A 55375-nucleotide genomic window follows, 5' to 3' on the forward strand; every position below is an offset into this window, starting at 1 on the left:
GCCTCGCCGGAGGTGATGACGTCGTCCGTCACCGCGCCGCTCGAAAAGCAGTTCGGCCAGATGCCGGGCCTCGACCAGATGTCGTCGGTCAGTTCCGCCGGCGCCTCGGTCATCACGCTGCAATTCGACCTCAGCCTCAGCCTCGACATCGCCGAGCAGGAAGTGCAGGCCGCGATCAATGCCGGCGGCAACCTCTTGCCGCAGAACCTGCCCGCGCCGCCGGTCTACGCCAAGGTCAATCCGGCCGACGCGCCGATCATCACGCTGGCGATCAGCTCCAAAACGATGCCGCTGACGCAGGTCCAGGACCTTGCCGACACGCGTATCGCGCAGAAGATCTCGCAGCTGTCCGGCGTCGGCCTCGTCAGCATCGCGGGCGGCCAGCGCCCGGCCGTGCGCATCCAGGCGAACCTTCAGGCGCTCGCCGCTTACGGGCTCAACATCGACGACCTGCGCACGACGATTTCCAACGCGAATTCCAATGCGCCCAAGGGCAGCTTCGACGGCGCGGCGCAGTCCTACACCATCGACGCCAACGACCAGATCCAGGATCCGCAGGACTACAAGGACATCGTCATCGCCTACAAGAACGGATCGCCGGTGCATCTTTCCGACGTGGCGACGGTGGTGGAGAGCGCGGAGAACGTGAAGCTGCTCTCCTGGATGAACAAGACGCCGGCGATCCTGCTCAACGTGCAGCGCCAGCCGGGCGCCAACGTCATTGCGGTGGTGGATTCGATCACAGCGATGCTGCCGCAGATCAAGGCGGGGCTCCCCGCCGGTGTCGACGTGACGGTCCTGACGGACCGCACCACGACGATCCGCGCTTCGGTTTCCGACGTAGAGTTCGAACTTGCTCTCGCCGTCGTTCTCGTCGTGCTGGTGATCTATCTCTTCCTGCGCAACATCCCGGCGACCTTCATCCCCAGCCTGTCGGTGCCGCTCTCCATCGTCGGCACCTTCGCGGCGATGTACCTGCTCGGCTATTCGCTCAACAACCTGTCGCTGATGGCGATGACCATCGCGGCCGGCTTCGTGGTCGACGACGCCATCGTGATGATCGAGAACATCACGCGCTATCTCGAAGCGGGCGACACGCCGCTCGAGGCGGCGCTGAAGGGTTCGGGCGAGATCGGTTTCACCATCGTGTCGCTGACCGTGTCGCTGATCGCGGTGCTGATCCCGCTGCTCTTCATGGAAGAGGTGGTGGGGCGGCTGTTCCGCGAATTCGCGGTGACGCTCGCCATCACCATCCTGATCTCCGCCGTCGTCTCCCTCACCCTGGTGCCGATGCTGTGCGCCAAGCTGCTGCGCCGCCACAAGGAGCCCAGGCAGGGTTCGATCGCGGAAAAGGCGGAGGCCTATTTCAACCGCGTGATCGCCGAATACGATCGGGCGCTGCAATGGGTCCTCGACCGCCAGCCCCTGACGCTGCTGGTCGCCGTCGCGACAATGGCGCTGACGGTCGTGCTTTATATCGTAATCCCCAAGGGGTTCTTTCCGACCCAGGATACCAGCCTTGTGCAGGGCATCACGGAGGCCGGACCCACCGTCTCCTTCGCCGAAATGTCGCGCCGCCAGCAGGCGCTGGCCGCCGCGCTCCTCGACGATCCGAACGTCGCGAGCCTGTCGTCCTTCATCGGCGTCGACGGCAGCAACGCGACGCTCAACAGCGGTCGCTTCCTGATCAATCTGGTGCCGAAGGACGAGCGCGCCGACAGCATCACGGACGCGGTTTCCGGCGTCCTCGACCGTGCGCGGCAGGTGCCGGGGATTTCGCTCTATCTCCAGCCGGTGCAGGACCTGACGATCGACTCCACGATCAGCCGGGCGCAATACCAATTCGTCCTGGAGGACGCGAGCGCCGCGACGCTGACCGCCGCCGTGCCCAAGCTGCTGAAGGCGCTGTCGGCGCGGCCGGAGCTGCGGAACGTTTCGACCAGCTTCCTCGATCGCGGCCTCTCGGCGACCGTGATGGTGGACCGCGACACCGCGGCGCGCTTCGGCATCACGGCGGCGACCATCGACAATGCGCTCTACGACGCCTTCGGCCAGCGCATCATCTCGACCATCTTCACACAGTCCAACCAGTACCGCGTCATCCTGGAGGCCGATCCGGGGGTGCAGAACTCGCCGGGCTCGCTCGGCGACATCCACCTGCCGTCCGCCGGCGGCGGACAGGTGCCGCTGTCGGCCTTCGCGCGCATCGAGTCCAGGCCGATGCCGCTCGAGATCGATCACCTGGGCCAGTTTCCCGCCGCCTCGATCTCCTTCGACGTCGCGCCCGGCTATTCGCTCGGGGCCGCGGTGGATGCGGTCCAGGCGGCGGAGGTCGAGGCGAACCTACCGGCCAGCGTCACGACCCTGTTCCAGGGTTCGGCGCTGGCCTTCCAGTCGGCGCTGTCCAACGAGCTGCTGCTCATCCTGGCGGCGATCGTGACCGTCTATATCGTGCTCGGCGTGCTCTATGAGAGCTTCATCCATCCGGTGACGATCCTGTCGACGCTGCCTTCGGCCGGCGTCGGCGCGCTGCTGGCGCTGATCGTGTCGGGCAACGATCTAGGCATCGTGTCGATCATCGGCATCATCCTTCTGATCGGCATCGTCAAGAAGAACGCCATCATGATGATCGACTTCGCGCTGGAGGCGGAGCGCAACGAGGGCAAGACCCCGCGCGAGGCGATCCACCAGGCGGCGCTGCTGCGCTTCCGGCCGATTCTCATGACCACCGTTGCCGCGCTGTTCGGCGCGCTGCCCCTGATGATCGGCAGCGGCACCGGATCGGAGCTGCGCCACCCGCTCGGCATCTCCATTGTCGGCGGTCTTCTGGTGAGCCAGCTCCTGACCCTGTTCACCACGCCGGTGATCTACATCTATTTCGACCGGCTCGGCGGCCAGATCCGCGACTGGCGCGCGAGGCGCGCCGCATGAGCTTTTCCGAGACCTTCATCCGCCGGCCGATCGCCACGACGCTCTTGACCATCGGGCTGGCGCTGGCCGGCGGCGTCGCCTATTTCCTGCTGCCGGTCGAGGCGCTGCCGAATATCGACGTGCCGACGATCTCGGTGACCGCGTCCCTGCCGGGCGCCAGTCCGCAGACAGTGTCGACCAGCGTGACGACGCCGCTGGAGCGGCATCTGGGCGTGATCGCCGACGTCGACGAGATGACCTCGACCAGCTCGGTGGGCTCGGCCCGCATCACCCTGCAGTTCAATTCCAAGCGCAACATCGACGGCGCGGCGCGCGACGTGCAGGCGGCGATCAACGCGGCCCGCGCCGACCTACCCGCCTCGCTGCGCTCCAATCCCACCTACCGCAAGGTCAACCCGGCCGACCAGCCGATCCTGATCATGGCGCTGACCTCGGCCACGCTGTCGCCGGGGCAGATCTACGATTCCGCCTCCAACATCCTGCAGCAGAAGCTCTCCACGGTGGACGGCGTCGGCCAAGTGCAGATCGCCGGCGGCTCGCTGCCCGCGGTCCGCGTCGAGCTTAATCCGCGCGCCCTGTTCAAATACGGCATCGGGCTGGAGGACGTGCGCGCCGCGCTGTCGGCCGCCAACGCCAACGCGCCCAAGGGCGCGGTGGAGCAGGGCGCCCAGCGCTACCAGGTCTATGTCAACGACACCGCCACCAAGGCCGACCAGTACAAGACGCTGATCGTCGCCTACCGCAACGGCGCGGCGGTCCGGCTCTCCGACGTGGCGCAGGTGAACGACGGCGTCGAGGATGTCCGCAATATCGGCATGTCGAACAACAAGCCGGCCATCCTGGTGTTGCTGTTCCGCACGCCCGGCGCCAACATCATCCAGACCGTCGACAATGTGAAAACGATCCTGCCGCAGCTCCAGGCCGCGCTGCCGCCGTCGATCCATCTCGACATCGCGGTCGACCGCACGGGGACGATCCACGATTCGCTGCGCGACGTGCAGCGCTCGATGATCGTGTCGATCCTGCTGGTGATGTTCGTCGTCTATCTTTTCCTGCGCGACGGGCGGGCCGCGATCATTCCCTCGATTGCCGTGCCGCTATCCCTGATCGGGACCTTCGGGGCGATGTACCTGCTCGGCTATACGCTCAACAACCTGTCGCTGATGGCGCTGACGGTCGCCACCGGATTCGTGGTGGACGACGCCATCGTCGTGCTGGAGAACGTCTCGCGCCATATCGAAGGCGGCATGTCGCGGCTCGAGGCGACGATCGTCGGCACGCGCGAGGTCGCCTTCACCGTGCTGTCGATGAGCATATCCCTGGTCGCCGTGTTCATCCCGATCCTCCTGATGGGCGGCATCGTGGGCCGCTATTTCAACGAATTCGCCATGGTGCTGACCGTCGCGATCACCATCTCGCTGATCGTGTCTCTGACGACGACGCCGATGCTCTGCGCCATCCTCGACCTGAACCAGGTCGGCCGCGGCCGGGGTCCGTTGCTGCGTCTTTCGGAGCGCGCTTTCAACGCGGCGCACGATTTCTACGCCCGCACGCTTTCGGCCGCCTTGCGGATTCCGGGCTGGATCGCGCTGATCCTGCTGGCCACGATCCTGGCCAATATCGTCCTCTACTACTACGTGCCCAAAGGATTCTTCCCCAACGAGGACACCGGCCAGGCGTTCGGCTCGATCCGCGCCGGCCCGTCGATCTCGTTCCAACTCATGAAGCAGAAATTCGCCCAGTTCATGAAGATCGTGAGCGAGGACCCTGCGGTCCAGACCGTCACCGGCACGATCGGCGGCGGCGGCGGCGGACCGCGCGGCGGCGCCACGAACACCGGCAGCGTCTTCGTCCAGCTGAAGCCGCTGGCCGAGCGCGGCGGGCTGACGACGGATCAGGTGGTCGACCGCATCACGCCCAAATTTGCCGCGGTCACCGGAGCGCGGCTGTTCATAACCGGCGGGCGCGACGTGCGCGTCGGGGGGCGGCAGAGCAGCGGGTCCTATCAGTACACGGTCACCGCCGACACGCTCGAAGAGCTCGAGCAATGGCTGCCCAAGATCACCGATGCGTTCAACGACATGCCCGAGATCGACCAGGTCAATTCCGACCGCGGCGACCAGGGGCTCGAAGTCGCGCTCAAGATCGACCGCGCCACCGCGGCCCGGCTCGGCGTCAGCACCACGCAGATCGACAACACGCTCTACGACGCCTTCGGCCAGCGTCAGGTGTCGACGATCTATGAGGATCTGAACCAGTATCATGTGGTCATGGAGGTGGCGCCGGAGTTCTGGCAGAGCCCCGAGACGCTCAAGGACATCTACATCAGCACCTCCGGCGGCTCGATCAGCGGCACCCAGGCGTCCGGCGCGGTCGCCGGCACGACCGTCATAGCGCCCGCGGCCGGCGCGTCGTCGACGGCGACCGCGGGGCCGAGCGCCGCCGACGTCGCGGCCGACCTGGTGCGCAATCAGCAGGCCAATGCGCTGGTCAACAGCGCGCGGGGCGGGGCGTCGACCGGCGCCTCGGTCTCGACGCGGCAGGAGACGATGATCCCGCTATCGGCGGTGGCGAGCTTCGGGCCGTCATCGGCGCCGCTCGGCATCAACCACCAGGGACCTTTCGTGGTCACGACCTTCTCCTTCGAACTCGCCAAGGGCGTGTCGCTCGGCCAGGCGACGATCGCGATCCAGAAGAAGATGGCGGAGATCAAAGTGCCGGTCTCGATCCAGGGCATGTTCGCCGGCACTGCCAAGGCGTTCACCGACTCGATCAACAGTCAGCCGATCCTGATCCTCTCCGCGCTGATCACGATCTATATCGTGCTGGGAGTGCTCTATGAGAGCTATGTGCATCCCTTGACGATCCTCTCGACGCTGCCTTCGGCGGGCGTCGGCGCCGTGCTGGCGCTGTTTCTGTTCCATGTCGAGTTCAGCCTGATCGCGATGATCGGCGTCATCCTCCTGATCGGCATCGTGAAGAAGAACGCGATCATGATGATCGATTTCGCGATCCAGGCAGAACGGCACGAAGGCCTCAGTCCGCGCGACGCGATCTACAAGGCGTGCCTGCTGCGCTTCCGCCCCATCATGATGACGAGCTTTGCCGCGATCCTGGGCGCGCTGCCGCTCGCCTTCGGCTTCGGCACCGGCGCGGAGCTGCGCCAGCCGCTCGGCATTTCGATCGTCGGCGGATTGCTGCTGAGCCAGATCCTGACGCTCTACACGACGCCCGTGGTCTATCTCTACCTCGACCGCTTCCGGCGCTGGTGCAAGGTGTACTGGGAGCGGTTCTACGCCTGGCTGCTGGGCGAAACGCCGCCCGCCCCGGCGAAGTAGTCCCTACAGATTCGGCAGGTTTTCGGTGTCCGGCGCGCCGTTGCGGATTTCGGCGTTGCGGTGCTGACGGTAGAGGCTGCGGGTCGTGGCGTAGAGGTCGACCGACGTCCGCTCGATCTGGTCCAGATTGTCGACATTCCGCGCCCGAAGATCGACGATCTCGGCGCTGCCGCGGATGATCGAATAAAGGGTCGAGTTGTTCCACTTCAGGTAGGTGAAGGGATCCATCGCGATATCGCCGCCGATGCCGACGACGTCGCGCGGATTGCTGGGGCCGGCGAGCGGCAGCACCAGATAGGGGCCTTCGCCGGCACCCCACACGGCCAGCGTCTGGCCGAAATCCTCGTCATGGCCGGGGATACCGATCTTGGCGGCGACGTCGATCAGTCCGCCCAGGCCTATTGTGGAATTGACCACGGCGCGGCCGAGCGTCTCTCCGCCGCGGGTCGTCTCACCTTGCAACAGGTCGTTGGCGAAGATGACCGGCGAGTCCAGGTTGGACAGGATGTTGTGGATGCCGTCGCGGGCGATGCCGGGCACTACCGTGTTGTAAGCGACGGCAACCGGACGGGCGACCGCGTGATCGAGCTTCTGGTCCAGGTCGAAAATCTGGCGGTTGGTCTGTTCATAGGGGTCGTTCTGGCCGCTCGGATCGGTGGTCGCGCAACCCGACAGCGCGGCCGCCAGCGACAGAACCGCCAAGGAAGATACAATTCGCCTCATTGCCCCACACCCGCGCATTTGCAGAATCGATCCGGTTCCAAATATAACTCAGGATATAGGGATTGGTGCCCCCGGGGGGCAAGGGGCCGCGACAAAGCGCCAAATTCGGCATTTTTGTTCAAATGCCACCGAACCACTGGTAGCCCTGATCCTCCCAATACCCGCCCTTGCCACCGCCGATACGGTCGTAGCTCGCCACCAGATCGATCCGTTGCACATATTTGGCCATTTTATAGCCAAGCTGCCGCTCCGCGCGGACCCGGATCGGGGCGCCGTTCTCGACCGGCAGCGGCTTGCCGTTCAATTCATAGGCAAGGATCGTCTGTGGATGGGTCGCTTCGAGCAGGTCGAGACTCTCGTAGTAGAACGGAGGGAGAATGAGATTGCCCTGGGCGTCGACATCCTCAGACCCCATCGGATCGGCGCAATAGAACACGACATAGCGTGCCTCCGGCGTCGGCTTCGCCAAGGCCAGGATGGCGGCAAGCGGGGCCCCCGTCCATTCCCCGATACAGCTCCAGCCTTCGACGCAATCGTGGCGTGTGATCTGGGTCCGCGGCGGGAATTTGCGGATGTCGGCGAGCGACAGCTTGAGCGGGTTCTCGACCAGGCCGCCGACGGGGATGATCCAGTCCTTGAAGCCCTGGGAAGCATGGATGTTGTAGTCGTTGGTGTTCGGGTTGAGCGTGCCGTTGGGACGGAACACCGGCGCGATGTCGGCCTTGGTGAACTCCGGCGCCAGCGCGTGGCTGCCGGCGAACAGGCGCATGGCGACCCGTGTCAGATTCTCGACTTCGCCTAGGAGGTTTACCGCCCAGGGCGCATCGGCGATGCCGGTGCAACCAGCGAGCGCCAGCGTGGTCAGTCCGGCCGCGCCGTGCGCGAGGAAGCCGCGGCGCGAGGCGCGCTCAGACATCGGCCTTCTCCTTCTCAATGGCGAAGTAGCCGGTGATCATGGAGCGCAGTCCGTTGAGCGGAGCCGATGCGATCAGCGCCGCCATGTGGACGAAGAAGAAGCCGAGGAACGAGAACGCGACGATGAAATGGATGGTGCGCGCGCTCTGCCGTCCGCCGAACGCCCAAAGCAGGGAGGGAAAGGCGCTGTCCATCGTCGGCGACATGGTGAGGCCGGTGAGCACGATCAGCGGCCCCAGTACGCACAGAACGAAGAAATAGCTCAGGCGCTGAAGGCTGTTGTAGTGCTTGGCCGCCTCGCCTTTGGGAAATTGCAGCTTGGCGTGGGTGACGATGTCGTGCGGCAGGTCCGTGAAGTCCTTTTTTGTCGGCAGCAAGTCCTTGGCGAAATGGCCGCTCCAGAAGGCATAGGCGAAATAGGCGAGGGCGTTGAACAGCAGCAGCCAGGCGAAGGCGAAATGCCAGAGCCGGCCGAGCGTCAGGCTCGGCGAGGCGCTCGGGATCGTCGCCCAGGCCGGGAAGCCGCGCACCGTCCTGACGCCGTCGCTGTCCGACACGCCGAAGATGCCGTCGGTGTCGAAAGTCCACGGCCCGATCTTCGTCACGCCCCGGTAATTGTCGTCGGTGCCCTGGGCCGTCATCGACAGGATGGGGCGGTCGAAGTGGGATGTTATTCCCCAATAGAGCGCGGGATGGGCGTTGAAGATCTGCAGGCCCGTCATCAGCATGACCAGCATGCATGCGGCGTTGATCCAATGCAGCGCGCGCACGGCAATCGTGTGCCGGTAGAACAGATAGGTCGGTTTGCGCGGGCCGCGCGGGGCTAGGCGCAAAGCGGCGCGGATGCGGTCGATCGCCTCGCCCATCTTCCGCTGCGGCAGGGATTGGATTGCGTTCGTCATGCCTGACCACGATTTGGCAGCCCGCACCATAGCAGGCCCATGGATCGATTTCGCCGCAGTTGCCGCTTTCGTTACAGACCTCCAATATCGCCGCGCGGTCCGCAAAGAGGCCGGCAGTTCAGGGAGTTCGCCATGGCCAAGCTCAGCCGCGACGGCGTCGAAATCTTCTACGAAACGCACGGTGAAGGTCCGGCGATCCTGTTGACCCATGGCTATTCGGCCACCTGCGACATGTGGCGCGGCCAGATCGCAGTTCTGTCCAAGACGCGCAAGCTTGTGCTGTGGGATATGCGCGGCCACGGCCGCAGCGACTATCCGGCGGCCCAGTCCGAATACAGCGAAGAGAAGACGGTCGCCGACATGGCGGCGCTGCTCGATGCGGTCGGCGCGCGGCAGGCGGTCATCGGCGGGCTGTCGCTCGGCGGCTACATGTCGCTTGCCTTTCATGCCACGCATCCGGAGCGCGTGAAGGCGCTGCTGATCGTCGATACCGGCCCCGGCTACAGGAAAGACGATGCGCGCGACGGCTGGAATCGCAACGCGCTCAAGACGGCCGAGCGCTACGAGAAGGACGGTCTTGGGCTTCTGAGTGGTGGCAGCGCCGAACGCCGGACGGCGCGGCATCGCGACGCCACGGGCCTTGCACGCGCCGCGCGCGGCATGCTCACGCAGAAGGATGCGCGGGTGATCGAATCCTTGCCCGGGATCGCGGTGCCGTCCATCGTGATCGTCGGCGAAAACGACACGCCGTTTCTTGCCGCGTCGGACTATATGGCGGCGAAGATTCCGGGCGCGCGGAAGGCGGTGATCCCGAATGCCGGCCATGCCGCGAACATCGACAATCCGGAAGCGTTCAACACCGTCGTGGAAACATTTCTCGCCGAAATCAGCTAGGAGCACATCGCATGGCAGATCGCGTCAAAGGCAAGGTTGCCCTCGTCACCGGGGGAGCCAGCGGCATCGGTCGCGCGAGCGCATTGCTGCTCGCCAAGGAAGGCGCGAAGGTCGCCGTCACCGACATCCAGGACGACCAGGGCAAAGACGTCGCGCGCGATCCAGGAGGCGGGCGGCGAGGCGATCTATCTCCACCACGACGTCGCCAGCGAAGATGCCTGGGAAAGCGTCGTCGGCGCGGTCAAGGAGGCGTTCGGCCGGCTCGACATCCTGGTCAACAATGCGGGCATCGCCATTGCCGGCTCGGTGCTGACGATGACGCTGGCCGATTGGCGACGGCAGGCCGCGATCAATCTCGACGGCGTGTTCCTGGGCGTGAAGCATTCCCTGCCGCTGCTGCGCGCGAGCGGCGGCGGGTCCATCATCAACATCTCCTCGCTGGCGGGCCTCAAGGGATCGCCGACGCTGGCCGGCTATTGCGCCACCAAGGGCGGCGTGCGGCTGTTCACCAAGGCGGTGGCGATGGAATGCGGCGCGGCGCGCGACAATGTCCGGGTGAATTCGGTTCATCCCGGCATCATCGAAACCCCGATCTGGGCCGGCATCGTGCCTGGCGCGGACGCGCCCGGCGCCAATGCGCCGAACCTCGACCAGATTGCGGAGATGGCCGTACCGATCGGCAAGAAAGGCGTGCCGGATGATATCGCCCAGGGCGTGCTCTATCTCGCCAGCGACGAGTCGCGCTACGTGACGGGAAGCGAACTTATTATCGACGGCGGGATGTCGACGCGTTAGCGCCGCAAAACGTCCGGCCGTGGTCGCCCGACGGTCGACGGCGTTCGGATGGCGCGGTAGAAGTCGGCCGTCGCAGTGGGGCTCACGGCAACCTATCTCTATAATTTGGCCCCGTTCTGGAAGGGCTGGGCGACCCATCTGATCGGGCATTGAGGCTCCGACCCTCTTTTCCGACCGAGCGGTGTTCGAAAAACTGATACCGGTTACCATGCTCGAAATATGGTGCGGGGGCTGGCAATGTGCCGGCCGCTTGCACGCATCGAGGGACGGAAATGGCCAGAGACCGGCTGAAAGTGCTGACCGCCATCATCGACCAAGGCGTTATCCCGGTCTTCTATCATCCCGATGTCGAGGTCTGCTCCAAGGTCATCCAGGCCTGCGCCAATGGCGGCGCCAAATGCACCGAGTTCACGAACCGCGGCGACTTCGCGGCGCACGTGTTTCTGGAGGTGACGCGGCACTTCGCCAAGGCGGATGATAGCGTTATCATGGGCGTAGGCTCCGTGGTCGACGCCCCGACCGCCGGCCTCTTCATCGCCAATGGAGCGAATTTCGTCGTGGGACCGATGACCAATCCGGAGGTGGCGCGGCTGTGCAACCGGCGCGGCATTCCCTACAGCCCCGGCTGCGGCAGCGCGACGGAAATTTCCGAGGCGCAGGAGCTCGGCTGCGAGATCGTGAAGGTCTTTCCGGGCGAAAGCGTCGGCGGGCCCGCCTTCGTCAAGGCGGTGCTCGGCCCGATGCCCTGGACCAAGATCATGCCGACCGGCGGGGTCGATGCGACCGAGGCGTCGTTGCGCGAATGGTTCGGCGCCGGAATCGTCGCGGCGGGTATCGGCTCGAATCTCATCTCCAAGAAGCTGCTCGACGCCAAGGATTATGACGGCATCGAAAAGAAGGTTCGCGACACCGTGCGTCTGATCAAAGAAATCCGTGGAAGCAAGTAATGACCGACATCCTGAACATCCGTCCCGCGGCGGACTGCAAATGGGACTGCGTCTCCTTCGGCGAGGTGATGCTGCGCTTCGATCCGGGCTTCGGCCGCGTGCGCAACAGCCGGCAATTCGCCGTATGGGAGGGCGGCGGCGAGTACAATGTCGCCCGCGCCATGCGCAAGTGCTGGGGCAAACGTGCCGCGGTGGTGACCGCGCTGCCCATCAACGATCTGGGATGGCTGGTCGAGGATTTCATCCAGCAGGGCGGCGTGGACATGCGCCACGTCATCTGGCGCGAGCATGACGGCATCGGCCGCAACACCCGCGTCGGGCTCAACTTCACCGAGAAAGGTTTCGGCATCCGCGCCGCGCTGGGCTGCTCCGACCGCGCGAACTCGGCCGCTTCGCAGATCAGGCCCGGCGAAGTAAACTGGGAAAAGATCTTCGGCGAGGAGGGCGTGCGCTGGTTCCACACCGGCGGGATTTTCGCGGCGCTGGCGCCCAACACGTCCGAGGCGGTGATCGAGGCGGTCGAGGCCGCACGCAAGCATGGCACGATCGTCTCCTACGACCTCAACTACCGCGCCTCGCTATGGAAGAGCCAGGGCGGACAGGACGGCGCGCGTAAGATCAACCGCCACATCGCGAAATATGTCGACGTGATGCTCGGCAACGAAGAGGATTTCACCGCCTGCCTGGGCTTCGAGGTCGAAGGCATGGACGAGCACATCTCCGCCATCGACCCGGCGAATTTCAAGAAGATGATCCTGACGGCGGTTAAGGAATATCCAAACTTCAAGGTCGCGGCGACGACGCTGCGCAACGCCAAGACCGCCACCTTCAACGACTGGTCGGCGATCCTCTATGCCGGCGGTGAATTCCATCAGTCGATGATGCGCGAGAATTTGGAGATCTACGATCGCGTCGGCGGCGGCGACGGGTTCGCCTCCGGCCTCGCCTATGGCTTCCTCGAAGGCAAGGGGCCGCAGGCGGCGGTGGAATATGGCGCGGCGCATGGCGCGCTCGCCATGACCACGCCGGGCGATACCTCGATGGTCAACGCCAGGGAGGTCGAAGCGGTGATGAAGGGCAAGGGCGCCCGAGTTATCCGCTGATGACCGGGTTGACGCTCCATCCCGATCGCTTCTTTCCGTCCGATCCCGCGACGCGCGCCGTCGCGCGTGCACTGTTCTCCAAGGTCGAGACGCTGCCGATCCTCTCGCCGCACGGCCATACCGATCCCGGATGGTTCGCGACCGACGCGGCATTCGAGGACGCGACCAGCGTATTCCTGTGGCCCGATCACTATGTGACGCGGATGCTCTATTCCCAGGGCATCGCGCCGGAGGCGCTGGGGTTTCAGAACCCGAACGCCGACCGCCGCGCGGCATGGAAGCTCTTCGCGTCGAACTATCGGCTGTTCCGCGGCACGCCGTCCCGCCTGTGGCTTGATCACGTGTTTTCCACGGTCTTCGGAATCGAAATGCGGCTGGGCGCGGACACGGCCGATCTCTATTACGACGCGATCAACGCCGCGCTTGGGACACCGACGTTCCGGCCGCGCGCGCTGTTCAAGCGATTCAATATCGAGAAGATCGCCACCACCGAGGGCGCGCTGGACACCCTGGCCGATCACGACGCGATCGCACGCGACTGGCCGGGCCATGTCGTGACGACCTATCGCCCCGACGACGTGATCGACGCGGACAAGCCGAACTTCGACGCAAACGTGGAGATCTTCGGCGCGCTGACGAAGGAGAACACCGCAACCTGGGCCGGCTATCTCAAGGCGCACCAGGCGCGCCGGGCGTTCTTTTGCGCTCATGGGGCGACCGCGACGGATCACGGCCACCCGACGGCGGCGACCGCCGATCTGGCCGCTGCCGACGCCCAGGCGCTGCTCGACCGGCTGCTGCGTGGCCGGGGCGAGGCGGGCGACGCCGAACTGTTCCGCGCCGCGATGCTGACCGAGATGGCGAAGATGTCGTGCGAGGACGGCATGACGATGCAGATACACCCCGGCGTCTATCGAAATCACAACCCCGCGCTGTTCGCGAAATACGGTCCGAACATGGGTGCCGACATCCCGATGCGCACCGATTATGTACACGCGCTCAAGCCGCTGCTGGACCGTGTCGGCAATCGCGGCGATATCGCCATTATCCTGTTCACGCTGGACGAGACGAATTACGCGCGCGAACTGGCGCCGCTCGCCGGCCATTATCCGGCCCTGAAACTCGGGCCGGCGTGGTGGTTTTACGATTCGCCGGAAGGCATGCTGCGCTTCCGCCGACAGGTGACGGAGACCGCCGGCTTCTACAACACCGTGGGGTTCAACGACGACACCCGCGCCTTCTTCTCCATTCCGGCGCGACACGATCTGGCGCGGCGGATCGATGCGGCCTATCTCGCCGAACTGGTCACCAGCCAGCGGCTGGAGGAGGATGAAGCGCAGGACGTGATCGTCGATCTCGCCTACAATCTCCCCAAGGCCGCCTACAAGCTCTAACCTTTGCGAGTGCCATGTCCAAGATCCGATCCGCGCGCGTCATCGTCACCTGTCCGGGCCGCAATTTCGTCACGCTGAAGATCGAGACGGAAGACGGCGTCACCGGTCTGGGCGACGCGACGCTGAACGGTCGCGAACTGGCGGTCGCGAGCTATCTCACCGATCATGTCATCCCTTGCCTGATCGGCCGCGATGCGCATCGCATCGAGGACATCTGGCAATATCTCTATCGCGGCGCCTATTGGCGGCGCGGACCGGTGACGATGTCGGCGATCGCCGCCGTCGATACCGCGTTGTGGGACATCAAGGGCAAGGTCGCGGGCCTGCCGCTTTATCAGCTTCTGGGCGGTGCCTCCCGCGAGGGCGTGATGATCTATGGTCATGCCAACGGCAAGACGATCGAGGAAACGGTCGCCGAGGCGATCCGCTACCAGGAAGAAGGCTACAAGGCCATCCGCCTGCAATCCGGCATTCCCGGCCTCGCCTCCACCTATGGCGTATCGAAGGACAAGAAATATTACGAGCCGGCCGACGCCGACCTGCCGACCGAGAACGTCTGGTCGACGGTCAAATACATGCGCACCGTGCCCGACCTGTTCGCGGCGGCGCGCGACAAGCTCGGCTGGGATGTGCATCTGCTGCACGACGTGCACCATCGCCTGACGCCTATCGAAGCCGGGCGGCTGGGGCGCGATCTGGAACCCTACAAGCTGTTCTGGCTGGAGGACGCGGTGGCGGCGGAGAACCATGCGGGCTTCCGCCTGATCCGCCAGCACACCACGACGCCGCTCGCGGTCGGCGAGGTGTTCAATTCGATCTGGGACGCCAAGCAGCTCATTGAGGAGCAGCTCATCGACTATATCCGCATGACGGTGGTGCATTCGGGCGGCATCACGCATCTGCGGCGCATCGCGAGCCTCGCCGATCTCTATCACGTGCGTACGGGCAGCCACGGCGCCACCGACCTGTCACCGGTGTGCATGGCGGCGGCGCTGCATTTCGATCTTTCGGTGCCGAATTTCGGCATTCAGGAATACATGCTGCATACCAAGGAGACCGACGCGGTCTTTCCGCACGCCTACAGCTTCGCCAAGGGCGAGATGCATCCGGGCGAGGCGCCGGGCCTGGGTGTCGAGATCGACGAGACGCTGGCGGCAAAATATCCCTACAAGCGCGCCTACCTCCCCGTGAATCGGCTCGAGGACGGCAGCATGACGAACTGGTGAGCACGCTCCTCAAGCCGCCGGTCTTCCAACTCGCCGCCCGCGACGGCAATCGCCTGACGCTCAGCGACGGGCCGGCGGTGGCGCATGTCTTCGTTCTGGAAGACGATATCTTGCGTGTCCTGGTGGTGCCCGACGGCGTCTTGCGGCAGCCGAAGACCTGGGCCATCGCGCCGGGCCTTGAAGATGTGCCGACCGAGGGCCGCGACCGGTTCGATCTTTCGGGATTTGCGCTGCCGCCGTTCGATCTGGGCGAGGAGGACGGCCGACTCGTCATAACGACGGCGAAACTTGCACTGTCGATCCGCCTGAACGGCTTTGTCTGCTCCTGGTCCGACCCGAGCGGCGCACCGCTGCTGAAGGACAGGCCGACCCAAGCCTATAATTTCGGATGGTGGGACGACCGCGTGTACCACCACCTCGTCCGCGATCCGGCGGAAAAGTACTTCGGCCTCGGCGAACGGTCCGGCGACATGGATCGCGCCGGCCGCCGCTTCCGCATGTCGAATGTCGATGCGATGGGCTACGACGCACGGAACTCCGATCCGCTCTACAAGCATATTCCGTTCTACATCACGCAAAAGGAAAACGGCGCCGCCGCGGGGCTGTTCTACGACACGCTGTCGGACTGCACCTTCGATATGGGCTGCGCGCGCAGCAATTATCACGGCCTGTTCCGGAGCTTTGTCGCCGATCACGGCGATCTCGATTACTACTTGATCGCCGGCTCGATTCCGGACGTCGTCCGCCGCTATACCTGGCTGACGGGCAAGCCTGTGCTCCTGCCGCGCTGGGCGCTCGGCTATTCCGGCTCGACGATGAGCTATACGGACCGGTCCGACGCGCAAGCCGCGATGGCGGAGTTCCTGGCGAAGTGCGAGGAGCACGACATCCTCTGCGATTCCTTTCATCTGTCGTCGGGCTATACCTCGATCGGCGGTAAGCGATACGTCTTCCACTGGAATCGCGATAAGTTTCCCGATCCCGCCGCTTTCGTGCGCTCCTATGCGCAAAAAAATGTGCGCCTGATCCCCAACGTCAAGCCGGCCATGCTGCACGACCATCCGCTGTTTGCAGAGGCGCGTGACAAAGGCCTGCTGATCGCGGCCGCCGATGGCGCGCCCGAATGGGTACAGTTCTGGGACGCGCTGGGCGCCTATGTCGACTTCACCAATCCGGCGGCGTCGGCGTGGTGGAAGGAGAAAATGACGACCGCGCTGCTCGATGTCGGCATGGCCGGCACCTGGAACGACAACAACGAATTCGAGATCGTGAGTCCCAAGGCCGTGGCGCACGGCTTCGGCAGGCGCGCGGCCGCCATCGAGTCAAAGCCGCTGCAGACGCTGCAGATGATCCGCGCCTCGCGCGATGCCCAGCGTGCGCATGCGCCGGACAAGCGTCCGTTTCTCGTCAGCCGCAGCGGTGGCGTGGGCATGCAGCGCTATGTCCAGACCTGGTCGGGCGACAATTTCACGAGCTGGGAGACGCTGAAATACAATATCAAGATGGGGCTCGGGTTGGCGCTCAGCGGTGTGTCGAACACCGGCCATGACGTCGGCGGCTTCGACGGTCCCAGGCCCGACGCCGAGTTATTCGTGCGCTGGGTCGGCTTCGGCATTTTCATGCCGCGCTTCTCCATCCATTCCTGGAACACCGACCGCACGGCGAACGAGCCCTGGATGCATCCGGCAGTTACGTCCCAAATCCGCGACCTCATCAAGTTCCGCTATCACTTGCTGCCGTACCTTTACGATCTGACATGGCGATACGCGCAGTACTACGAGCCGATTGTCCGCCCGACCTTTCACGATTTCCCGGACGATCCGCACTGCCTCGAAGAAAACGACGACATGCTGCTCGGTCGCGCGCTTCTGGTCACCCCCATCGTCGAACCCGGCGCAACGGTCCGCGCGATATACCTGCCGTCCGGCGCGCGCTGGTTTGACTGGTGGACGGGCGAGGCGTTCGCGGGCGGCCGGACGGTCGTGCGCCCCGCACCATGCGGCCGCCCGCCGCTCTTCGCGCGAGAAGGCAGCGTCGTCGCCCTCAACACCGCCGAGCAGCACTTCGCCGCCCGCGCCGACCGGCGCGGCTTTCAAATATTCCCCGTCGCGGAGGGCGCCCTCGAGGCGGAAATCTTCGACGACGACGGCGAGAGCGAGGCCTGGCGGCAGGGTCGCTATCGGCTATGGCACGTGCGCGTGACGTGCACGCTGCAAGCCGTCGATGTAGCGATCACCGCGACGGAAAACGGATCGCCCGTCGAATGCAATGCGGAGGTCGTCGTGCCGGTGACCGAGACGCGACGCGTGACGGTGTCCGGCGGAAGCCTGCGTTAATTTCCAATCCAGCCCTGCGCCACCGCCGCGTCATGGCGGACTTTTTCCGGACCTCCCAGCGCCTGCCGGTCAAAGCCGATGCGCTTGAACCAATAGTGCAGGCCGAGCAGGTCGGTGAAACCCATGCCGCCATGCACTTCGGTTGCGGTGCGCGCGACGAAGGTGCCGACTTCGGCGGTATGCGCCTTGGCATGCACCGCCATGCGCCGCGCCTGGTCGGGGAACGCGTCGAAGGCGTAGGCCGCATACCAGATCAGCGCGCGGCACGGCTCGAGCTCGGCTACCATCTCCGCGCACATATGCTTGACCGCCTGGAACGAGCCGATGACGCGGCCGAACTGCTTGCGCTGCTTGGCATAGTCGACCGCCTTCTCGATCATCCGCCCGCCGGCGCCCAGCGTGTCGGCGGCGAGCATGATGCGGCCTGCATCGATCAGGCGTTCCAGCGTCGCCTGCGGATTTCCCGATGACAACGGCTCGGCGTCGACGGTATCGAAACTGAGTTCGCCGATCGCCCGCGTCACGTCGATGGTGGTGAACGCCGTTCTTTCCAGCCCCTTTGCATCGGCATCGACGATATGCAGGGCGCCGAAATTGTCCGCGACGATGAAGAACTCCGCGCCGGCGAAATCGAGCACGAAAAGCGACTTGCCGGAAAGCTTGCCGGCCCTCGCGGAGATGCCCGCCTTGTCGCGCGCCCCGGATGCGTGTTCGCTGATCGCGACGCCCGCGGTCGCTTCGCCGGACGCCAGCTTCGGCAGATATGCCCTCTTCTGCGCCTCGCTGCCTGCGCCCAGAAGGGCGAGCGGCGCCATAACCGACGACGCCACGAACGGTACCGGCGCGACGTGACGGCCCAGCATCTCCGCCGCCAGCGCGGCGTCGAGAAGCTGAAGTCCCAGCCCGCCGAATTCTTCCGGGATCAGCATGCCGGTGACGCCGAGCTCCGCTATCGCCGTCAACACATCGCGGGCCGTGCCATCGGTCGTCTTGCGCACGCGCTCGAGCGGGCAGACGCGTTCCAGCGTGCGGCCGATGCTCTCCTGCATCATCTTCTGATCGGGAGTGAGGCCGAATTCCATATCAGGCCTTCGCCGGCTTCGGTTCGCGCGGCATGCCCAGGCCGCGCTCGGCGATGATGTTCTTCTGGATCTGCGCCGTGCCGCCGCCGATGATCAGGCCAAGGTCGAACATGTAGTTCCATTGCCAATTGCCGTTGTTGCGTGAATGCTGCGAGCCACCATAGAGCACGCCGAGCTCTCCCAGCGCGTCGATCGCGAAAGCCGCAAGCTGGTGATTAAGCTCGCAGCCCATCAGCTTGACGATCAGTCCGGCGACGCCCGGGTCTTCGCCTTTGAGACGCGACGTCAGAAGGCGCAGCCCGTGGAATTCCATCGCATGCGCGCGGGCCTGGAGTTTCAGCAGCCGGTCGCGAAGCACCGGGTTGTCCATCAACCGCACGCCGTCGACGGTCTCTTCGCGCATCAGATCGACGATGGCTTTTAGCCGCGTGCCGGCCTGGTTGGGATCGCCCAGCATGCCGCGCTCGTGCTTCAGGGTCGCATTGGCGACCATCCAGCCCTGGCCGCGTCCTGCGACCACGCCGGATTTCGGCACGCGCACATCGGTGAAGAACACCTCGTTGAATTCGGCGCGGCCGGTCATCGTCACCAGTGGACGCACCTCGATTCCCGGCGTCTTCATCGAGAACAGTATGTAGGAGATGCCTTCGTGCTTCGGCTTGTCGGGTTCGGTGCGCACCAGGCAGAACATCATGTCGGCCTGCGCCGCGGTCGAGGTCCAGATTTTCTGGCCGTTGATGATGAAGTCGTCGCCCTCTTCCGTCGCGCGGGTCGTGAGCGCCGCGAGGTCGGATCCCGCGCCCGGCTCGCTATAGCCCTGGCACCAGACGATCTCGCCACGCAGCGTCGGCGCGATGTATTTGCGCTTCTGCTCCTCCGAGCCGACCTCCAGAAGCGTCGGCACCAGCATGGAGATTCCCTGGCCGCTCATGCCCATGGGCAGGCCGGCGGCGATGAACTCTTCCGCGACGATGCGCGATTTCAGGACGTCGGGCGCGGCGCCGAAGCCGCCATATTCTTTCGGGATGGTGCGCGCGGCATAACCGCGCGCGATGAGCAGATTCTGCCATTCGCGCATATCGCCGGCAGGCGGTGCGCGGTCGCCGAATTCCCGCGTAAAGGCGCGAACCTCATCGCGGAAGGCTTCGTATTCGGGGGAGTAGGAGAGGTCCATCTATCCCTCTCCGACCGTCATCGCCCGGACACGCCGGACGATGACGGAAGAAGGTTCAGGGTTACAGCCGCTCGACGATCGTGACGTTGGCGAGGCCGCCGCCTTCGCACATCGTCTGCAGGCCCCACTTCTTGTTGCGGTCCTTGAGCGCATAAAGAAGCGTCGTCATCAGCTTGGTGCCCGAGGCGCCGAGCGGGTGGCCGAGCGCGATGGCACCGCCGTTGACGTTCAGGCGCTCCGGGTCCGCACCGGTCTGCTGCAGCCATGCCACGGGGACGGAGGCGAAGGCCTCGTTGACCTCGAACAGGTCGATGTCGTCGATCGACATGCCGGCCTTCTCGAGCGCGCGCTTCGTCGCGGGCAGCGGAGCCTCCAGCATGATCACCGGATCGCCGCCGATCACCGTCATGTGGCGGATGCGCGCCAGCGGCTTGACGCCGAGCGCCTTCAGGCCTTTTTCATTGACGACCAGCACGCCCGACGCGCCGTCGCAGATCTGCGACGAGGTCGCGGCGGTGATCGCGCCGCCTTCACGCAGCAGCTTCACGCCCTTGATGCCATCGAGCGAAACGTCGAAGCGGATGCCCTCGTCGGCCGTGTGCTGCGACTCCGTGCCGTCCTCGGCCTTGATCGTCAGCGGCACGATCTCGTCCTTGAACTTGCCACCCTGCGTCGCCGCGATCGCTTTCTTGTGGCTCTCATAGCCGAAGTGGTCGAGCTGATCCTTGTTGAGGCCGTATTTGCTCGCCATCATCTCGGCGCCCATGAACTGGCTGAACTGGATGTTGGGATATTTCGCCTGCAGGCCCGGGCTCATATAGGTCCCCATGCCGTTCTGCATCGGAAGCGCCGCGGAGGCGCCCATGGGCACGCGCGTCATGCTCTCGATGCCCATCGCGATCACCGCGTCCATCGAGCCCGACATCACCGCCTGCGCCGCGAAATGCAGGGATTGCTGCGACGAGCCGCACTGGCGGTCGACCGAGGTGCCCGGCACGTGCTCGGGCAGACGCGAGGCCATCACCGCATTGCGCGCGACGTTGATTGCCTGCTGGCCGACCTGGCTGACGCAGCCGCAGATCACATCCTCGACGAGATCGGGATTGGCGCCCGAGCGGTCGAGCAGCGCGTTGATGACGTTGGCGCCCAGATCGACCGGATGCCAGTCCTTTAGCCTGCCGCCGCGCTTGCCGCCGGCCGTACGCGCCGCCGCTACAATGTAAGCTTCACCCATGACGTCACTCCCGAGGATTTTCCGAGCGTGTTTTAGCATTGCGACCAATGGCCCGCACCAGAGGAAAAATCGCGTCTTTTTGGTTGCCGCAGCGGAAACGGTCTTATGATGCGCTCAGCGATACGCAACCGTCACGCCGGCATGTTCTGAGACGGGAGGACATCGTGGAGTCGGAACATGGACGGACGTTTGGTTTCATCGCGCCGCACGCTTCTTAAGGGTCTTGGCGCGTCGGCAGTGTGGCTCGCGGCCGCCCCGGCCGTCGCGAAGGGCCTCGCGGCACCGTCCTGGACGGCCAATCCCTTCAGTCTCGGCGTCGCCGCCGGAGCGCCGTTGGCCGACGGTTTCGTGCTGTGGACCCGGCTGGCACCCGCGCCGAACGAGCCGGATGCGGGCATGGGCGGACCGTCGCGTCCTATCGGCTATGAGATCGCAAGCGACGACACGATGCACCACATCGTTCAGCGCGGCACCGCGCTGGCGGATGCCGATTTCGGCTACTCGGTGCACAAGCAGATTCGCGGCCTCAGGCCCGGCCGGCCCTATTGGTACCGCTTCACCTCGGGCGGCGCGTCGTCGACCGTCGGGCGCGCCATGACCTTGCCGCCCCCCGGCACGGCCGCGCTGAAATTCGCCTACTTCTCCTGTTCGAACTACGAGCACGGCTACTTCTCCGCCTATCGCCATGCGGCGGAGGAGAACCCGGATTTCGGCATCTTCCTGGGCGACTACATCTATGAATATGCCGAGAAGAAGCATCCGGTCGTGCGCACTCATTCCGGCGGCAAGGAATGCGAGACGCTCGACGAATACCGCGCGCGCTACACGCAATACCGCCTCGATCCCAATCTGCAGTTCCTGCATGCCAGCGTGCCGTCGCTCGCCACCTGGGACGATCACGAGGTGCAGAACGACTATGCCGACAAATGGGGCGAGGACTTCCAGGATCCGGAGGCGTTCTTGAAGCGGCGTGCCGCGGCCTATCGCACCTATTATGAATTCATGCCGCTGAAGCCGGGGTTCTCGCAGCCGCACGGCCCGAACATGCGGCTCTACGACCGCTACGATTTCGGCGATCTGCTCCGCGTCGACCTGATCGACGGTCGGCAATACCGCTCGCGCCAGGCCTGCTATGACGACCGGAAGAAGAAAGGCCTGAGCGCTGGCGGCCACATCGAAACGCCGGAGTCCTGTCCCGAGCTGATGGAGCCGTCGCGCTCGATGATCGGCATGGCGCAGGAGAAATGGCTGTTCGAGGGGCTCGCGACCTCCAGGTCGAAATGGAACGTCATCGCCAACGACGTGATCCTGGCGCGGCTGCACCAGGGCGGGGTGGAAGCCTATTACACCGACGGCTGGGACGGGTTTCCGCCGAGCCGCCAGCGCCTGCTCGATCATATCGCCAAGTCGAAGCCGTCCAATCCCGTGGCGATCACCGGCGACATCCATTCCTTCTGGGCCAACGACATTAAAGCCGACTTCGCCGACGAGACGTCGCCGGTCATCGCCAGCGAGCTGATCGGCACCTCGATCACGTCCAATGGCGTGCCCTACGAGACGTTCGCGAAATACCTGCCGGACAATCCGCATGTGAAGTTCTTCGAAAGCCGCAAGCGCGGTTATGTCAGCGTCGAGCTCACGCGGCAGGCGATGACGGCGAAATTCCAGGTCGTGTCCGATGTCACCGATGCCAATGCAAGCCTCTCCACGCTCAGGACATTCGTGGTCGAGGACGGCAAGCCTGGGCCGGTTGCCGCCTGACGCGGTGCATGCCAGCATCGGCGCATGGCAGATGATGCACGTGCGAGAATGAGCCCCGCGACGGTCGCGGCCCAGGCGCTCGGCTGGATCGACGAGAAGACGCGCGCGGTGGCGCCGCCGCTGTATCCCTCCTCGACCTTCCTCCGCGATGCGGACAACCAATACCGCTCCGGCCGCGCCTATGCCCGTGCCGACAACCCCACCTACGACCAGGCGGAGGCCGTGCTGGCGAGCCTGGAGAATGGCGCGGCCGCGGCGCTGTTCGCCTCCGGCATGGCCGCGGCAACGGCGGTGTTTCTCTCTCTCAAGCCCGGCGACCATGTCGTGGCGCCCAAGCTGATGTACTGGCTGCTGCGAAGCTGGCTGCTCGGCTTTGCGACCGATTGGGGCCTGCGCGTCGATCTCGTCGACATGACCGATCTCGCCGCCGTGAAGGCTGCGATGCGGCCCGGCACCACCAAGCTGGTTTGGGCCGAGACGCCGGCCAACCCCACCTGGGACATCACCGATCTCTCGGCTGTGGCCGCGATCGCGCACGCGGCAGGCGCGCGGCTCGCGGTGGATTCGACGGTGGCGACGCCGGTGTTCACGCGGCCGCTCGATCTTGGCGCCGATATCGTGATGCATTCGGCGACGAAATATCTGAACGGTCATTCGGACCTGATCGGCGGCGCGCTGGTCACGCGTGACGAAGACGAGGTGTGGGCGCGGATCAAGACGCTACGCAGCCAGCTCGGCGGCGTGCCGGGAACCTTCGAGGCGTGGCTTCTGCTGCGCGGCATGCGCACGCTGTTCCCGCGCGTGCGCGCCGCCGCCGCGAGCGCCTTTGCCATTGCCGAGCATTTCCGCGGGCATCCGCTGGTGCTGGACGTGCTCTATCCCGGGCTGACGAACTTCCCGGGCCATGACATTGCGGCGCGGCAGATGACGGGCGGCTTCGGCGGCATGCTGTCCATCCGGGTGAAGGGGGGCGAGGCCGCGGCCATCGCTACGGCCGCGAATATAACGCTCTGGAAGCGCGCGACCTCCATCGGCGGGGTCGAAAGCCTGATCGAGCAGCGGGCCAGCGTCGAGGGCCCGGGCACGCCCTGTCCGCCCGACCTGTTGCGGCTCTCTGCCGGGATCGAAGAGACGTCCGACCTGATCGGCGATCTCGAAGAGGCGCTCGGCGCCGCGCATCGCTAGCGCTTCGGAACGGGCACGGCGGCGGAACGTTCCGTTCCTGGAGCCCCGGAGTTCACGACCTTGTTCCGCGCCGCCATCGTCTTCGCCGCGTGGCTGACCCTCGTCGGATTTGCGGCCGCCCATCCGGTGCCTTTGGCCGCCCAGGCGGCCGCGACCGGAATGCCGACACCGATCGGTCGTCTGAGCCATGACGTCAGTCCGGCCGGCTTCGTCTACACCGAAGCGCCGGGCGCGCCCGGCGTCCCGCCCGAGCTGCAAGGGCGCAAGCGGCACCGGCCGCACCCGGCAAACAGGGGGATGCCGCGCAGAAGCAGGACGGCGTTGTCCCTCTGACGCCGGAAGGGCTTGGGACAAGTCGGCGCCGGGCTTTCCGAAGCCGGCCGGATTGTGCATTTTCCGGATTGAGGCATAACGGGCGCTGCCATGACCGCGCGGCTGGAAGTTATCGTAGGGCCGATGTTTTCGGGCAAGACCGAGCTTCTGATCGCGCGGCTGCATCGCGCGCTCTATGCCCGCAAGCGCCTGCGCATCGTCAAGCCCGCGCATGACACGCGCACGCAAGGCTTCATCGCGGCGCGCGCCGTCAATCCCGACGGCACGACCGAAGTCACCGATAAGCTCGCCGCCATCCTGGTGCGGAACGAGGAGGATTTCTGGCGCGTTGCCGGGCCGGAAGACTACGACGTGCTCGCCGTCGACGAGGCGCAGTTCTTCCCGCTGGACGAGCCGATGCGCGACAGCCTGGGCTGGTTCGGCCGCGCCATCCGCGAATTGCTGCGCTGCCGCCGCCACACGCCGCTGCGTATCATCGTGGCGGGACTCGATATGGACTTTGCGGAAAATCCGTTTGGGCCGATCCCCGGCCTTCTCGCCCTGGCGGACAGCGTCGACAAGCTCACCGGCGTCTGCATGATTTGCGGCTCCGACGCCGGCCATATCAGCCACCGTATCGTGCCGGGCGAAGCGCAGCTTGCGGTCGGCGATGCCGGCGAATACCAGGTCCGCTGCCGCGTCTGCTACGAACCGCCCGGTCCGCGCGCCACGGTCAGAAGCGCCGCGGAATAGCGCCCGGCGGCTTCAAACGGCTTTGACGGTCTTGGCTTTGCGCGTCTTGGGCGCGGGCGGCGGGGCGTTGGCGGCCTCGATCCGGTCGGCCTCTTCCTTGGCGAGACGCAGCGCGCGCAGCTTCTCGGTCTTGGTGTCGAGTGCCTTGCGTTCGGCGTCGACCATCTGCTTGACGAGGGTGGTGCGCGCCTCGGCCAGTTCGAAATGGTTCTGCGCCCGGCGCCGGGCGCCGTCGCGCTCCGCAGGCTTGGGCTCGGTGGTCTTCTGCATGAGGTCTCCGTTTTCCCAAAAAAGAGCGGCCGGCGGCGGAAGTTCCGCCACCGGCCGCTTCGAAGCGTTAGCCACGCATCAGACGGCCTTGAGATTGGCCGCCTTGGAGCCGCGCGCATCCGGCTGGATGTCGAACGACACCTTCTGGCCTTCGGCGAGCGAGCGCATGCCCGCCGCCTCGACGGCGCTGGCGTGGACGAACACGTCCTTGCCGCCGCCTTCCGGCGCGATGAATCCGAAGCCCTTGGAGGTATTGAAGAACTTCACGGTACCGATAGTCATTGCAGTATTTCCCGACAACAGAGTTTCCGCCCCCACACATGCGAAGGCGGCGCGGAAAGAACGAAGGCATCAGCTTGTCAGAAGTTTTCCGGTTGGTTCGGCGCGCGTATCACGGCGGGTCGTATCGACGGGAGCGCTTCGTCTGACGGGACGTAAGAACCACGTGGCCATGGTATACTCGCTTGCGGGGTCATTTACAATCCACGCCGCAGAGGCGGCCTTTTGCACCGCGAAGCGCCATCGCGGCGCCTCCTGCGACCGCGCCTTGCTTGTAATGGCGGCCGGGCAGGCCCATATGAGTATGAGCGGCAAATCTTTGCCTCCCCGAAAGCCTGTTCGATTTCCGGCGTGCACCGGTCGCCTCGCGCCTGGCGTGCCACGCGAGTGGCCCCGTTTGCGCGGGATTGCGTGTGCCGCGCCGGAGACCGCGGCGGCGGATTGCCGGAGCTCAACGCTTCGGCGTCTCGCCGCCGCTGGCGCCAACCGAAGGACGGAACGATGTCCACGCGCATGCTGAGCCGGACGGTGACCTTCCGCCGTCCTTTCGTTCTGGACGGTTTCGAGCGCGTCGAGCCCGCCGGCACCTACACCGTCGACACCGAAGAGGAGTCGATCGACGAAGTCTCCTTCGCCGTGTGGAAGCGCTGCGCGACGGTGATGCACATCACCCATGACGGCGCGACCGAATATGTGCGCATCGATCCGGAGGATCTGCGCAAGGCCCTGGCGCGCGACGAAGGTGCGGAAGAGCCGGACGGCGCCGCCCAGGCCCATCTGGACGCCGGGCGCCGTCACAACACGGCCCGCCTGGCGCGGCGCAAGAAATACTGAGCGAAAGACGATCCGCATGAGCAACGACTTCGAATTGAGCCGCATATATGCCGAGGGCTGGAACGCGGCGTGGAAATTGTCGCCGGCGCAGGCCGCGGTGCTGGAGCGGCGCGGCATGGCGGCGCTCAATCCTTACGCCGAGGGCCGCGAACGCGACCGCTGGGCCGAGGGCTTCGGCCGCGCACTGGGCACGCCGCCGAACGCGACGGCACGCGGCGCTGCGGGACGCTGGGGCCTGCGCCGGTGAACGTCGTGCACAGAATTCGCTATCGCCGGCCCGAGACGCCGTGGAGCCTGTCGCAGATGACGACGCAGAACGCGGTCGATGCCGCGATCCAGATCAAGCGTCTTCTGGCGCTGGGCTATGCGGTGGCGGACGTCACGCCGCCGCTGGCCGAATCGCCGTCCGAGACGGCGGCGCCCGACGGGCCCCTGCTTTAGCCGATCACCATCTTCTTGCGCGGCTTCCGCGCCTTGGGCGGCGGCGCGTTGGCGGCCGCGAGCGCCGCGGCTTCGCGGTCGGTCTCTTCCTTGGCGAGGCGCAGGGCGCGCAGCTTGGCGGTGTTCGCGTCGGTCGCCTTGCGGGCCTGGGAGAGTTCCTGCTGGATCACCGAACTCGCCTGGCGCGGCACGGCGAACTGGTCCATCGCCTTGCGATGCGCGGCGGCGCGGGCCGGCGGACTTAAGGGATTGTGGTAGGCGGCCATGGACGGATCCTTTCGTTAGAAAGCGCCGGCGGCGGACCCGAAGGCCCGCCGCGCGCCGATCGTTCAGGCCGATTTGAGATTGACGGCCTTGCTGCCCTTGGGGTCGGGCTGGACGTCGAAGGAGAGCTTGTCGCCCTCGTTCAGCGAATGCATGCCGGCCGCCTCGAGCGCGGTGGCATGCACGAACACGTCCTTGCCGCCGCCATCCGGCGCGATGAATCCGAAACCTTTTGCGGAATTGAAGAATTTCACGGTACCGATCGTCATTGTCGTTTTCCTGGTATGTACGATTTTCCGCGCGCGCGACATGCGCGTTCGGACGGGGGTCGCGAAGCATCAGTTTTGTGGGGGAAGGGTTCCGTGTCGTCCGGCGCGCCTTTGGCGGGTCGATATCAACAAGAGCGCTTCGTCTGACGAGACGTAAGAACCACGTGGCGTCTGTATAGGCTCTTTGCCGCCAACATACAATGCGCCCGCAAATCGCCGCTTCGGGACGGATAATCGTCCGTACACGAACGGTATGCGGCAGGAGAAAACGCGATGACGGTGACCATCTACCACAATCCCGCCTGCTCGAATTCGCGCGGCTGCCTCGCGATCCTGAAGGAGGTCGCGGCGCGGGACGGTTTCGAACTGCGCGTGGTGGAATACCTGAAGACGCCCTTGCCGCGCGCCGCGCTCGAACGCCTGGCCGCGGCGCTGGCGGCGGATGCGGGCCCCGCCTGGCCCGGCCTGGCCGCCGGCATGATGCGCGAGAAGGAAGCGGTCTTCGCCGAACTCGGGCTGGCCGGCGCGGGCGACGCGGCGCTGTTCGCCGCGCTGGCCGTGCACCCGATCCTCCTGAACCGCCCGATCGTGGAGACGCCGAAGGGCGCCCGCCTGTGCCGCCCGCCAGAGCGTGTGCGGGGCCTGCTCTGAGGCGGGGCTTTCGAAGCGAAAACGCGGTTCGATTCGGCGGTTCGGGTCGCAGGCGCTTGATCCGGCGGGGAAAAGGGCCTGGACAATGCCGCGGCACGGCGTAGGCGAAGCGATCGCGTCCTCCTGTTCGAAAGGTTCCGAAAGACGTAGCGCCGGCCGGCCTTCTTTCAAGACGTCCCCGCGCGGCCGCGCAGGTTGCGCTAGACTGGCGGCGGAGATTTCGAGGACCGTTCCATGTGCCGCAACATCAAGACGCTGCACAAGTGAGGGCCACTATGAAAAGGTCCAGTGGACCTTTTCGGCCCGAACGCCCCGCCGGCGACGGAGGCGGAGATCCGCGCCAGCGCGCTGCAATTCGTCCGCAAGCTGAGCGGCACGGCGCGCCCGGCCAGGCAGAACCAGGCCGCCTTCGACCGCGCGGTGGACGAGGTGACCCACGCCGCGCAGCACCTGCTGGCGTCGCTCGTCACCCACGCCCCACCGCGGGATCGCGCGGAGGAGGCGGCGAAGGCGAAGGCGCGAAATGCGAAGCGGTTTGCGGTGGGGTGAGCGACGCAACTTGGAAGATTTTGATCGCGAAGGGGCTTGCGGGCTTTTTCCAATGAGAACATAATAGGAACATTGGACGCTCGATGGGCGAACCCGCATGCTCATTCCATGTCGAATCATCCCCTTGTCCCGAAGGAGATCACCGACCGCTATTACGTCCAGGAGTGGCGGCACGGCATCGCCATACTTTCGGCGGCGCACCCGCAAGAGTGGAACGATATTCTCGACGCTCTTCGGAATTTTCAGTTGCTCAAGAGTGACATTCTCAAGCCGGGCGGCAGCAAGTCGGACATCGCAGGCAAAATCGACGGCGCGCTCATTGCGCGTGAATGGCGTGAGAAGGCGTTTGACACAAAGATTATCGTGGATGGCGTCCCGCACCCGTCGCCCACACATTCCGTCGACTGCTACAAGAATCGGATTGCGCTCGAAGTCGAGTGGAACAACAAGGATCCGTTCTATGATCGCGATCTCAACAATTTCCGGCTGTTGTTCGACCTGCGCGTCATCGATGTCGGCGTCATCGTGACCCGGGCGACGGAATTGCAGACCATTTTCAATGCGCTCGGCAAAGGGTCGAGTTACGGAAATTCGACGACGCACTTTTCCAAACTGCTGCCGCGCATCGAAGGCGGCGGCGGTGGCGGATGCCCCATCGTCGCCTTCGCGATCAAAAAGGAATGCTATGTCGACGACAGCATCTGACGATCTTCGCGCCTTTGTCGGCGATCAGCGTTTCGGGACGGTGCTGGCCGATCCGCCTTGGCGCTTCGCCAACCGTACGGGAAAGATGGCGCCCGAGCATAAGCGTCTCAGCCGCTACGAGACGATGACGGTCGAGGAGATTTGCGCATTGCCCGTGCCGCAGGTCGCGCGCGACCGCGCGCATCTTTATCTCTGGGTGCCGAACGCGCTGATGCCGGACGGACTGCGCGTATTGGAGGCGTGGGGGTTCACCTACAAGACCAATCTTATCTGGCACAAGGTGCGCAAGGACGGTGGACCGGACGGGCGTGGGGTCGGGTTCTATTTCCGCAACGTGACCGAGATGGTTCTGTTTGGCGTGCGCGGTAAGAACATCCGCACGCTCGCGCCGGGGCGACGGCAGGTGAATTTTCTGGCGACGCGCAAACAGGAACATTCCCGCAAACCGGACGAACAATACGCGATTATCGAGGCGTGTTCCGAAGGGCCGTATTTGGAGATGTTTGCGCGCGGACGTCGCGAGGGTTGGACGTCTTGGGGGGCGCAAGCCGATGATGGCTATAAGCCAAGTTGGAATACTTATGTCCATAACTCGGCAGCTAAAAGAACGCGCGAGAAGAACGAACTGGTGAGGCTATTATCAGAAGCGTGATTTAAGGGGTTTATATGGCCGGCAAGCGAGCCAATGTACGCAAAAGACGTGTCCCAACTGGGCCTATCGCAAATCAGATTTTTATAGGGTGCCCATGGAAAACTGTCAGGCCAAAATACATCACTATCACGGAGAGGTTCTCGAAAAAATATCCGGTCTCTTTCATTATTGTTGGAAAGGAGAAGGAGCACTCCGCAGAGGATCTTCTCGGGCTAATTAAAGGCAAACTGGAGTCATCCAGCGGCGCCATATTTGATGTTTCAGGCGGCAATGCCAATGTCTCTCTCGAATTTGGTTATGCTGAAGCTATGGGGGTTCAAAGCGCGCTTTACTTAAACACTCACCAAATGGGGACTCGACGCGGAGGCGGGGCCGCAATTATTTCCGACCTCGCAGGCAAGCGACGTCGGGAGTACAAAAATGAGGCTAGGCTTTCCGAACTGTTGGGCGAGTACACAAAGAATCATCCATTTACATTGCGCTTCGAGCAGGCCCTTCGGAGATCGCTAAAGAGTGCGTCAAAAGGGGCCAAGAAGCGGACACGAGCCCTTACCCTCAAGATAATCCACTACCTTGACGATAAAATATCAGTAAGGCGCAGCGATCTAACGAACCACATCTTGGCGCTTCACAATGGCTACAAAGCCAAAGAGGTGGAGCAAGGGTTGAAGATGCTTCACAAAGAAGGTCTGATCAAAGTAAGCGAAGGAAGATATTCAGACGTCTATATCTTTTCAGAATAGCTGTTTCACCGGCGCCTGCTCCGACGCTCTCCGGTAAGTTCGGCCAGTTCGCTGCTTCAACTGGCGCGCGCTTTCCCAATTCCATGCCTGATCCGGCTTTGCCGGATCGATCTCCTCAGCTCCCGGGGAGATGGAATCCTCGGCGCCGCATAACCCACTGCCTTGAGCAAGTCCTAGTCGGGGGGCGGAGCAGGCATCTTCTGGCTAGCGGCGCGCTCTAACTAAAGCTGTATCCGCAGATTCGAAATAATGATCCGCTTCTCCAGCTCGATCTGGTTGATCGTCGACCAGCTCACCTGCGGCAGCACCACGCTCAAATCGTATTCCGACTTGGTCAGGAAATCGATCGCGCCCAGGACGCGGTCGACCTTGATGCCGTCCTCCGACAAGGGCAGCGCAAGGTGCTCGATGTTCAGCGTCGTGCCGCTCTCGGTCGTGATCGTCGCCTCGTCCACCACCGCCATGCGCATCTTCACGGCGCAGAGCAGGTTCTTGCGCCACTCCTCCTCCCAGCCGCCGATCTGAAGGTCGAGCAGGATGCGCTCGGAGCCCTCGATCTTGAAGTTCTGTACCAGGTTGCCGCCCATCAGGCGGAACTTGAACCAGATGCCGTCGTCGTCCGTCATCACCTGCGCGATGTAGACGTAAGGCAGCTCGGCCTTGATCGAGTTGGGGTCGATGTCGGCGCGCGCCGGCAGGTCGCGGTCGTCGCGGGCGTGAATCCAATGGGCGAACACCGCGGCGTTGCGCCGGCTCGAAAGCACCAGATGCATGTCGCGGCAACCTTTCCGGCCATCGATCGACGGGTGCCGCCGAGAGTCCGGCGTCAGGCGCAAATGCGACTCGGGAACTTGCATATCATGTCCGTTCGGACGCGGGAAATCATGGAGGGGCGGCTCGGATGCCGTGTTAGCCGCTCAAGGCTGCGCAATCGACGGCAAACGAACCCGTTGCTTGTGATGTCCCGCGACTGCGGCCATCCCGCTTCATCAAACATCGACCTGAATCAGCGAGGCGATGTCACCTGGATGGCCCGCATTCGCGGGCCATGACAGTGGAATTGGGTTTCCGCCTGCTACGGACCCTAGCGGCTGCGGCTGCCGAAGGTCTTGGGCACGCCCGGCCGGCTGGCACGCTTCATCCGGGCGCCGCGGCTGGTCTTCTGATGCTTCGGTCCCCGCTGCGCCGACGCGCCGTCTTCGCCGTCGCCGGCGCCGTCGCGCACCGCCTTGAGGAAGGCGTCGTCCACCGCGCGGTCGACCTCGGACTGGCGGGCGAACGGGTCGTCGGCGATGGCGAGTTCGGTCGCGGTCAGCCGCTTGAGCTCGTCGCGCAGGCGCGCGGCTTCCTCGAACTCCAGGTCGGCGGCCGCCTCCTTCATCCGCTTTTCGAGGTCGGCGATGGTCGCCTTGATGTTGTGGCCGACGAATTCACGGCCGTCCTCGCCGACGCCGGTGTTCACCATCACATGGTCGCGCTCGTACATGCTGCCCATGATGTCGGCGATGTTCTTCTTCACGCTCGCGGGCGTGATGCCGTGCGCGGTGTTGTAGGCGCGCTGCTTCTCGCGGCGCCGGCTCGTCTCGGCCATGGCGCGCTCCATCGAGCCCGTGATATGATCCGCATACAGAATGACCTTGCCGTCGACATTGCGCGCGGCGCGGCCGATGGTCTGGATAAGGCTGGTCTCGCTGCGCAGGAAGCCTTCCTTGTCGGCGTCCAGGATCGCGACCAGGGCGCATTCGGGGATGTCGAGACCCTCGCGCAAGAGGTTGATGCCGATCAGGACGTCGAAGGCGCCAAGGCGCAGGTCGCGGATGATCTCGATGCGCTCCAGCGTCTCCACGTCGGAGTGCATGTAGCGCACGCGGATGCCCTGTTCGTGCATGTATTCCGTCAGATCCTCCGCCATCTTCTTGGTCAGCGTGGTGACCAGGGCGCGGAAGCCCTTCTTGGCGATGTCGCGGCATTCGGCGATCAGGTCGTCGACCTGGTGCTCGACGGGCCGGATCTCGACCGGCGGATCGATCAGACCGGTCGGGCGGATCACCTGCTCGGTGAAGACGCCGCCGGTGCGCTCCATCTCCCAGGGGCCGGGCGTGGCGCTGACATAGATCGTGGCGGGGCGCATCGCATCCCATTCCTCGAATTTCAGCGGCCGGTTGTCGATGCAGGAGGGAAGGCGGAAGCCGTATTCGGCCAGCGTGTATTTGCGGCGGTAGTCGCCTTTGTACATCGCGCCGATCTGCGGCACGGTGACATGGCTCTCGTCGCAGAACACCAGCGCGTTGTCGGGGATGTATTCGAACAGGGTCGGCGGCGGCTCGCCGGGCTTGCGGCCGGTGAGCCAGCGCGAATAGTTCTCGATGCCGGCGCAGGAGCCGGTCGCCTCGATCATCTCGATGTCGAAATTGGTGCGCTGCTCCAGGCGCTGGGCTTCGAGCAGCTTGCCTTGCGCACGGAATTCGGCGAGGCGGGTGATGAGCTCGGCCTTGATGCCTTTCAGCGCCTGCTGCAGCGTCGGGCGCGGCGTGACGTAGTGCGAATTGGCGTAGACCTTGATCGCGTCGAGCGTGCCGGCGGGGCGGCCCGTGAGCGGATCGAATTCGGTGATGCCGTCGACCACGTCGCCGAACAGCTCGACGCGCCAGGCGCGGTCTTCGTAATGCGCCGGGAAGATGTCCACCGTGTCGCCGCGCACGCGGAAGGCGCCGCGCGTGAAATTGTTGTCGTTGCGGCGGTACTGCAGCGCGCTGAGCTGCTGCTGCATCGCCATGCGGTCGAGCTTCTTGCCGCGCGTGATGGTGACGGCGGTGCCGGAATAGGTCTCCACCGCGCCGATGCCGTAGATGCAGGAGACGCTGGCGACGATGATGACGTCGTCGCGTTCCAGGATCGCGCGCGTCGCCGAATGGCGCATGCGGTCGATCTCCTCGTTGATGGAGGAATCCTTCTCGATATAGGTGTCGGTGCGCGGGATATAGGCTTCGGGCTGGTAGTAGTCGTAATACGAGACGAAATACTCGACCGCGTTGTCGGGGAAGAAGGATTTGAACTCGCTGTAGAGCTGGGCGGCGAGCGTCTTGTTGGGGGCGAGGATGAGGGCGGGGCGCTGCACCGCCTCGATCACCTTGGCCATGGTGAAGGTCTTGCCCGAGCCGGTGACGCCGAGCAGGACCTGGTCGCGCTCGCCGATGATGCCGTGATTGACGATGTTGTTTTGTTGACGGACGCCTCCGGCGTCGGGGTCGTCCTGCACCCGTGCGCCCTCGCCGGTGCCGAGGCCCTCGCCTTTCAGGCCCGCGACGAGGTCGCCGATGGCGGTCGGCTGATCGCCGGCGGGGGTGTATTCGCTGACCAGCTGGAAGCGCTTGCCGCCTTCGGATTTCTCCGGGCGGGCGGGACGGTGGGGAACGAAACCGGCGAGTTCCGCGCCGGTGGCGCCATGCAGCGGCAGGTTTCCTATCGGGGGCGGCGCGGGATCGTAGGCATCGCCGGCCGGCACGAGCGGCACGGCCTCCACCGCGTCCCGGAACTTCGCCGCGGCCTCGCTCATACCCTTGGGAGGGCGTCCCTTGCCGCGCGGAACCATGCCGTTGTTGTGTGCCATGCCGCCAATATAAGCGGCCAGGACCGCCTTTGCAGCCCGGCACCGGCCGCCTGCTGACAGAAAGATGCACTGCAAGACGCGATGCATGCTACGGTGGTGGCCGAGGAATTCGCATGACCGCCGCCCAGACGGACGTCTGCTTCGTTGTGCCGGATTTCTCCTCGGTGCAGCACACGCCGATCGGCGTCTCGGTGCTGACGGCGGCCTGCCGGGCCCAGGGCCTCACGGTCGGCTCGGTCTACGCCAATCTCCTCCTGGCGGCGCGCGTCGGTTACGACGTGTACGAGGAAATCTGCGCCATCCTGCCGACGAAGCAGACCGGCGAATACGTCTTCAAGCCCTTCGCCTACCCGCCCGAGATCCTCGCGACGATTCCGGACGGCGACCTGCCGCCGCGCTCGCGCGAGCTCGTTGCCGCTGTGGAACCGGCGATCGCCGCGCATCTGCACGAGGTCGTGGCCGCCATCGCGGCGCACCGCCCCCGCATCGTCGCGCTCACCAGCACCTTCCAGCAGAACATGGGCGCCTTCGCGATCGCGCGGCGCGTGCGCGTGGCGCTGCCCGATGCGCTGATCGTGATCGGCGGCGCGAATGTCGCGGGCGTGATGGCGACCGGCCTCGCCCGCGTGTTCGACTGCGTGGATTATTTCTTCGACGGCGAAGGCGACACCGTCTTTCCGGCGTTCTGCGAGGATTATCTGCGCCGCGGCGTGCGGCCGGCGTCGCGCATCGTCGCCTGCGAACCCGTCTCGGACATGGCGGCGTCCCCCGCCGCGGACGAATCCGATTTCATGGCGGCGCTGCGCGAACTCCAGGACGCCGGCCGGCTGCCGGCCGCGCTGCCGCACTACGCCGACTACGAATCCTCGCGGGGCTGCTGGTGGGGCGTCAAGAACCACTGCACCTTCTGCGGCCTCAACGCCAAGGGCATGGCGTTCCGCGAAAAAAGCGCCGACCGCGTCGTCGAGGAGATCGCCGAGGTCGCGGCGCGGTGGCCGGGGCGGGTGGTCCGCACCGTCGACAACATCATGCCGACCAGCTTTTTCGCGAACGTCCTGCCGCGCCTGGCCGCCAAGGCGCATCGCCCGGAGCTGTTCTACGAGGTCAAGGCGAATCTCAAGGAGGCGCAGATCGCCCAGATGCGGCGCGCCGGCATCGCCTCGATCCAGCCGGGGATCGAATCCCTCTCGACCCCGGTGCTCAAGCTGATGCGCAAGGGCGTCTCGGCGCACCAGAACATCACCCTGCTGCGTCTCTGCGAGACCTATGGGATGCGGGTCGGCTGGAACCTGATCTACGGCTTTCCGGGCGAGACGCGCGAACATTATCGCGAGTCCCTGGCGCTCATGCCGCTGATCGCGCATCTGCGCCCGCCGGACGGCTTTTCGCGCATCATGCTCGATCGCTTCAGCCCCTATCACAGCGACAGCGAAAGCTTCGGCATCGCCGGATCGGTGCCGTTCGAAAGCTATTACGGTCTCTACCCGCCGGACGCGCCGCTCGACGACATCGCCTATCACTTCTGGGGGCGCTACACGACGCCGCTGCTCGACGACGCGCCGTTGCGCGCCGAGCTGGCCGCCGCGGTGGACCGCTGGCACAGCCTGTGGCGGGGCGGCGCCAGGCCCAGGCTCCGCTTGATGCGGACCGGGGGCGGCAAGCTGATCGTGGCGGACACGCGGGGCTTCGCCCTGCCGTCGCTGACGCCGCTTGCCGACGGCGCCGACGATGCGCTCGCCTTTTTCGAGCGCCCGCGCCGGCCCGGCGAGCTGTCGGACGCCGCCGCCGCCCATGTCGAAGAGCTCCTCGCGCGCCGCTTCGTCGTCGCGCATGAGGGGCTGCTGCTCAGCGTTGTCGTGCGCGAGCCGATAAAAGACCTCCAGCCGGTTGCGGCGCTCGCCACGGCGTGATTCGCTCCGCCCGAAGCCGCCTTCCCGCCGGCTTCGAAATTCAGGCACAATGCCCGCGGATTTGGAGCGACCGACACCATGCACCAGCGCAAACTCATCGAAGCCGCTCTCGAAAGCATCCTTTTCAATTCCCGCTGGCTGATGGCGCCGGCCTATGTCGGGCTGGTGGTCTCGCTCGCCATGCTGCTCATTACCTTCGGCCGCGCATTGATCGAGGCGCTGCCGCTCGTCATGCATATGACGAACGAGGAGATCATTCTCCTGGTGCTGTCGCTGATCGACCTGTCGCTGGCGATGAACCTCGTCCTGATCGTGGTGTTCTCCGGCTACGAGAATTTCGTCAGCAAGATCGACACCGGCGAGAGCGAGGACCGGCCGGACTGGATGGGCACGCTCGATTTCTCCGGCCTCAAGATGAAGCTGATCGGCTCCATCGTGGCGATCAGCGCGATCTCGCTCCTGCGCGCCTTCATGACCATCAGCGACTTCACCCAGCCGGTCGACAATGCAAGGCTGGGCTGGATGATCGGCCTGCACATGACCTTCATCGTCTCGGGCCTGCTCTTCGCCATCATGGACTGGGTGGCGTCGAAGATCGGCGAAGGCGAAGAGCCGGTGAACGACTGAGGCGTCAGACGGCGGCGCTTTCGAAGTCGGGGTAGTAGCGGCGCATCATCCGCTCGCCATAGGCGACCAGATTGTCGTGGCGCAGCGCCGCGTCGCGCAGGCCGGATTCGAAGAACGGCGTCAGGATGCCGGCCAGCATGGCGAAGGCGGTGGCGTCGGCGCCGCATGGGTCGTCGCCCATCAGGAAGCGGTTGTCGTCCAGAAGGACCGAAAGGCTCTTCAGGCTGCGCCCCGCCAGCCAGACGATCTCGTCCGGCGTGTGCCGCCCGAGGCCCTGGCCGTGCAGATAGGCGCGCACCTGCTGGCGCGCGCCCTCCCGCACGCCCTCCGGCGCGCCGTCGAAGAAATGCGCCGGGCCTTTCGCGAAATTGGCGTCCTCGATCCAGCGCGCGTGCAGCAGGGCGAAATAGAGGTGGTCCTCCAGCATCCGTTCCGCCGACCAGGCGACGGCCTTCTGCTGCGGCGTCAGCGCGGAATCGAAATCGGCGCCATGCGCCTCTTCCAGGTGGTGCCGGATGAAGGTCGAATCCGCGATCAGGACGCCGTCATCGGCGATGAAGGGCACCTTGCCCTTGGGCGATTGCGGCGGCGCGGCGCGCTCGCGGGCATAGGAAAGCCCGGCCATGCGGAGCTGGGTCTCGGTCTTCATCACGAAAGGGCTGGGGTCGGGCAGGCCGAAAGCCGGGCCGAAGCTGTACAGGGTGATCATCGCGCAGGTCCCTCGAAATAGCCGCCTTTTCTTGAGCGTCGCCTCCTGACAACATGCTGTCAGCAGTCTGGCAGCAGGGTGGGGCGAGCGAACGATGGCGGCCATGCGACGGGCGGAACGGCTTTTCCAGATCATCCAGATCCTGCGCCGGTCCAAGCGCCATCCGATCCGTGCGAACGACATCGCGGAGGAGCTGGAGACCTCGCTGCGCACGGTCTATCGCGACATCGCGCAGCTCCTGGCGGAGCGCGTGCCGATCCGCGGCGAGGCCGGCATCGGCTATATCCTGGAGGACGGCTTCGACATGCCGCCCCTGATGCTGACGGCCGACGAGATCGAGGCGGCGATGCTGGGCGCGCAATGGGTGATGGGTCGCGGCGACGAAGGCCTGGTGCGCGCGGCGCGCGACCTGGTCGCCAAGATCGGCGCGGTGGTGCCGGCGCATCTGAAGCCGCTGGCGCTCGATTCCACGCTGCACTCGCCCAATTGGCGGTGCATCGAGACCGATGCGGTCGACATGGCGCGGGTGCGCGCCGCGATCCATGCCCAGACCAAGATCCGCCTCGCCTATGGCGACGAGCAGGGGCGCGAGACCGAACGCACGATCTGGCCGATCGCGGTCAGCTATTGGGATACGGTGCGCGTGGTGGTGGGCTGGTGCGAATTGCGCAAGGCCTTCCGCAGCTTCCGCACCGACCGCGTGCGCGCCGCCGATTTCACGGCCGAGCGCTATCCGATCCCGCGCACGCGGCTGACGGCGCAATGGCGGAAGGAAATGAACGAGCAGGTCGAACGCGGCGATTACAAGAAGCGCCGGGCGGCGCAGCGCACCTGATCAGAAATGCGGCCCTTCGAGGACCCGCAAGGCCGCGACGGCGATCCACAGGGCAACGATGACCTGCATAAGCAGGGGGTGCGGCAGCCAGTCCGGCCGGTCCTGCACCGCAATATGACGTCTTTTTAAGCTTGGCGCCCGCATACCGTTCCCTTTTCGCCGCTGGCTTCCAGCCGCGGCGACGTGAAAAGCAACGCCCGCAAGATGGCGAGGTTCCTGCCTTTTTCGTTCCTCATCCGGTGAACAGTGGCGCAAAAGTGTTGATGACCGGTTGTCGGCGCGCGGATGGTCCCGGTTCGGAGGACGGCCGCGATATCCATTTACCCAAATCGGGTACCGGAGCCGTGGCGTCCCTCGCCGACTATTGGTACGCGAGGCCGACAATTTCGCTCGTTGTGATTGCGCCGGCCTTGTCGGACGCGTTCGGCGTCGGCGCACCAGGTTTCGCAATCGCGTGGAGTAATCGATGTCGAACCCGGAAGAGGCCCGTATCGCCGGGCGCCTCTCGATCGCCTACATGATGGCGATCGCCAGCGAAGTCCTGCGCCGCTTTCCGGTCGACATGCTCGATCTTCTGCTCATCACCACGATCTCGAATTTCAACCTGCCGGGCGGCGGCGGGACGGGCGATCTGTCCGACCCGGCGCCGGCGCGGATCGGCGTCAGCCGCAATGCGGTCAGCCGCGCGATCAATGTGCCGCTCGAGACCGTCCGCCGGCGCGTCGCGGCGCTGATCGGCAAGAAAATCCTGATGGAGCGGCCCGACGGTATCGTCTTCTCGCCGGACAATCCCATCGGCTTGGGCAACAATGCCGACCTGTCGCAGTTCAATCTCGGCCTGCTGCGGCAGCTTTTCCGGGAGCTCAAGGCCAACGGGATCGATCTGGGCTAGTTCGTCCGCGCGACTCTTGCGACAATCGCTTTTTGCCGCGCGCGACGGCTCGGGTTTGGCTGGAGATGGACATGCAGGGAACCAAGGCGCCCCGTTCGAAACGCGTCATCGCGAAGGACGCCATGCCGGCGCCGGAGGCGCAGCTTCCCGATCCCGGCCCCTCGGTGCGCGATCATCCCTATTCGCGCTTCATCGCCCATTGCGTCGCCGAGTTCATCCTGCGCTCGGCCGAAGGCATGAGCGAGGTGTTCGACCACGACTACGAGGCGGCGGTCCTGTTCCTGACCATCTCCAACCGCAATTCGGAGAAGGTGATGAACGATCCCAAGCTGCGCGAGGCCTATGGCAGCTACCAGGCGACGATCCCGCCCGAGCACACGCTTCTGATCAACCGCATGGCGCTGGCGCGCGCCACCGGCCTGCCGCGCGAGACGGTCCGGCGCAAGGTGGCCAGGCTGATCGCGAAAGGCTGGGTGATCGAACTCGAAGGCGGTCTTCGGGCGCGGCCCGACCTGAACCGCCATCGGACCTATATCGCGAGCCTCGAACCGCAGGCGCAGAACCTGCGCCGCCTGTTCACCATGCTGCTCAGCACGGGCGCGCTCAATCCGGTTTAAGAAATTTCCTCCCCCGCAACGGCGGGGGAGGAAAGTCTCTTTCTTACTTTATCGCCGTCAGTTCGGTCGCCGCGTCGGTGGCGTCCTTCTGCGCGGTCTTGAGATCGGCCGCCGCGAGGCCGGCACGCGTCGTGTCGGCCGCCGCTTCGAGCTTCTTCTTCTTGGCCGCGTCGGCGGTGTCGGGAATGGCACCGTTACCCGAATTGGCGCAGGGGTTCATGTTCTTCGGGTCGAAGCCCGGACCGCCGGGGCCGACCAGGCAGTTCAGCGCATGATGCAAATGCATCTGCGTGCCGGCCATGTCGGACGCCTGGCTCGCCAGATCGGCATGGGTCTGGGCGGTGACGATCTCGCCCGCGGGGTCCGCCGCCAGCACCGGCAGCGGCGCCAGCAGCAGCGCCGCGATGGCGGCGCCCATCAATACATCGCGCGTTCTCATCGTTCTTTCCTTACCAGACGGTGGCCAGATTGCGCTGCAGCGTGCGGGTCGCGCGGTTGGTGAAGCGGTTGGCGAGGATGCCGGACACGGTCGCATTGCGGCCGTAGAAATCGCGGTTCGAATCGTCGTTCGCCTTCACGATCGAGCCGTTGAAGGTCAGGCCGCCATAGGCGCCGGTGCCCGAACTCCACACGATGATGTCGCCGCCGCGCACGGTGGTGGCGCCCTCGGCCGCCGAACTCAGCGTCACGACGGTCAGGCCGGCGCCGGCGCCGAGCTTCGCTTCGCCCTGCTGGATGCCGCGCAGGCCACGCTCGGTCATGATGATCATCACGAGTTCCGCCTGCTGCAGACCGATCTGCAGGCCGAAAGAGGCCGAGGCGAGCGAGAAGAAGGCCGGCGAACTCCAGGTCCGGCCGCTGCGCTTGAGCAGAACGCCTTCGCCGCCCTCGGCGCCGAAGATGAAGCCGCCCTTGACCAGGCGGGGTACGATCAGCACGGCGCGGGCGCCATGGATCATGCGGGCGGCCTGCGCGAAAGCGGGGTCGCTGCGGAAATGGCTGACGGTACGGTTGGCGCGCGAGAGGAGCTCGGTTTCGTCCGAGGCCTGGGCGGCCGAGGCGCCCAGCAGGGCGGTGGCGAAGGCCGCAATGGCGGCGAGCTTGGCAAAGGCTTGCATGGTCTTGGGGGTCCTTTTTGGGGGCGAGTTCCAGCCTAATCCCTCAGGCCGGGCTTATGAAGCCGATCCGTTTGTGTGCACCGCACAATACGGCGAAATTTCCCGCATCCTTGACGGGCACACTCTTAAACCCCACATCTCGTAAGTGGTTCCGGGGACGAACAGTTGACAGACGCCGCACCGCAGCCCGCCATGCCGGCCGTTTCGTCGCCGTCAACCGACACGCGGACGCTGGCCATCATCGTGTACGGACTCTATATCGGCGCGGTCGTGACCTGCGGCATCGCGGGGCTGGTCGGCGTCATCCTCGCCTATGTGAAGCGCGACGAGAGCCGCGGCACGATCTGGGAAAGCCATTTCGAAAACGCGATCCAGGCCTTCTGGATCTGGCTGGTCCTCTTCGTCGTCGGCGTGGCGACCGCCTGGCTGGTGATCGGCATCTTCGTGATCGGCGCGGCCTTCCTCTATTTCCTCTATCGCACCATCAAGGGCCTGGTCGCGGCCATCGAGTCGAGACCTTATGTCTGAGGCGGTGTCCGACGCGCCGGCGCAGGGCGAGCTGCGCGTCGTCTCGCTGATCTGCTACGGCCTCTTCCTGCTCGCGCTCGTCAACGGCATCACCGCGATCGCCGGCGTCATCCTCGCCTACATCAAGCGCGACGAGGCGCGGGGCACGGTATGGGAAAGCCATATGCGCAATCTCATCCGCGTGTTCTGGGTCGGCGTGGTGCTCGCCGGCGCGGCGCTGGTGCTGATCCTGCCGGCGCTGTCGACGCTGATCTACGCGCTGATCGCGACCGACGGACATCCCCCGCCGCCCCTGGTGGGCGGCCTGGTTGCAACGGTGCCGATCCTGTGGCTCGCCGGATTGGCGTTCCTGGTGTGGTATCTCTATCGCACGATCGGCGGCTTCGCCCGCGCGCTGGACGGCAAGGCGTATTGACGCCGCCTCAGTCCTGATCGCCGAAGCGCTCGTCGGGCATGCGGTGCGGGTTGGCGATGGCGTGGCCGACCGGGCGCGGGCGCATCAGGAACAGGCCGACGATGCCCAGCACCAGCGCCAGCGAGAAGGAATAGGGCACGAAGCCGTAGATCTGCCATTGCACGGCGGCGGCGGAATGGAAGCTCATCCCCATCTCGGCGCCCCACAGCGTGCAGCTTCCGATGCCGGCCTCGCTCACCGTGCAGCCCGGATACATCGAGGCGAAGACCACCGCCATGGGCACGATCAGCGCCGCCAGCGGCAGGAGCAGGAAGGTCAGCGCGGCGCGCAGCGGACGGCGGGCGACCAGGCTCGCGATCGCCGCCACGAAGGCGATGATGAGCAGGACCAGCGAATTGGAATTGATCGCCCAGGTGAGCCCGAGCGCGTCGCGCAGGCCGCCGCCGAGCGCCAGGCCGCGGCACGCCTCCGGACCCGGCGCGCATTGCGCGCCGAGCGCGACGAGGCGCACGACCCACGCCATCGCCGCCGGTCCGATCAGGATCGCGATACACGCCGCCCAGATATTCCGAGCCGTGTGGCGCTTCGCACCTTCGACTTCGTCCTCGCCCATGCCGGCATGTTAAGCATCTCCTTCCCCTCATTTGAGGGGAATTCTCGTCACATGCTTAATCGCGGAACTTCATGGCGTAAGAAATCAGGCCTTGGCGGAAGGCCGCGCGCCCACGCGCTCGAACCAGGCGGTGATGTTCTTGCACTCCGGACTGATCGGCTGGCCGACCGAAATGCCGAAGGCCAGGAAACAGTAGAGCAGGATATCGGCGAGGGTGAAGCGGTTCCCGCACAGGAACTGCTTGCCGGCGAGCTGGCCGTCGAGCCATTTGAGGCGGTCCTGCGCGATCTTCTTGAGGCCGGGCGAGGCCTCCGGCGCGGTGGGGATGCGGTCCTTGAAGAAGGCGTGGCCCTCGCCGAAGCGGAAGCCGTTGGCCAGCGGCTCGCAGATGTTGAGGTCGACGCGGCGCGTCCACATGCGGGTCTCGGCCTTCTCCTCCGGCGTGGTGCCGACCAGCGCGGGCGTCGGGTTCTTGTCCTCGATATATTCGCAGATCGCGGTGATCTCGGAGAGGTAGGAGCCGTCGTCGAGCTCGAGCGTCGGCATCTGGCCGTGCGGATTGCGCTTCAGGTGCGCGTCCTGGCGGTTCTCGCCGGCCATGAGGTTCACGTCCTGCGTCGGCAGGGTGAGGCCCTTCTCCGCCAGGAACATGCGCACGACATGCGGATTGGGTCCGATGGAATTGTAGAGCTTCATGAGGGCCTCCCCGAATTTTCGCCGGACGTTAGGTGGCGGCAAACGCAGGGTCAACGTGGCGTTGAGGAAGGATCGGGCAAGATTCCCGCGGCCGGCTCCGAAGGCGAAGGGAGAGGCTACAGATCGCGAACCACCGCCGCCACGGCGCGCGTCAGTGTCGTCAAATCGTCTTCATCGATGGTCAGCGCCGGCGTCAGGTACACGATGTTGCGGAAGGGGCGGACCCACACGCCCTGCGCGACCAGCCGCGCTTTCAGCGCATTGAGATCGTCGATGGCGTCGAGCTCGACCACGCCGATGGCGCCGCGCACGCGGACGTCCTTCACGCGTTTCATGCCGAGGCAGGGACCCAGCCCCTTGGTCAGCGCCGCGGCGATATCGACGGCCTGCATCAGCCGGTTCTCGGCCTCGAACAGATCGAGCGAGGCGTTGGCGGCGGCGCAGGCCAGCGCGTTGCCCATATACGTCGGGCCGTGCATCAGCGCATGCGCCGGATCGTCGGACCAGAAGGCATCGAACACCTTCGCGGTCGCAAGAGTCGCGGCCAGCGGCAGCGCGCCGCCGGTGAGCGCCTTGCCGACCGTCACGATGTCCGGTGCGATCCCGGCGGCCTCGCAGGCGAACATCGCGCCGGTGCGGCCGAAGCCGGTGAAGATCTCGTCGAAGATCAGGAGCAGCTCGTATTTGTCGCCCGCCGTGCGCAGCCGGCGCAGGACATGCTCGTCGTGGAACAGCATGCCGCCGGCGCCCTGCACCAGAGGCTCGACCAGGATGCCGGCGAGCTCGTGGGCGTGGCGTTCGAGGAAGGCGTCGAAGGCGGCGACGGACTCTTCGTCGCGCGGCAGGGCGATGACGTGATGCTGGGGCAATACGCCGGCGAAATGGCTGTGCATGCCTTCGTCGGGATCGCACACCGCCATCGTGCCGAAGGTGTCGCCGTGATAGCCGCCGCGGAAGGCGAGGAATTTCGTCCGTCCACGGATGTTCCGGTTGAGCCAGTACTGCACCGCCATCTTCATCGCGACCTCGACCGCGACGGAGCCGGAATCGGAGAAGAACGCCCGCGCCATGCCGCCGGGCGCGAGCGCGCAGAGCCGCGCCGCCAGCGTCAGCACCTGCTCGTGCACCAGCCCGCCCAGCATGACATGGGGCATCTTCGCCGCCTGGGCGGCGACCGCGGCGACGATGTGCGGATGGTTGTAGCCGTGCACCGCGGTCCACCAGCTCGCGATGCCGTCGACCAGTTCGCGCCCGTCGGCCAGCACGATGCGCGTGCCATGCGTGCGCTCGGCGGCGAGCGGCGGGCGCGCGGTCTTCATCTGCGTATAGGGCAGCCAGATATGGGGCAGGCCGGCGGCGTACCAGGCGGGGTCGGTCATCGCATCTGTATAAGCACTACCCGAAAGCGGCGTCATCCGTTATCGACATCGCCGCCCCCTCACCCCGCCCTCTCCCCCGTTTCGCGGGGGCGAGGGAGAAGAGCGTGTCATGTCCAGCCTCGACGCTTTCGCCCTCAAGAAACTCGCACAGCTCGAAGCGGCGCGGCGGCGGCGTATCCTGAGCGAAACCGTGCGCGAGGACGGGGTGTGGGTGACGCGCGGCGGACGGCGCCTGCTGTCCTTCTCCTGCAACGATTATCTCAACCTGGCGCAGCATCCGGCGGTGAAGGCGGCGGCCATCGCGGCCGTCGAGCGTCACGGCGCCGGCGCCGGCGCGTCGCGCCTCGTCACCGGCAACCATCCGCTGCATGCGGCGCTGGAGACGCGGCTGGCGCGGCTGAAAGGAACCGAGGCGGCCTGCGTGTTCGGCTCGGGCTATCTCGCCAATGCCGGGATCGTGCCGGCGCTGGTCGGCGAGGGTGATCTGCTGCTGGTCGACGAATTGGCGCATTCCTGCCTGTGGGCGGGGGCGCGGCTGTCGCAGGCGCGCGTGCTGACCTTCCGCCACAACGACGCCGGCCATGCGGAGGAATTGCTGCGCGCGCATCGCGCGGCGCATACCCACGCGATGATCGTGACCGATACGGTGTTCTCGATGGACGGCGATCTGGCGCCGGTGGCGCAATTGTCGGCGCTCGCACGAACCCATGATGCCTGGCTGATGACCGACGATGCGCATGGGCTGGCGGTGGTGACGCCGCAAGCGCGGGCCGAACTCCAGATGGGCACGCTGTCCAAGGCGCTGGGCTCCTATGGCGGCTATCTGTGCGCTTCGCGCGCGGCGGTCGACCTCGTGAAGACCCGCGCCCGCACGCTGATCTATTCGACGGCGCTGCCGCCGGCCAGCGTCGCCGCCGCCATCGCGGCGCTCGACGTGATCGCGGCCGATCCGGGGCTCGGCGCCCGACCGCTGCACAAGGCACGGGAATTCACCCGCCTCGCCAACCTGCCCCTGGCGGAGAGCCCCATCGTGCCGGTCGTGCTGGGCGACGAGCGGGCCGCGCTCGACGCCTCGGCGATGCTGGAGGAAGAGGGTTTCCTCGTCACCGCGATCCGTCCGCCGACCGTGCCGGCGGGGACGGCGCGGCTGCGCTTCGCCTTCAGCGCGGGTCATCCCGAGGCCGAGATCGCGCGGCTTGCCCGCGTCGTGCGCGAACGGGTTCTGTCATGAGCGCCTACTTCGTCACCGCCACCGGCACCGATATCGGCAAGACCTTCGTCACCGCCGGCCTGATCCGCCATCTGCGCCGGCTGGGCAAACCCGTCGCCGCGCTCAAGCCGCTGGTCAGCGGCTATGACGAGGCGAGCGCCGCCGCCAGCGATCCCGGCGTGCTGCTGGGTGCGCTGGGCGAAGCCGCGACGCCCGAGGCCGTGGCGCGGCTGGCGCCCTGGCGCTTCGCGGCGCCGCTATCCCCCGACATGGCGGCGGCGCGCGAGGGCCGCGGCATCGATTTCGCGGCGCTGGTCGGGTTCTGCCGCGACGCGGCGGCGGCGCGGACCGGCACGCTGTTCATCGAAGGCGTCGGCGGGATCATGGTGCCGCTCGACGGCACGCACACCGTGCTCGACTGGTTGGCCGCGCTCGGCCTGCCGCTGATCGTCGTCGCCGGCTCCTATCTGGGCACGCTCAGCCACACGCTGACGGCGCTCCGCGTCGTCGCCGCCGCGAAGCTCGACATTGCCGCGCTGGTCGTCAACGAGAGCGCCGACTCCACCGTCCTTCTCGAAGAAACCGCCGCCGCGCTCGCCCGCTTTGCGCCGGATGTTCCCATCGTCGCCTTGCGGCGCGGAGAGCCGGACTTCGCGGCCTTGGCCGAGCGCCTGAAATAATATTTCGCGCGCTGCCTGTTGCGGCAGGGGCCGGTCTCGCCCATCTATTGCGCGCCCCTGGAAAGACGGGAACGGTTTGCGCAAGGTCCTTTTATTGACGCTGGGTTGGGTGCTGACGGTCTTCGGCGCCGTGCTGTGCGTCACGCCGGTGCCGATTCCGCTGATCGGCCTTTTGCCGCTGGGCGCCGGCCTCGCCTTCCTGATCGAGAATTCGCGCACCATGCGCCGCGCCATCCAGCGCATGCGCCACCGCGTGCGCTGGTTCTCCTACATGCTGGAGCATTTCACCCATCGCGGGCCCAAGACGCTCGGGCGCATCCTGCACCGCTCGCATCCCGCGCCGATCCTGCGCAAGGAACGCTTCGACGCGCGGTCGCAATCGGACGGCGAGGACTGACATGGCGATCCCCTTCATCCGCGCATTCGAGCCGCGCTACGGCGAAGAGGTGCGGGTGACGCCGCTGATCAGCCGCGTCGTCGCCAACAATCCAGGCCCGTTCACCTTCATGGGCACCGGTGTCTACATCGTGGGGGCCAAGGACGTGGCGGTGATCGATCCCGGCCCGGACCTGCCCGAGCATGTCGAGACCCTGAAGCGCGTGCTGGACGGGCGGCGCGTGACGCACATCCTGCTCACCCATGCGCATAGCGACCATTCACCGGCCGCCAGGCCGCTGAAAGAATGGTCCGGCGCGCCGACCTATGCCTTCGGGCCGCACGGTTCGGGGCGCGACGACGGCCCGAAGGTCGAGGCCGGCGGCGACATGGACTTCACGCCCGACATCCGCGTGGAAGACGGCGAGATCCTGCGCGGCGACGGCTTCGCCCTGGAATGCGTCTACACGCCGGGCCACACCTCGAACCACATGTGCTACGCGCTGCAAGAAGAGAAGGCGCTGTTCACCGGCGATCACATCATGGGCTGGTCGACCACGGTGGTGACGCCGCCCGACGGCGACATGGCGCAGTACATCGCGAGCGTGGAGAAGCTGCAGGGCCGCGACGACGCCATCCTCTATCCGACCCATGGCGCGCCGGTGACAGATCCGGGGCCTTTCCTCGCCGCCTATCGCGAGCACCGGCTGGACCGCGAGCGTCAGGTGCTGGCCTCCATCGCGGCGGGCCGCGACACGATCCCCGCCATGGTCGCGCACATGTATGCGGACGTCGACGTGCGCCTGCACCCGGCGGCGTCGCGCTCGGTCCTGGCGCATCTGATCAAGCTGGAACGCGAGGGGCGGGTGGCGCGGGACGGCGAACGCTATCGCATCTCGGCAAGGTAACTGCGTAACTACCGCACCGCCCGCAGATAGGAGCGCACCAGCGCGGCGGCGGCGCCGGCGTCGTTCTCGCCGGTGCGGCTCTTGACGCGGATGTCGAGGCGCGCGCCGTACTTGCCGGCCTCCCGCACGCGGATCGCGATGTCCTGCTTGAGGCCGAACCAGAAGCTGGTATGCGTCGCCTCGATGGTCCCGGCCCTCTCGTCGAAGGCGGCGATGTCGAAGCCGGCATCCTTGGCCCGTTCGAAGGCGCGCCAGAACAGCGTGCCCTGCCGGTGCTGGCTCGTCGCGCCGAGCAGCACGTAATAGGGCTTGATGTCGGGATAGGCCTTCTTCTGCGCCGCCGCCACGGTGGTGCGCTTGCCGCCGACCGTTATGAGCTTGGCGCCGTCATAGTCCGGGCCGTTCTCGGCGCCGCCGCGCAGCGGCAGCAGCGCCACGAAAAGCGGCGGATATTCCGGATCGGTCGAGACGTCGTGGATCGGGGGCGAGACGAGATAGAGCCGAAGCTCGTTGAGCGGAATGAGGACCACGAGCAGCGAACCGGCCAGGCCGAGCACGCCGAACTTCCAGCCCGTGCTGTTGTTGCCGCCGAGCGCGCGCGCCAGCCACAGCCCGCCCGCCACGGCGCCGGCGAGGCCCAGCAGGAATCCCGGCGCCAGAATTTTGAGGCCGGTCGGATAATCCCACCAGCCGAACCCGGCGCCGTAGGAGGCGCCGAGCGCGACGGCGGCGCCGGGCACGAAACAGACAAGCGAGACGAGGGCCGCGGCGGATTGGGAACGCATGACATGTCCGGCTGCTTCGGAAGGGGTGAACTTAGCCGCCATTGTCATTCCCGCGAAGGCGGGAATCCAGTCCATGTGTAAACACCGTCCGGATGCCCGCCGGCGCGGGCGGGACGGCTCTTACTCCGCCGCGGTCGGCAGGCGATAGGCCGTGAACTGCTCGCGCAGCGCGGTCTTCTGAATCTTGCCGGTGGCGGTGTGCGGGATTTCGGCGACGAACTGCACGTCGTCCGGCATCCACCATTTGGCGATCTTGCCCTTCAGATAATCCAGAATCTCCTCCCGCGTCGCCGTCCTGCCGGGCCTCAGCACCACGATCAGCAGCGGCCTTTCGTCCCATTTGGGATGGCGCACGCCGATCACCGCGGCCTCGGCGACGGACGGATGGCCGACCGCGACGTTCTCGATCTCGATGGAGGAGATCCACTCGCCGCCGGACTTGATGACGTCCTTGGAGCGGTCGGTGATGGTCATGTAGCCTTCCGCGTCGATGGTCGCGACGTCGCCGGTGTCGAACCAGCCTTCGGCGTCGAAGGCGTCCTGCCCCTCGCCGCGGAAATAGCCGCTCGCGACCGCCGGCCCGCGCACCTTGAGGCGCCCGAACGCCTTGCCGTCATGGGGCAGGTCGTTGTCGGCGTCGTCGGTGATCTTCATCTCGACGCCGAACACCGGATGGCCCTGCTTGCATTTGTAGTCGAGCTGCCTGTCGTAAGGCATTTGCGCGACGTGGTGCTTGAGCGTGCCGAGCGTGCCGAGCGGGCTCATCTCCGTCATGCCCCAGGCATGGATCACCTGCACGCCGTATTTGGTCTCGAAGGCCTCGATCATCGAGCGCGGACAGGCCGAGCCGCCGATCAGGACGCGCTTCATGTGCGGCAGGGTCTTTCCCGTCTGTTCGAGATATTGCAGCAGCGCCAGCCACACGGTCGGCACCGCCGCGGTCATGGTCACCACTTCATCGGTGAGCAGTTCGCAAATCGACGGCCCGTCCAGCTTCGAGCCGGGCATCACGAGCTTGGCCCCGACCATCGGGGCGGAGAAGGCGAGGGCCCAGGCATTGGCGTGGAACATCGGCACCACGGGCAGGACGCTGTCGCGCCCCGAAATGCCCTGCGCGTCGGTCTGCGCCGCCATCAGGGCATGCAGCACATTGGAGCGATGGGAATAGAGCACGCCCTTCGGGTTGCCCGTCGTGCCGGAGGTGTAGCAGAGGCCGCAGGCATCCTTCTCGTCGACCGCCTTCCATTCATAGGTGCCGCTGGCGCCCGCGATGAACTCCTCATAGGCGACGAGATTGGGGATTTTCGCTTTCGGCAGATGCGCCGCGTCGGTCAGCGCGACATAGAGCTCGACCTTGGGCAGCTTGGGCGCGAGCTGCGCCACCAGGTCGGCGAAGGTGATGTCGAAGAAGATGACTTTGTCCTCGGCATGATTGGCGATGTAGACGAGCTGGTCGGGGAACAGGCGCGGGTTCAGCGTGTGATAGACCGCGCCGACGCCGGCGATGCCGTACCAGGTCTCGATATGCCGCCAGGTGTTCCAGGCGAGCGTCGCCACGCGGTCGCCGGGGCGGATGCCGAGCCGGTCGAGCACCTCGGCCACCTTGCGCGCGCGCACGGCGATCTCGCCATAGGTGGTGCGGTGGATCGGCCCCTCGACCGAGCGGCTGACCACCTCCCGGTCGCCATGCCAGATCGCGGCATGGTCGATGATCTTGTGGACCAGAAGCGGCCAATCCTGCATCAGCCCAAGCATGGCGTCGCCCCTTCGATATCTTTGCGCCATCATAGGAACGGGGACGGACAGGGGCAATGTCGGGCCCGCCGATCCACGGGCGATTTGCGCCGCGGGAACGCCGCGCGTTAGCGTGGGGACGCATCCTGCAAAGGCGTCCCATGTTCGTCACCGTCAACGGCGCGCGCATCTTCTTCGACACGGTCGGTTCCAAGCTTTCGCCGGAGGGCGAGCGGATGGCGGAGAAGCCGTCGCTGATCGTGATGCATGGCGGTCCGGGCTTCGATCACTCGACCATGCGGCCCTATTTCGACCGCTTCGCCGATACCCATCAGGTGGTCTATATCGACCATCGCGGCAATGGCCGCTCGGGCGGCGGGCCGGAGACTTGGAACCTGCCGCAATGGGGCGACGACGTGAAAGGGCTGTGCGACGTCCTCGGCATCGAGAAGCCGGTGGTGTTCGGCCAGTCCTTCGGCGGCATGGTCGCCATCGCCTATGCGAGCCGCCATCCCGGGCATGCGTCCAAGGTGGTGTTCTCCTCGACCGCGGCGCGAATCCGTCTGGACGAGACTTTCGCCATCCTGGAGGCGCGCGGCGGGCCGGAGGCGCGCGCGGTGGCGGAGAAATTCTGGCTGAAGCCCGACGATGCGGCCTTCACGGAGTATGTGCGCGTCTGCATGCCGCTCTACAATCCGCCGGGCACGCCGGCGTCCGACCAGGCGGCGGCGCGGCGCCGCGCCATCATGAAGCCGGAAGTGACGCGGCATTTCTCGCTGGGCGAGATGCTGGCGATGGACATGCGCGCGGACCTCGCGCGCGTCGCCTGTCCGGCGCTGGTGCTGGCCGGCGGCTACGATCCGATCACGCCGGTGTCCTGCGCGCGCGAGATTTTCGAGGCGCTGCCGAAAGGCATCGGCCGGCTCGAGGTCTTCGAAGGCGCCGGCCACGGCGTCTACCGCGACGAGCCCGACAGGGCCGAGGCCCTGCTGCGCGGTTTCTTCGCGGCTTGAGCCGCAGGCCTCTGGTATAGAAGACGCCCGTCTTCGTCCGGAGTCCGCCATGCCGCTGTCCAATGCCCAGATGCGCGACGTCGAGAGCGTCCTGCACCCCTACACCAACCTGGTGAAATTCCGCGAGACCGGTCCGCTGATCATCGAGCGCGGCCAAGGGGTGCGCGTCTACGACGAGAGCGGCAAGGATTACATCGAGGCGATGGCGGGGCTGTGGTGCACCGCGCTCGGCTGGGGCGACAACGAGCTCGCCGAGACCGCGGCGGAACAGATGAAGAAGCTCTCCTTCGGCCATCTCTTCGGCGGCAAGAGCCACGAGCCGGCGATCGCGCTGGCCGAGAAGCTGAAGGAAGTCGCGCCGTTCCCGGTCGGCAAGGTGTTCTTCGCCAATTCGGGGTCGGAGGCCAACGACACCCAGGTCAAGCTCTACTGGTATGCCGCGAACGCGCGCGGCGAGACAAGCAAGAAGAAAATCCTCTCCCGCACCAAGGCCTATCACGGCGTGACGCTGGCGAGCGCATCGCTAACCGGCCTCGCCAACAACCATCGCAGCTTCGACCTGCCGTTCGACTTCGCGCGCTTCGCCGAGTGCCCGCACTATTACCGCAATGGCGAGCCGGGCGAGACGGAGGCGCAGTTCTCCCAGCGCATGGGCGCCAATCTCGAGGCGCTGATCGAAAAGGAAGGCCCCGACACCGTCGCCGCGATGATCGTCGAGCCGGTGATGGGCGCGGGCGGCGTGATCGTGCCGCCGGAGGGCTATTTCGACCAGGTCGTGCGCGTGCTCGGCAAGCACGGCATCCCGCTGATCGCCGACGAGGTCATCACCGGCTTCGGCCGCACCGGCAACTGGTTCGGATCGGCGACCTACGGCTTCGAGCCCGAGAGCATGTCGATCGCCAAGGCGCTGTCGAGCGCCTATCTGCCGATCAGCGCGGTGCTGCTGTCGCCCGAATTGTCGCAGATCGTGGAGCAGGAATCGGGGAAGATCGGCACCTTCGGCCACGGCTTCACCTATAGCGGCCATCCGGTGTCGGCCGCCGTGGCGCTGAAAACCATCGAGATCTATCAGCGCCGCGATCTGGTTGGCCATGTGCGGCACGTCGCGCCCCTGTTCCAGAAGCGGCTGCGCGCTCTGGCGGAACATCCGCTGGTCGGCGAGGCGGCCGGCGTCGGTCTGATCGGCGCCATCGAACTGGTCGCGGACAAGGCGACGAAGAAGAACTTCGAGCCGGCGAAACAGGCCGGCGCGACGCTCGGCAATTTCGCCCAGGAGGAAGGGCTGATCGTGCGGCCGCTGCTCGGCGACCGCGTCGCGCTCTGCCCGCCCCTGGTGATCACCGAGGCCGAGATCGGCGAATTGTTCGACCGGCTGGAGCGCGCGCTGGCCAAGGCGCTGGACTGGACGACGCGGGAAAAGCTGATCGTCGCCTAGCACATTACCGCGATTCAATCCGTTCGGCGCGTCGCGCCCTTGTCCCGTGTCGCGTAGTTATGTAAGCACTTACGTAATAGCCGATACGGCATCGGATTGCGCCGACACACCAGGATCGAAGGAAAGACTCCCATGGCCCGTCTCGCCAAATGGATCGCGGCCGCGCTGTTGGTCTGCGGCTGCGCGCAGGCCGCCACGCCGGCCGCTCTCACGCCGGCCCAGGACCATGCGGTGATCGACGCGGTCGCGCGGCTGGTGTCGGCCCATTACGTGATCCCGGAAAAGCGCGATGGGATCGTCGCCGAGCTGCGCCGGCGCGAAGCGGCCGGGCGGTACACCATCGCCAATCCCGCGCAATTCGCGCAGGTCCTGAGCGACGACATGGTCGCGATCGCGCAGGACCGCCATATGTGGTTCCGCTACGACCCCGCCGCCTACCAGGCCGCGTTCCTGCCGCGCGACGCCGATGGCAGCGACCCGCTGTCCGACGCGGCGTCGGCGCGCGACAACCAGGGCTATGAGGAGATGCGCATCCTGCCGGGCAATATCCGCTATGTCCGGCTCGCCGGCTTCGAATGGAGCGGGGAGGCCACCGCCAAGGTGGTCGCCGACGTCGCGCGCTTCCTGCATGGCGGCGACGCCATCATCCTCGACATCGCGGGCAATGGCGGCGGCGCGGGCGAGGCGGTGCAGGCGCTCGTCAGCTATTTCCTCCCCCCGGACGGACGGGTGCTGATGAACTTCCACGACACCTTCGAGGGCAAGGACAATGCGACGCGGGTGATCGACAAGCTGGACGGTCCGCGCCTCACCGGCATCCCGCTCTATGTCCTGATCAGCGGGCGCACCGGATCGGCGGCCGAGGAGTTCACCGCCCATGCCCGTTATTTCAAGCTCGGCACGCTGGTGGGATCGAACACGGCGGGCGCCGCGAACAACGATCACGTGTTTCCGGTCGCGCCCTTCTTCGTGCAGAGCATCTCGACCGGGCGGCCCGAGCATCCCGTCATGCACGGCAATTGGGAGCGCACCGGCCTGGCGCCCGACATCGCCGCCGCGCCGGGACAGGCGCTGGCGCAGGCCGAGATCGCGGCCCTGACCGCCCTGCGCGCCAAGACGAACGATGCCGCGCGCCGCGAAGAATACGACTGGGCGCTGGTTGCCGCCAACGCCGCGCTGCATCCGGTGCGGCCGGACGCTGCCGTGCTCGCCGCCTATGCGGGCAAATACGGGACGCGGAAAATCTGGATCGCCGACGGCGCGCTGATGTACCAGCGCGAGGGCCGCGAGGCGACGGTGCTGACGCCGCTGGCGGACGACCTTTTCGCGATGGCCGGCACCGACGAGGTCCGGGTGCGCTTCCGCCGCGACGGCGGCCGGATCACGGGCTTCGACACGGTCACCGCCGATGGCCAGGCCGTCCCCGTCCCGCGCGATTGACGCGATTGAAGAGCACGTGGCGGTAGGATAAAGTAGCAAGTCTTCCTACCGGGTGTGTCATGGCCAAGGTCCGGAAAATCTCCATCGCCCTGCCGCAGGAGATGCTCGACGATATTCGTTATGCGGTGGATTCGGGGCAATACGCCTCGGCCAGCGAGGTCGTGCGCGAAGCGGTGCGCGACTGGAAGGGGCCGAAGAAGCATCCCTTCCCGCCGAACTATCCCTATGTCGACAACATGGATGACCTGCGCCGCATGGTGCAGGAGGGGATCGCCTCGGCCGATCGCGGCGAATTGATCCCGGCGGAAAAAGTCTATGCCGAGATGCGCGCCCGAATCCGCGCCGTCGCGAAGGCGAAAAAGAAGCGACGTGACTAAAGTCTACTACACAAATCGCGCGCGGCTGGACCTTGCCGACCTCAGCGAATACATCGCGCGGGACAGTCCCTCCAACGCCGAGGCATTCATCTCGAAGTTGATGAAAAAAGCGGAGCGCATTGCGCTTGCGCCGCGAATCTATCGACGGCGCGACGACCTGGCAGAGGATATGCGCTCTGCGGCGTTCGGGAACCACCTCATATTCTTTCGGGTCAGCGAAGAAGGAATTGAAATCTTGCGCATCGTCCATGGCGGGCGCGACCTGCCACGGCTGTTCGAGAAATAAGCCACGCGGACCGTCACCCCGGCGCCAGTCCGCGTCGCCCTAAGCGGGCGTCAGGCGATGACCGCGTGCCGTTCGGCGAGCAGTCGCGGCGCCAGGGGCCGCGCTTCCATGCCGATCTCGGGCCGGCGATAGACCAGTTCCTTGCCCTGCCACACTTCCAGCGTGTGGCAGTGCGCGGGCTTCATCGCATGCGCCAGGATCTTGGCCCGCATCTCGCTCTCGAACTGAACCGAGAAGGCGCAGGCGAGCGAGCCGTCTTCTTCGAGATAGCAGATTTCATAGGCCGTCATGTCAGTCCTCCAACGAAGCACCCCGCTGGTCCGGCGTTTCTCTATCGCCCGCGCGTGTAAGTCGAGTGACAATCGCCGCCACGATCATCACGAAGTTTCTACGACTGTCGCGCTTGGTGAAGAATTCGTCGCGGACGCGGAACGGACCGCCGCGTCGCGTTTTATCCTTCATGGGTCGCGGCGAGCATCGCTTCCGCGCGGCCGCCGTCATCAATCAAAGAGGCCCGCCAT

At 65.7% G+C, this 55375-nt stretch carries 59 protein-coding genes (2 of these 59 running past the window's edge); 38 read left to right on the top strand and 21 right to left on the bottom strand.

Annotation, left to right across the window (positions count from 1 at the left end; genetic code table 11):
- Positions 1–2931, top strand: partial view of an MdtB/MuxB family multidrug efflux RND transporter permease subunit gene (locus tag WDN01_18830; GenBank protein MEJ0028086.1) — the 3' portion only. The gene continues 159 nt to the left of window position 1, outside the view; 2931 of the gene's 3090 nt are visible here — the last part of the coding sequence; its start codon lies off the left edge, out of view; the stop codon is at positions 2929–2931.
- Positions 2928–6269 carry an efflux RND transporter permease subunit gene (locus WDN01_18835; protein MEJ0028087.1) on the top strand — a complete coding sequence of 1114 codons (3342 nt, stop codon included), beginning with the start codon at positions 2928–2930 and terminating at the stop codon, positions 6267–6269. Before WDN01_18830 ends, WDN01_18835 begins: the two co-directional genes overlap by 4 nt.
- Before the next feature lie 3 nt (positions 6270–6272).
- Here the strand turns inward: WDN01_18835 and WDN01_18840 are convergent, their stop codons facing one another.
- The 3 genes from WDN01_18840 to WDN01_18850 form a co-directional block, all read right to left on the bottom strand.
- Positions 6273–6971, bottom strand: coding sequence for a VacJ family lipoprotein (locus WDN01_18840; protein ID MEJ0028088.1), 699 nt, complete (start codon positions 6969–6971; stop codon positions 6273–6275).
- Between the two features lie 139 nt (positions 6972–7110).
- Positions 7111–7908, bottom strand: coding sequence for a molybdopterin-binding protein (locus tag WDN01_18845; GenBank protein MEJ0028089.1), 798 nt, complete (start codon positions 7906–7908; stop codon positions 7111–7113).
- Positions 7901–8809 carry a cytochrome b/b6 domain-containing protein gene (locus WDN01_18850; protein MEJ0028090.1) on the bottom strand — a complete coding sequence of 303 codons (909 nt, stop codon included), beginning with the start codon at positions 8807–8809 and terminating at the stop codon, positions 7901–7903. Before WDN01_18850 ends, WDN01_18845 begins: the two co-directional genes overlap by 8 nt.
- A 132-nt stretch (positions 8810–8941) precedes the next feature.
- On the opposite strand from WDN01_18850, the gene WDN01_18855 reads away from it, so the two are divergent.
- The 7 genes from WDN01_18855 (at position 8942) to WDN01_18885 (ending at position 17504) form a co-directional block, all read left to right on the top strand.
- Complete coding sequence (locus tag WDN01_18855; protein ID MEJ0028091.1) at positions 8942–9703, top strand: alpha/beta fold hydrolase; 762 nt, start codon at positions 8942–8944, stop codon at positions 9701–9703.
- 36 nt (positions 9704–9739) lie between these two features.
- Entirely contained in the window at positions 9740–10498 is a 759-nt protein-coding gene (locus WDN01_18860) for an SDR family oxidoreductase (GenBank protein ID MEJ0028092.1), read from the top strand.
- Between the two features lie 272 nt (positions 10499–10770).
- Entirely contained in the window at positions 10771–11445 is a 675-nt protein-coding gene (locus WDN01_18865) for a bifunctional 4-hydroxy-2-oxoglutarate aldolase/2-dehydro-3-deoxy-phosphogluconate aldolase (protein ID MEJ0028093.1), read from the top strand.
- The gene (locus WDN01_18870; GenBank protein ID MEJ0028094.1) at positions 11445–12548 is read left to right on the top strand and encodes a sugar kinase; all 1104 of its coding nucleotides are present in this window, start codon (positions 11445–11447) and stop codon (positions 12546–12548) included. Before WDN01_18865 ends, WDN01_18870 begins: the two co-directional genes overlap by 1 nt.
- Entirely contained in the window at positions 12548–13942 is a 1395-nt protein-coding gene (gene uxaC / locus WDN01_18875) for a glucuronate isomerase (GenBank protein ID MEJ0028095.1), read from the top strand. Before WDN01_18870 ends, uxaC begins: the two co-directional genes overlap by 1 nt.
- Before the next feature lie 14 nt (positions 13943–13956).
- Complete coding sequence (gene manD / locus WDN01_18880) at positions 13957–15168, top strand: D-mannonate dehydratase ManD (protein MEJ0028096.1); 1212 nt, start codon at positions 13957–13959, stop codon at positions 15166–15168.
- A complete protein-coding gene (locus WDN01_18885; GenBank protein ID MEJ0028097.1) occupies positions 15165–17504 on the top strand; it encodes a glycoside hydrolase family 31 protein in 2340 nt (779 codons plus the stop codon). Before manD ends, WDN01_18885 begins: the two co-directional genes overlap by 4 nt.
- Here WDN01_18885 and WDN01_18890 read toward each other — a convergent pair.
- The 3 genes from WDN01_18890 to WDN01_18900 form a co-directional block, all read right to left on the bottom strand.
- Positions 17501–18586, bottom strand: a complete 1086-nt coding sequence (locus tag WDN01_18890) for an acyl-CoA dehydrogenase family protein (GenBank protein MEJ0028098.1) — start codon at positions 18584–18586, stop codon at positions 17501–17503. The genes WDN01_18885 and WDN01_18890 overlap by 4 nt on opposite strands.
- Position 18587: 1 nt before the next feature.
- Positions 18588–19760: an acyl-CoA dehydrogenase family protein gene (locus tag WDN01_18895; GenBank protein MEJ0028099.1), complete on the bottom strand. Its 1173-nt coding sequence runs from the start codon at positions 19758–19760 to the stop codon at positions 18588–18590.
- Between the two features lie 61 nt (positions 19761–19821).
- A complete protein-coding gene (locus tag WDN01_18900) occupies positions 19822–20994 on the bottom strand; it encodes an acetyl-CoA C-acetyltransferase (GenBank protein ID MEJ0028100.1) in 1173 nt (390 codons plus the stop codon).
- Between the two features lie 177 nt (positions 20995–21171).
- Between WDN01_18900 and WDN01_18905 the strand changes: the two genes are divergently transcribed.
- The 4 genes from WDN01_18905 (at position 21172) to WDN01_18920 (ending at position 25005) form a co-directional block, all read left to right on the top strand.
- Positions 21172–22755, top strand: a complete 1584-nt coding sequence (locus WDN01_18905) for an alkaline phosphatase D family protein (GenBank protein MEJ0028101.1) — start codon at positions 21172–21174, stop codon at positions 22753–22755.
- A gap of 48 nt (positions 22756–22803) precedes the next feature.
- Positions 22804–23940, top strand: coding sequence for a PLP-dependent transferase (locus tag WDN01_18910; protein ID MEJ0028102.1), 1137 nt, complete (start codon positions 22804–22806; stop codon positions 23938–23940).
- A gap of 60 nt (positions 23941–24000) precedes the next feature.
- A complete protein-coding gene (locus WDN01_18915; protein ID MEJ0028103.1) occupies positions 24001–24273 on the top strand; it encodes a hypothetical protein in 273 nt (90 codons plus the stop codon).
- A gap of 90 nt (positions 24274–24363) precedes the next feature.
- Positions 24364–25005, top strand: a complete 642-nt coding sequence (locus WDN01_18920) for a hypothetical protein (GenBank protein MEJ0028104.1) — start codon at positions 24364–24366, stop codon at positions 25003–25005.
- Positions 25006–25017: 12 nt separating this feature from the next.
- Here WDN01_18920 and WDN01_18925 read toward each other — a convergent pair whose 3' ends face one another.
- Both WDN01_18925 and WDN01_18930 read right to left on the bottom strand, forming a co-directional pair.
- Positions 25018–25275 (bottom strand): hypothetical protein, encoded by a 258-nt coding sequence (locus WDN01_18925; protein MEJ0028105.1) that lies wholly within the window; start codon positions 25273–25275, stop codon positions 25018–25020.
- 78 nt (positions 25276–25353) lie between these two features.
- Positions 25354–25557: a cold-shock protein gene (locus WDN01_18930; GenBank protein MEJ0028106.1), complete on the bottom strand. Its 204-nt coding sequence runs from the start codon at positions 25555–25557 to the stop codon at positions 25354–25356.
- A 498-nt stretch (positions 25558–26055) separates the two neighbouring features.
- Between WDN01_18930 and WDN01_18935 the strand changes: the two genes are divergently transcribed.
- From WDN01_18935 to WDN01_18945, 3 genes are read left to right on the top strand one after another with little or no spacing between them, the layout of a single operon-like run.
- Positions 26056–26388 carry a hypothetical protein gene (locus WDN01_18935; GenBank protein ID MEJ0028107.1) on the top strand — a complete coding sequence of 111 codons (333 nt, stop codon included), beginning with the start codon at positions 26056–26058 and terminating at the stop codon, positions 26386–26388.
- A gap of 16 nt (positions 26389–26404) precedes the next feature.
- Complete coding sequence (locus WDN01_18940; protein ID MEJ0028108.1) at positions 26405–26635, top strand: hypothetical protein; 231 nt, start codon at positions 26405–26407, stop codon at positions 26633–26635.
- Between the two features lie 5 nt (positions 26636–26640).
- Entirely contained in the window at positions 26641–26829 is a 189-nt protein-coding gene (locus WDN01_18945) for a hypothetical protein (GenBank protein ID MEJ0028109.1), read from the top strand.
- On the opposite strand, the gene WDN01_18950 is transcribed toward WDN01_18945, so the two are convergent.
- On the bottom strand, positions 26826–27095 hold the full coding sequence (locus tag WDN01_18950) for a hypothetical protein (GenBank protein ID MEJ0028110.1): 270 nt from the start codon (positions 27093–27095) through the stop codon (positions 26826–26828). The two genes, WDN01_18945 and WDN01_18950, sit on opposite strands and share 4 nt — an antisense overlap.
- 63 nt (positions 27096–27158) lie before the next feature.
- Positions 27159–27362 carry a cold-shock protein gene (locus tag WDN01_18955; GenBank protein MEJ0028111.1) on the bottom strand — a complete coding sequence of 68 codons (204 nt, stop codon included), beginning with the start codon at positions 27360–27362 and terminating at the stop codon, positions 27159–27161.
- A gap of 273 nt (positions 27363–27635) precedes the next feature.
- Between WDN01_18955 and WDN01_18960 the strand changes: the two genes are divergently transcribed.
- The 5 genes from WDN01_18960 to WDN01_18980 all read left to right on the top strand — a co-directional run bounded on the left by WDN01_18960 (position 27636) and on the right by WDN01_18980 (position 30662).
- On the top strand, positions 27636–28013 hold the full coding sequence (locus WDN01_18960; GenBank protein ID MEJ0028112.1) for an ArsC/Spx/MgsR family protein: 378 nt from the start codon (positions 27636–27638) through the stop codon (positions 28011–28013).
- A 288-nt stretch (positions 28014–28301) separates the two neighbouring features.
- Positions 28302–28562 (top strand): DUF2277 domain-containing protein, encoded by a 261-nt coding sequence (locus WDN01_18965; protein MEJ0028113.1) that lies wholly within the window; start codon positions 28302–28304, stop codon positions 28560–28562.
- A gap of 108 nt (positions 28563–28670) precedes the next feature.
- A complete protein-coding gene (locus tag WDN01_18970) occupies positions 28671–29267 on the top strand; it encodes a BglII/BstYI family type II restriction endonuclease (GenBank protein MEJ0028114.1) in 597 nt (198 codons plus the stop codon).
- The gene (locus WDN01_18975) at positions 29248–29919 is read left to right on the top strand and encodes an MT-A70 family methyltransferase (GenBank protein MEJ0028115.1); all 672 of its coding nucleotides are present in this window, start codon (positions 29248–29250) and stop codon (positions 29917–29919) included. The genes WDN01_18970 and WDN01_18975 overlap by 20 nt, the downstream gene beginning before the upstream one ends.
- A gap of 14 nt (positions 29920–29933) precedes the next feature.
- Positions 29934–30662: a hypothetical protein gene (locus tag WDN01_18980; GenBank protein MEJ0028116.1), complete on the top strand. Its 729-nt coding sequence runs from the start codon at positions 29934–29936 to the stop codon at positions 30660–30662.
- Between the two features lie 221 nt (positions 30663–30883).
- Here WDN01_18980 and WDN01_18985 read toward each other — a convergent pair whose 3' ends face one another.
- Together WDN01_18985 and uvrB are read right to left on the bottom strand one after the other, a co-directional pair.
- Positions 30884–31435, bottom strand: a complete 552-nt coding sequence (locus WDN01_18985) for a PAS domain-containing protein (GenBank protein MEJ0028117.1) — start codon at positions 31433–31435, stop codon at positions 30884–30886.
- Between the two features lie 311 nt (positions 31436–31746).
- Positions 31747–34272 carry an excinuclease ABC subunit UvrB gene (gene uvrB, locus WDN01_18990; GenBank protein MEJ0028118.1) on the bottom strand — a complete coding sequence of 842 codons (2526 nt, stop codon included), beginning with the start codon at positions 34270–34272 and terminating at the stop codon, positions 31747–31749.
- 113 nt (positions 34273–34385) lie between these two features.
- Between uvrB and WDN01_18995 the strand changes: the two genes are divergently transcribed.
- Together WDN01_18995 and WDN01_19000 are read left to right on the top strand one after the other, a co-directional pair.
- A complete protein-coding gene (locus tag WDN01_18995) occupies positions 34386–36182 on the top strand; it encodes a RiPP maturation radical SAM C-methyltransferase (GenBank protein MEJ0028119.1) in 1797 nt (598 codons plus the stop codon).
- A 78-nt stretch (positions 36183–36260) separates the two neighbouring features.
- Entirely contained in the window at positions 36261–36809 is a 549-nt protein-coding gene (locus tag WDN01_19000) for a TIGR00645 family protein (protein ID MEJ0028120.1), read from the top strand.
- Positions 36810–36813: 4 nt separating this feature from the next.
- Here WDN01_19000 and WDN01_19005 read toward each other — a convergent pair whose 3' ends face one another.
- The gene (locus tag WDN01_19005; GenBank protein MEJ0028121.1) at positions 36814–37518 is read right to left on the bottom strand and encodes a glutathione S-transferase family protein; all 705 of its coding nucleotides are present in this window, start codon (positions 37516–37518) and stop codon (positions 36814–36816) included.
- A gap of 94 nt (positions 37519–37612) precedes the next feature.
- On the opposite strand from WDN01_19005, the gene WDN01_19010 reads away from it, so the two are divergent.
- The 3 genes from WDN01_19010 to WDN01_19020 all read left to right on the top strand — a co-directional run bounded on the left by WDN01_19010 (position 37613) and on the right by WDN01_19020 (position 39862).
- Positions 37613–38353 (top strand): YafY family protein, encoded by a 741-nt coding sequence (locus tag WDN01_19010; GenBank protein ID MEJ0028122.1) that lies wholly within the window; start codon positions 37613–37615, stop codon positions 38351–38353.
- 466 nt (positions 38354–38819) lie between these two features.
- Complete coding sequence (locus WDN01_19015) at positions 38820–39245, top strand: hypothetical protein (GenBank protein ID MEJ0028123.1); 426 nt, start codon at positions 38820–38822, stop codon at positions 39243–39245.
- A gap of 71 nt (positions 39246–39316) precedes the next feature.
- Positions 39317–39862 (top strand): hypothetical protein, encoded by a 546-nt coding sequence (locus WDN01_19020; protein MEJ0028124.1) that lies wholly within the window; start codon positions 39317–39319, stop codon positions 39860–39862.
- A gap of 43 nt (positions 39863–39905) precedes the next feature.
- Here the strand turns inward: WDN01_19020 and WDN01_19025 are convergent, their stop codons facing one another.
- Together WDN01_19025 and WDN01_19030 are read right to left on the bottom strand one after the other, a co-directional pair.
- Positions 39906–40301, bottom strand: a complete 396-nt coding sequence (locus WDN01_19025; GenBank protein ID MEJ0028125.1) for a hypothetical protein — start codon at positions 40299–40301, stop codon at positions 39906–39908.
- Between the two features lie 10 nt (positions 40302–40311).
- Positions 40312–40980, bottom strand: a complete 669-nt coding sequence (locus WDN01_19030; protein MEJ0028126.1) for a lipid-binding SYLF domain-containing protein — start codon at positions 40978–40980, stop codon at positions 40312–40314.
- A 165-nt stretch (positions 40981–41145) separates the two neighbouring features.
- Here WDN01_19030 and WDN01_19035 point away from each other — a divergent pair, with 165 nt between their 5' ends.
- On the top strand, positions 41146–41508 hold the full coding sequence (locus WDN01_19035; protein ID MEJ0028127.1) for a hypothetical protein: 363 nt from the start codon (positions 41146–41148) through the stop codon (positions 41506–41508).
- Positions 41501–41923, top strand: a complete 423-nt coding sequence (locus tag WDN01_19040; GenBank protein MEJ0028128.1) for a hypothetical protein — start codon at positions 41501–41503, stop codon at positions 41921–41923. The genes WDN01_19035 and WDN01_19040 overlap by 8 nt, the downstream gene beginning before the upstream one ends.
- Before the next feature lie 7 nt (positions 41924–41930).
- Here the strand turns inward: WDN01_19040 and WDN01_19045 are convergent, their stop codons facing one another.
- The 3 genes from WDN01_19045 to WDN01_19055 all read right to left on the bottom strand — a co-directional run bounded on the left by WDN01_19045 (position 41931) and on the right by WDN01_19055 (position 44611).
- Entirely contained in the window at positions 41931–42536 is a 606-nt protein-coding gene (locus tag WDN01_19045; protein ID MEJ0028129.1) for a hypothetical protein, read from the bottom strand.
- An 84-nt stretch (positions 42537–42620) separates the two neighbouring features.
- On the bottom strand, positions 42621–43232 hold the full coding sequence (locus WDN01_19050) for a glutathione S-transferase (protein MEJ0028130.1): 612 nt from the start codon (positions 43230–43232) through the stop codon (positions 42621–42623).
- Positions 43233–43348: 116 nt separating this feature from the next.
- Entirely contained in the window at positions 43349–44611 is a 1263-nt protein-coding gene (locus WDN01_19055; GenBank protein ID MEJ0028131.1) for an adenosylmethionine--8-amino-7-oxononanoate transaminase, read from the bottom strand.
- A 109-nt stretch (positions 44612–44720) separates the two neighbouring features.
- On the opposite strand from WDN01_19055, the gene WDN01_19060 reads away from it, so the two are divergent.
- The 4 genes from WDN01_19060 to WDN01_19075 all read left to right on the top strand — a co-directional run bounded on the left by WDN01_19060 (position 44721) and on the right by WDN01_19075 (position 47784).
- The gene (locus WDN01_19060; protein MEJ0028132.1) at positions 44721–45842 is read left to right on the top strand and encodes an aminotransferase class I/II-fold pyridoxal phosphate-dependent enzyme; all 1122 of its coding nucleotides are present in this window, start codon (positions 44721–44723) and stop codon (positions 45840–45842) included.
- Positions 45839–46501, top strand: coding sequence for a dethiobiotin synthase (gene bioD, locus WDN01_19065; GenBank protein ID MEJ0028133.1), 663 nt, complete (start codon positions 45839–45841; stop codon positions 46499–46501). The genes WDN01_19060 and bioD overlap by 4 nt, the downstream gene beginning before the upstream one ends.
- Before the next feature lie 76 nt (positions 46502–46577).
- On the top strand, positions 46578–46898 hold the full coding sequence (locus WDN01_19070) for a hypothetical protein (GenBank protein ID MEJ0028134.1): 321 nt from the start codon (positions 46578–46580) through the stop codon (positions 46896–46898).
- A 1-nt stretch (position 46899) separates the two neighbouring features.
- Positions 46900–47784: an MBL fold metallo-hydrolase gene (locus WDN01_19075; GenBank protein ID MEJ0028135.1), complete on the top strand. Its 885-nt coding sequence runs from the start codon at positions 46900–46902 to the stop codon at positions 47782–47784.
- Between the two features lie 8 nt (positions 47785–47792).
- Here WDN01_19075 and WDN01_19080 read toward each other — a convergent pair whose 3' ends face one another.
- Both WDN01_19080 and WDN01_19085 read right to left on the bottom strand, forming a co-directional pair.
- Positions 47793–48569: a DUF1499 domain-containing protein gene (locus WDN01_19080; GenBank protein ID MEJ0028136.1), complete on the bottom strand. Its 777-nt coding sequence runs from the start codon at positions 48567–48569 to the stop codon at positions 47793–47795.
- 120 nt (positions 48570–48689) lie between these two features.
- On the bottom strand, positions 48690–50324 hold the full coding sequence (locus tag WDN01_19085; GenBank protein ID MEJ0028137.1) for a 3-(methylthio)propionyl-CoA ligase: 1635 nt from the start codon (positions 50322–50324) through the stop codon (positions 48690–48692).
- 140 nt (positions 50325–50464) lie between these two features.
- Between WDN01_19085 and WDN01_19090 the strand changes: the two genes are divergently transcribed.
- The 5 genes from WDN01_19090 to WDN01_19110 all read left to right on the top strand — a co-directional run bounded on the left by WDN01_19090 (position 50465) and on the right by WDN01_19110 (position 54854).
- Positions 50465–51316, top strand: a complete 852-nt coding sequence (locus tag WDN01_19090; protein ID MEJ0028138.1) for an alpha/beta hydrolase — start codon at positions 50465–50467, stop codon at positions 51314–51316.
- A 49-nt stretch (positions 51317–51365) separates the two neighbouring features.
- The gene (locus WDN01_19095) at positions 51366–52751 is read left to right on the top strand and encodes an aminotransferase (GenBank protein ID MEJ0028139.1); all 1386 of its coding nucleotides are present in this window, start codon (positions 51366–51368) and stop codon (positions 52749–52751) included.
- A gap of 132 nt (positions 52752–52883) precedes the next feature.
- Positions 52884–54191 carry a S41 family peptidase gene (locus WDN01_19100; GenBank protein ID MEJ0028140.1) on the top strand — a complete coding sequence of 436 codons (1308 nt, stop codon included), beginning with the start codon at positions 52884–52886 and terminating at the stop codon, positions 54189–54191.
- Between the two features lie 59 nt (positions 54192–54250).
- Positions 54251–54568, top strand: coding sequence for a type II toxin-antitoxin system ParD family antitoxin (locus WDN01_19105; protein ID MEJ0028141.1), 318 nt, complete (start codon positions 54251–54253; stop codon positions 54566–54568).
- Positions 54561–54854, top strand: a complete 294-nt coding sequence (locus WDN01_19110; protein MEJ0028142.1) for a type II toxin-antitoxin system RelE/ParE family toxin — start codon at positions 54561–54563, stop codon at positions 54852–54854. The genes WDN01_19105 and WDN01_19110 overlap by 8 nt, the downstream gene beginning before the upstream one ends.
- Before the next feature lie 50 nt (positions 54855–54904).
- On the opposite strand, the gene WDN01_19115 is transcribed toward WDN01_19110, so the two are convergent.
- Positions 54905–55144, bottom strand: a complete 240-nt coding sequence (locus WDN01_19115) for a hypothetical protein (GenBank protein MEJ0028143.1) — start codon at positions 55142–55144, stop codon at positions 54905–54907.
- A 229-nt stretch (positions 55145–55373) separates the two neighbouring features.
- Here WDN01_19115 and WDN01_19120 point away from each other — a divergent pair, with 229 nt between their 5' ends.
- Positions 55374–55375 carry a 2-nt sliver of a superoxide dismutase gene (locus tag WDN01_19120; GenBank protein ID MEJ0028144.1) on the top strand. 637 nt of this gene lie beyond the right edge of the window, so only 2 of the gene's 639 nt are visible here; its start codon straddles the right edge of the window (only 2 of its three bases are visible, at positions 55374–55375); its stop codon lies off the right edge, out of view.

The organism is Rhizomicrobium sp. (genome assembly GCA_037200985.1).
Taxonomy (GTDB): Bacteria; Pseudomonadota; Alphaproteobacteria; order Micropepsales; family Micropepsaceae; genus Rhizomicrobium.

Coding starts and splice junctions, on each gene's coding strand:
- WDN01_19005 (MEJ0028121.1), bottom strand. CDS start 37,518: ATGATCACCCTGTACAGCTTCGGCCCGGCTTTCGGCCTGCCCGACCCC.
- WDN01_18920 (MEJ0028104.1), top strand. CDS start 24,364: ATGACCGCGCGGCTGGAAGTTATCGTAGGGCCGATGTTTTCGGGCAAG.
- WDN01_19105 (MEJ0028141.1), top strand. CDS start 54,251: ATGGCCAAGGTCCGGAAAATCTCCATCGCCCTGCCGCAGGAGATGCTC.
- WDN01_18850 (MEJ0028090.1), bottom strand. CDS start 8,809: ATGACGAACGCAATCCAATCCCTGCCGCAGCGGAAGATGGGCGAGGCG.
- WDN01_18970 (MEJ0028114.1), top strand. CDS start 28,671: ATGTCGAATCATCCCCTTGTCCCGAAGGAGATCACCGACCGCTATTAC.
- WDN01_18895 (MEJ0028099.1), bottom strand. CDS start 19,760: ATGGACCTCTCCTACTCCCCCGAATACGAAGCCTTCCGCGATGAGGTT.
- WDN01_19030 (MEJ0028126.1), bottom strand. CDS start 40,980: ATGCAAGCCTTTGCCAAGCTCGCCGCCATTGCGGCCTTCGCCACCGCC.
- WDN01_18950 (MEJ0028110.1), bottom strand. CDS start 27,095: ATGGCCGCCTACCACAATCCCTTAAGTCCGCCGGCCCGCGCCGCCGCG.
- WDN01_18835 (MEJ0028087.1), top strand. CDS start 2,928: ATGAGCTTTTCCGAGACCTTCATCCGCCGGCCGATCGCCACGACGCTC.
- bioD (MEJ0028133.1), top strand. CDS start 45,839: ATGAGCGCCTACTTCGTCACCGCCACCGGCACCGATATCGGCAAGACC.
- WDN01_18975 (MEJ0028115.1), top strand. CDS start 29,248: ATGTCGACGACAGCATCTGACGATCTTCGCGCCTTTGTCGGCGATCAG.
- WDN01_18955 (MEJ0028111.1), bottom strand. CDS start 27,362: ATGACGATCGGTACCGTGAAATTCTTCAATTCCGCAAAAGGTTTCGGA.
- uxaC (MEJ0028095.1), top strand. CDS start 12,548: ATGACCGGGTTGACGCTCCATCCCGATCGCTTCTTTCCGTCCGATCCC.
- WDN01_18870 (MEJ0028094.1), top strand. CDS start 11,445: ATGACCGACATCCTGAACATCCGTCCCGCGGCGGACTGCAAATGGGAC.
- WDN01_18930 (MEJ0028106.1), bottom strand. CDS start 25,557: ATGACTATCGGTACCGTGAAGTTCTTCAATACCTCCAAGGGCTTCGGA.
- WDN01_19075 (MEJ0028135.1), top strand. CDS start 46,900: ATGGCGATCCCCTTCATCCGCGCATTCGAGCCGCGCTACGGCGAAGAG.
- WDN01_19015 (MEJ0028123.1), top strand. CDS start 38,820: ATGTCGAACCCGGAAGAGGCCCGTATCGCCGGGCGCCTCTCGATCGCC.
- uvrB (MEJ0028118.1), bottom strand. CDS start 34,272: ATGGCACACAACAACGGCATGGTTCCGCGCGGCAAGGGACGCCCTCCC.
- WDN01_18845 (MEJ0028089.1), bottom strand. CDS start 7,908: ATGTCTGAGCGCGCCTCGCGCCGCGGCTTCCTCGCGCACGGCGCGGCC.
- manD (MEJ0028096.1), top strand. CDS start 13,957: ATGTCCAAGATCCGATCCGCGCGCGTCATCGTCACCTGTCCGGGCCGC.
- WDN01_19050 (MEJ0028130.1), bottom strand. CDS start 43,232: ATGAAGCTCTACAATTCCATCGGACCCAATCCGCATGTCGTGCGCATG.
- WDN01_18855 (MEJ0028091.1), top strand. CDS start 8,942: ATGGCCAAGCTCAGCCGCGACGGCGTCGAAATCTTCTACGAAACGCAC.
- WDN01_19080 (MEJ0028136.1), bottom strand. CDS start 48,569: ATGCGTTCCCAATCCGCCGCGGCCCTCGTCTCGCTTGTCTGTTTCGTG.
- WDN01_18865 (MEJ0028093.1), top strand. CDS start 10,771: ATGGCCAGAGACCGGCTGAAAGTGCTGACCGCCATCATCGACCAAGGC.
- WDN01_19025 (MEJ0028125.1), bottom strand. CDS start 40,301: ATGAGAACGCGCGATGTATTGATGGGCGCCGCCATCGCGGCGCTGCTG.
- WDN01_18890 (MEJ0028098.1), bottom strand. CDS start 18,586: ATGGAATTCGGCCTCACTCCCGATCAGAAGATGATGCAGGAGAGCATC.
- WDN01_19115 (MEJ0028143.1), bottom strand. CDS start 55,144: ATGACGGCCTATGAAATCTGCTATCTCGAAGAAGACGGCTCGCTCGCC.
- WDN01_18935 (MEJ0028107.1), top strand. CDS start 26,056: ATGTCCACGCGCATGCTGAGCCGGACGGTGACCTTCCGCCGTCCTTTC.
- WDN01_19090 (MEJ0028138.1), top strand. CDS start 50,465: ATGTTCGTCACCGTCAACGGCGCGCGCATCTTCTTCGACACGGTCGGT.
- WDN01_18905 (MEJ0028101.1), top strand. CDS start 21,172: ATGGACGGACGTTTGGTTTCATCGCGCCGCACGCTTCTTAAGGGTCTT.
- WDN01_18985 (MEJ0028117.1), bottom strand. CDS start 31,435: ATGCATCTGGTGCTTTCGAGCCGGCGCAACGCCGCGGTGTTCGCCCAT.
- WDN01_19010 (MEJ0028122.1), top strand. CDS start 37,613: ATGGCGGCCATGCGACGGGCGGAACGGCTTTTCCAGATCATCCAGATC.
- WDN01_18995 (MEJ0028119.1), top strand. CDS start 34,386: ATGACCGCCGCCCAGACGGACGTCTGCTTCGTTGTGCCGGATTTCTCC.
- WDN01_18960 (MEJ0028112.1), top strand. CDS start 27,636: ATGACGGTGACCATCTACCACAATCCCGCCTGCTCGAATTCGCGCGGC.
- WDN01_19040 (MEJ0028128.1), top strand. CDS start 41,501: ATGTCTGAGGCGGTGTCCGACGCGCCGGCGCAGGGCGAGCTGCGCGTC.
- WDN01_18940 (MEJ0028108.1), top strand. CDS start 26,405: ATGAGCAACGACTTCGAATTGAGCCGCATATATGCCGAGGGCTGGAAC.
- WDN01_18910 (MEJ0028102.1), top strand. CDS start 22,804: ATGAGCCCCGCGACGGTCGCGGCCCAGGCGCTCGGCTGGATCGACGAG.
- WDN01_19060 (MEJ0028132.1), top strand. CDS start 44,721: ATGTCCAGCCTCGACGCTTTCGCCCTCAAGAAACTCGCACAGCTCGAA.
- WDN01_19085 (MEJ0028137.1), bottom strand. CDS start 50,324: ATGCTTGGGCTGATGCAGGATTGGCCGCTTCTGGTCCACAAGATCATC.
- WDN01_19100 (MEJ0028140.1), top strand. CDS start 52,884: ATGGCCCGTCTCGCCAAATGGATCGCGGCCGCGCTGTTGGTCTGCGGC.
- WDN01_18900 (MEJ0028100.1), bottom strand. CDS start 20,994: ATGGGTGAAGCTTACATTGTAGCGGCGGCGCGTACGGCCGGCGGCAAG.
- WDN01_18925 (MEJ0028105.1), bottom strand. CDS start 25,275: ATGCAGAAGACCACCGAGCCCAAGCCTGCGGAGCGCGACGGCGCCCGG.
- WDN01_18980 (MEJ0028116.1), top strand. CDS start 29,934: ATGGCCGGCAAGCGAGCCAATGTACGCAAAAGACGTGTCCCAACTGGG.
- WDN01_19045 (MEJ0028129.1), bottom strand. CDS start 42,536: ATGGGCGAGGACGAAGTCGAAGGTGCGAAGCGCCACACGGCTCGGAAT.
- WDN01_19020 (MEJ0028124.1), top strand. CDS start 39,317: ATGCAGGGAACCAAGGCGCCCCGTTCGAAACGCGTCATCGCGAAGGAC.
- WDN01_19095 (MEJ0028139.1), top strand. CDS start 51,366: ATGCCGCTGTCCAATGCCCAGATGCGCGACGTCGAGAGCGTCCTGCAC.
- WDN01_19000 (MEJ0028120.1), top strand. CDS start 36,261: ATGCACCAGCGCAAACTCATCGAAGCCGCTCTCGAAAGCATCCTTTTC.
- WDN01_19055 (MEJ0028131.1), bottom strand. CDS start 44,611: ATGACCGACCCCGCCTGGTACGCCGCCGGCCTGCCCCATATCTGGCTG.